Below are 54,157 nucleotides of genomic sequence, written 5' to 3' on the forward strand. Positions count from 1 at the left end.
CAAGGGCGCATCGGCGTCCTGCAGCAGCGGCCGCACCACGTCGGCCAGGGTGCCGGCATCGCGCAGCGTGCCCAGGCGCGCAAAGGCCAGGGCCAGCGGGGCATCCCATTCGGCGCGCATGCCGGGCGCCAGCCCTGCGCATTCGCGCAGCAGGGTGCGCAGGCGCCGCAGGGCCACGCGCAGCTGGTGGATGCGTTCGGCCTCGCCGCTGCCGGCGTCCACGGCATCCACGGCATCCACGGCATCCACGGCATCCACGGCATCCACGGCATCCATATGCGACTGCACCTGGGCCAGTGCGGCAGCCAGCGTCGCACGCACAAAGCCGGCCGCATCGGGCCGGTCGGGGAACTGCCTGGCAGGGGTGGTCATGGTCAGGAGAGGATGTGCGGGCGTTGCTGCGATTGTGGGCACCGCCCGGCCCCCGGGTCAATCGGCGCCATCCCCGCTCAGGCTGTGCAGCGCGGGCCGGGCAATGCGCACATAGTCGGCCGAGTCCAGCACGATGGAGCGGTCCAGCCGGCCCGCATTGAAGGCGATCTCGGCAAAGCGCTCCACCAGTGCCGGGTCCACCACCAGGCGCACCTGCGGGTTGAAGGAGAACGGCGGCACCGATCCCATCACGCAGCCGGTGGCGGCCTGGGCCTCCTCGGGCGAGGCCAGCGTGGCCTTGCGCACGCCCACGGCCTGGGCCAGGCGCTTGAAGTCCAGCTTGCGGTCGCCGGGCAGCACGGCCAGGAACAGCTGGGGATCGCCCGCACCGGACGCATCGCGGCTCTTGCAGAGCATGGCCTTGGCACCCTGGCCGGGTGCCGTGCCCCGGATTTCGGCGACGAGGTCGGAGCGGCCCTCGGCAGGGTGCTCGATCACGCGAAAGCGCGCGTCCTGGGATTGCAGCAGGTGAACAAGGGTGTCGAACATGGCAGGGAGCACAAGAAACGGACAAGAAGGCAGGTCGCCTGGGTTTTGACATTTTGTCCAATTCAAAACAAAATGTCCAATATGACACAACGCACTCCCGAGCAGCGCCAACTGCTGGACCAGTTGGCCCAGATCGCCGAAGGCCTGGGCCAGACCTTTGCCCCGTTCTGCGAGGTGGTGGTGCATGACCTGCTCGACCCGTCCCATGCGGTGCTGGCCATCCACAACAACCTGTCGGGCCGCGAAGTGGGCCAGGGCGCGACGGAGCTGGGCCTGGCCCGCATCCTCGACCCCGGCTACGAGCAGGTCATCGCCAACTACCCCAACCAGTTCGCCGATGGCCGCCAGGCCAAGAGCACGTCCATCGGCATCCGCGACTCCGAGGGCCGCTACATCGCCGCCCTGTGCATGAATGTGGACCTGACGATGTTCCAGGGCTTCCAGGGCATGCTCAACCGCTTTGCCGCCGTCAGCGGCGACACCCCCGCGAGCGAAATGCTGGACCCCACGGGCGCCGGCGCAGGCGCCGACACGGTGCGTGCCCGCATCGACCAGTTCGCGGCCCGCCTGGCGACCACGCCGCGCGCCCTCAAGCCCGAGGAGCGCCGCGCCCTGGTCCGCGAACTCAAGGGTGCCGGCCTGCTCGATGTGCGCCGCTCCATGGAGACCATTGCCGCCCACCTGGGCGTGTCGCGCGCCACGGTCTACAGCTACGCCAAATAGCTCCCGGCACCCCGCCGATCTGCAACCCCTTCTCTCCCGTACCGATGACAAGCCTTCCCACCTATGACGACGTGGCCGCAGCGGCCCAACGCATCCAGGGCCATGCCCACCGCACGCCCGTGCTCACCTCGCGCACGCTGGACGAGGCGCTGGGCGCCCGTGTCTTTCTCAAGTCCGAGAACCTGCAGCGCATGGGCGCCTTCAAGTTCCGCGGCGCCTTCAACGCCCTGTCTCGCTTCAGCGCCGCGCAGCGCAAGGCCGGCGTGGTGGCGTTTTCCTCGGGCAACCACGCCCAGGCCATTGCACTGGCTGCCAGGCTGCTGGAGATTCCCGCCACCATCGTCATGCCGCATGACGCGCCCGCCGCCAAGGTGGCGGCCACCAAGGGCTATGGCGGCCAGGTGGTGGTCTACGACCGCTATACCGAAGACCGCGAGCAGATCGGCCGCGACCTGGCCGAGCGCCACGGCCTGACCCTGATCCCGCCCTACGACCATGCCGACGTGCTGGCCGGCCAGGGCACGGCCGCCAAGGAACTGTTCGAGGAAACCGGCCCCCTGGACGCCCTCTTCGTGCCGCTGGGCGGCGGTGGCCTGCTGTCGGGCACCGCGCTGTCAACGCGCGCGCTCAGCCCCGAGTGCGCGCTCTACGGCGTGGAGCCAGAGGCCGGCAACGACGGCCAGCAGTCGCTGCGCGCGGGCCGCATCGTCCACATCGAAACGCCCAAGACCATTGCCGACGGCGCCCAGACCCAGCACCTGGGCGGCATCACCTTCCCCATCATCCAGCGCGACGTGACCGACATCCTCACCGCCAGCGATGCCGAGTTGGTCGATGCCATGGGCTTCCTGGCCACGCGCATGAAGCTCGTGGTCGAGCCCACCGGCTGCCTGGGCCTGGCCGCCGCGCGCCAGAAAGGCGAGGAGCTGCGCGGACGGCGCGTGGGCATCATCCTGAGCGGCGGCAACGTGGACATGCAGCGCTTTTGCAGCCTGCTGGGCGCCTGATCCTGGCCCTGATCGAAGGCCGCCCTCACCCCCGCGGGCTGAAGGTGCGCGGAAACACCACGGGCGCGCTGCGGTCGGCCAGGCGGTAGCCCATGGCCGGGCGGCGTGACGTGCCCTCCACCTGGCCAGCCTCGACCAGAAAGCCGGCCGCCATCATGCGCGTGCGAAAACCGCTCTTGTCCACAGGGCGGCCCAGCACCACTTCGTAGGCCTGCTGCAGCTGCGGCAGTGTGAAAGGCTCGGGCAGCAGAAAGGCCGGCAGCGAGGTGTATTCCACCTTGCCGCGCAGCCGCTCCACCGCGGCGCTCAGGATCTCGCCGTGGTCAAAGGCCAGCGCCGAGGGTCCGTGCGCGCGCAGCAGTTCATCGACGGCAAACCACGACACATCGGCCGCATTCGCGCCCTTGGCCAGGATCAGGTCATGGCCCGGGATCAGCGCGAAATACACATGCGTGGCCGACCAGCCACGCGGGTCGCGCGCCGCGCCGCCCCAGCTTCCCAGCTGCTCCAGGTAGGGGCTGTCCACACCCGTCTTGTCCAGCAGCTTGCGCCGCGCGCAGGCCAGCAGGTCTGCGTCCTGGCGCACATCCACAAAGCCGCCGGGCAGCGCCCACAGCCCCGGGAACGGCTCGCTGCCCGCCGTGGGGCGCTGCACCAGCAGCACCTGCAGGGCATCGTCTGCGACCGTGAAGATGACCACGTCCACCGTGGTGAACGGGCGCGGGAAGTCCAGCGCGCCCTGCGGGGATGGGGAATTTTTTTCAGCCATGGGATGGATTGTGCTTGACGTGCCGGATTTTAAGTTGCACTATACAACCCATACGAGTTGTATAGAACAACTTAAAAGGAGAAGCACCATGTTCGGCATCCGTTTCATCAAGTCCCAACCCACGGTCCACCTCATGCAGTTCCGCGCCGGCAAGGTGGTGCGCGAGGGTGCGGGCCAGTCCTTCTTCTACTACGCCCCCACCACCACCCTGGTCGCGGTGCCCGTGGGCAGCCAGGACTGCCACTTCATGCTGGAGCTGGTGACGGCCGACTTCCAGAGCGTCACCGTGCAGGGCCAGGTCACCTACCGCATCAGCACACCGCGCCAGACCGCCACGCTGATGGACTTCTCCCTGGCGCGCGACGGCCAGAAATACATGTCCGAAGACCCGCAGCGCCTGGGCGACCGCGTGACCATGCAGGCCGAGGTCATCATCCAGCAGGCCGTGCAGGCGCTGGAGCTCAAGCAGGCGCTGCGCTCCTCGGCGCTCATTGCGCGCACGGCCCAGCAGGAGCTGGCCGCCCAGCCCGAGATCGAGGCGCTGGGGCTGGAGATCCTGGGCGTCTCGGTCATGGCCGTCAAACCCACGCCCGACATCGCCCGCGCCCTGGAGGCCGAGGCGCGCGAGTCCAACCTCAAGGCCGCCGACGACGCCGTCTATGCCCGCCGCATGGCTGCCGTGGAAAACGAGCGCGCCATCCGCCAGAACGAGCTCGATACCGACGTGGCCGTGGAAAAGAAAAAGCGCCAGATCCGCGAGGCCCAGCTGGAAGCCAAGGCCGCCCAGATGCGCAAGGAAAACGAGCTGCGCGCCGAACAGATGTCTGCCGACGTGGCGCTGGAGACCAGCCGCCGCGACTTCGTCGAAGGCCAGGCCGCCAACAGCCGCACCCTGGCCGAGGCCGAGGCCTACCGCGTGGGCGCCGTCATGCAGGCCCTGGAAAAGGCCGACCCGCGCATCGTGCAATCGCTGGCCGCCGTGGGCATGCAGCCGGGCCAGCTCATCGCCCAGGCCTTTGGCGGCATTGCCGAGAAGGCCGAGCGCATCGGCCAGCTCAACGTCTCGCCCGAGCTGCTGCAGTCGCTCATGGGCGCCGGTGCAGGCCATGCAGCTGCCGTGGCCGATCCCGAACCCGCAAGGAGCCGCCGTGAACGCCAATGAACGCAAGACCGTGCTGGTGGTGCGGCGCACGCGGCTCGATGAGCTGGTGGCCAGGTACCACACGCTGTCCCAGGCGCGCTTCTACATCGAGCACCTGGGTGCCGACTTCGGCGACTACCTGCGCGAAAGCGCCGCCTACGCCGCCGCCCTGCAGGCCGTGGTGCAGGCGCTGGAGGCACGCGGCCGCTACCAGATCGTGGACCGCGCCCTGGTGCCCAACTTCGTCTTCGGCGCCGACGACATCGTGGTGGCGCTGGGCCAGGACGGCATGGTGGCCAACACCATGAAATACCTGGACGGCCAGCCGCTCATCGGCGTCAACCCCGAGCCCGCGCGCTGGGACGGCCTGCTGCTGCCCTTCGCCCCCGCCGACCTGGCCGCCCTGCTGGGCGACGTGGCCGCCAACCGCCGCCCCACGCGCGCCGTCACCCTGGCCGAGGCACGCCTGAGCGACGGCCAGGTGCTGCGCGCCGCCAACGACCTGTTCATCGGCCCGCGCAGCCATACCTCGGCCCTGTACGACATCGCGCTGGGCGACCGGCAGGAATCCCAGTCGTCCTCCGGCCTCATCGTCGCCACGGGGCTGGGCTCCTCGGCCTGGATCAAGAGCATCGTCACGGGATCGATGGGCATTGCCCGCGCCGTGCGCGGCGCGTCCACCGACTTCGACTACCAGCCCTTCGCCTGGGATGCGCCACGCCTGGACTTCGCCGTGCGCGAGCCCTTTCCCAGCCGCTCCTCCACGGCCGAGCTGGTCTACGGCCAGGTCACCGCCGGCCAGCCGCTGACCCTGCGCTCGCGCATGCCCGACCATGGCGTCATCTTCTCGGACGGCATGGAGGCCGACTACCTGCAGTTCACGGCGGGCATGCAGGCCACCATCGGCCTGTCGGAGCGGCAGGGCTGCCTGGTGGTGTGAAGGACCGGCCCTGCAGCATGGCGCAGCACCCTCAGAACACCTACAACAACGAACAGACCATGAATCTCGCAACAGCACCCTACCTGCAGCAATCTGCCACCTGGCCTTCCGAGGGAGAGCAGATCCTCGCCCACTACGACGACTCCACCGTGGTGGTCTACCAGGCCTATCGCCCGGCCATCGGCCTTCACGCTCTGGAGCATGGCCAGTTCGGCGGCCCGGACTTCAGCTTCACGCGCATGAGCTGGATCAAGCCCAATTTCCTCTGGATGATGTATCGCTGCGGCTGGGCGACCAAGGCCGGCCAGGAAGTCATCCTCGGCCTGCGCATCCGCCGGACTTTCTTCGAGAGCCTGCTGGATGCCGCCGTACCTTCCACCTTCAACCCCCGGCTCTACGCTGGCCTGCCCGAGTGGCAGCAAGCGGTGGCCACCTCCGAGGTGCGCCAGCAATGGGATCCGGACCATGCCCCCAGCGGCGCCAAGCTGCCGTTGCGTGCCATCCAGCTGGGCTTGCGTGGCAAGCTGCTACGCCGTTTCGCCACGGAGGAACTGCTGGAGGTCATCGACATGACATCCTTCGTCACCGAGCAGCGGGCCCATGCCCAGGATGAAAATCCGATGCTCATGACTCCCGTGGAGCGCGTCTACGTGCGGCTCGACAGGAAGAATTGCGCACCTGAGAACTCCGTATGACCAACACAGACCACATCGCCTCCCTGCAAGACCTCCAGCACGCCATGGCCCAGGGTCTCACCCCGCGCTTCCTGCCGTTCTGGGGCCACCAGCCTGCGGCCGATGGCTCCATCGGCAAGACCTGCATGAGCCAGTGGTTCGAGGCGGGCTTCGAGGTCGATGGCCAGCACTACCCCACGGCCGAGCATTTCATGATGGCGGGCAAGGCGCGGCTGTTTGGCGACGAGGCGGCGCACGCGGCCATCGTGCGCTGCCGCACGCCGGGCGAGGCCAAGAAGCTGGGGCGTGGCATCCAGGGCTTCGATGAAGCGGCCTGGGTGGCCGCGCGCATGGGCATCGTGGTGCGCGCCAACCAGGCCAAGTTCTCCCAGAACCCAGCCCTGGCCAGCTATCTGCTGAACACGGGCGACCGCGTGCTGGTGGAAGCCAGCCCCGTGGACGCCATCTGGGGCATCGGCCTGGCTGCCGACGATGTGCGCGCCACCGACCCCGCGCGCTGGCAGGGCCTGAACCTGCTGGGCTTTGCCCTCATGCAGGTGCGTGCGCGGCTGCGCAGCACCGCTCCCTGACCGACCATGATCAAGAGCACCGGCATGGCCATGGACACACTGGACCGATACCGCGGCGCCCTGCTGGGCCTGGCCTGCGGCGACGCCGTGGGAACGACGCTGGAATTCCAGCCGCGCGGCAGCTTTGCGCCGCTGACCGACATGGTCGGGGGCGGCCCGTTCTCGCTGCCCGCAGGCAAGTGGACCGACGACACCTCCACGGCCCTGTGCCTGGCCGAAAGCCTGCTCCAGCGCGGCGGCTGCGACCCGCACGACCAGATGACGCGCTATGCCAACTGGTACGAATGGGGGTACTGGAGTTCCACCGGCAACTGCTTTGACATCGGCATGGCCACCAGGGCGGCCATCCAGCGCTTCCTGGCCACCGGCGATCCGCTGGCCGGATCGCCCGACCCGGACCAGGCCGGCAACGGCTCCCTGATGCGGCTGGCGCCCGTGCCCATGTTCTTCGGCCCCGACGAGGACCTGGTGCAGCGCATGGCTGAACTCAGCTCACGCACGACCCACGCGGCACCTGAATGCCTGCAGGCCTGCCGCCTGTTCGCCGTGGCGCTGTGCCGGGCACTGCAGGGGCTGCCCCGGCAGCAGGTTCTGGACCTGGGCGGCGTTCTGCAAGACGGCGCCAACCCGCGCCTGCGGGAGATTGCCCGTGGCGACTATCGCGACAAGCCGGCCGCACAGATTCGCGGCAGCGGCTACGTGGTGGACAGCCTGGAGGCGGCCCTGTGGTGCTTTGCGAGGCATGACAGCTTTGAAGGCGCAGTGCTGCAGGCCGCCAACCTGGGCGATGACGCCGACACCACGGCAGCCATCACGGGCCAGTTGGCCGGAGCCTTCCACGGCGCCAGCGGCATTGCGGACCGCTGGCTGGAACGCCTGCACCTGGCCCCTGAGATCACAGCCCTGGCCAATGGGCTCTGGCAAGCCGCCAGAGGTGCCAGGGACGCTTCTCCGACCGCACCTCTCAGCAACTGAGCCGCCTGGCGCGCTCCCGACAAGGCAGTCGCCGGGTCCGCGAGCGGACTGGACCTGGCTTGTCTGCGCGACCTCCCACGCGCCCGAGCTCCGTGACACGCAGGCCTTGCTCTTTGCGAATGGCGTGCATGGGCGGCTTTTGACTGAGCCACGCCCCATTTTCAGAACAATCTGATTGCATCAACTCATATCTTCGGCGTAGAGTGTGAAATACCTAAGAGGCCACACATCGAATGATTCGATGCTTTCATTTCCACCCCCTCGTCAGTCACTCAAAAGTTCAATTTAACTATTGCGTGATATTTTCGAGAATCATACTTCAACAATGGATCGAATCAGTATCATGCATTTCTCTTTCATTCCCTCATTTCCCTCGCAAGTACGCCGCCTTGCATTGATCGCCCTTCCATTCTTCATTGCCTTTTCAGCGGCAACGATGAACACCAATGCCTTTGCCGGCGGCGTATTCTCCCCCACCAGCTCCAGCATTTCACTGCCCGAGGAAATAACAGTACCCGGAAGTTACGCCAACGGATCGACGCTATGGAAGTCTACGACAACCGTATTTAATCTGCGAGCAGTGCTGAACACGGCATTCGAGTACGATATTGAAAAAGCCGTTGTAGCCGCCAATGTTCAATCCGGGACCAAGACGCCCGGATACAATAATGTCTACGGCACCAATATTCCCGGCATTGGAATCCGCTGGTGGGCCACATGGCGCGGCCCCAGCGCTCCCAGTGGCAGAACCATGCCCATTACCACCGAATCAGAAAATAATTCGGGCGCGCTGGGTTATTTCTGGAATAGTTCATCCCCCCAGGATGTCTGGATCGAGCTGGTGAAAACCGGCAGCGTTTCCGCTGGCGTGCTAACGGGCTCCGGGATGAACGTCGATATGCGATTCCAGTGCCCCGGCTGCACCGCAGGAAACGTCAACCTGTCCGGCCGCACCAGGGTGGTGGTCGGTCCCTCCTGCTCGGTGGCCGCCTCGGCCATCTCCGTACCCATGGGCGCTGTGCCCATCCTGCGATTCACGGGCCTCCAATCCACCTCCATCCCCCAGCACTTCGACATCACGCTGGAATGCAAGGGCGGCGCGCCCGCAAGCGTTCTGCGCCCCCACGTCACGCTCACCGATGCCAACGACACCAGCAATCGGAGCACCGTCCTGACCTTGAGCCAGGCCACGCCAGGCGGCAAGCCGGTTGCCACCGGAATAGGCATACAGATACTGAAGGATGGCACCGCACTCGGCTACGGCCCGGACTCCAACGTGCCTGGCAACACCAACCAATGGAGTGCGGGAACCATCGCCCAAGGCATTGCCCAGTTCAAGATCCCGCTGACTGCCAAATACGTGCAGACCGCTGCGGCAGTCACGACGGGGCAGGCCAACGGCAGGGCCACCTTCACGCTGAACTACCAGTGAGCAGCGTCCCCGCCCTCAGGGCTTCTTGTCCAGCTGCATTTCCCAGGACTTGAGCTGCTTGGCGCGGGCGCGGGCGAAGTCGCTCCAGCAGTTGGCGCGCGCATCGTCCTTGGCAAAGCTGGCGGAATTGAATTCGGCCAGGAACTCGCAGGCACTGCGCGCGTACTGCACCCAGTTTCTCTGCGCCACTTCCAGCTCTTCCGATGCCTGGGGCATGCGGGCCTTGAGCTTGAGCGACAGCGAGACGTAGGCGGCCTTGACCATGGCCACGTTCTGCTCGTGCAGGCAGGCGCGCACCTCGGACATGTTGGTGGAGCTTTCCTCGCAATTGCCCGAGCTGGTGGGATTGGCGGCCCGGGCCACGGGGCTGGCACACAGCAGGGCGGCGCAGGCGAGAGGGGCGAGTAGGGACGCTAGGGCTTGGTGCATGGAAGAGGGCTCGCTGGGAGGTGCCGGTGCGTGCAGCACCCCGGCCGTCGCGATTACACCATCGACCCGCCCTGCCTCGGGCCCACATTTCCCTGGTGATCACCCTGATGCAGCGACGCAAAGCGCATAAACATGCTCCCAAAGCTTTGTTGCCGTGGGTCAAGGGCGGCCAGAAGATGCAGGCGTACGCATCTTTCGTTTGTCCCGACCGCCCCGCTCCCGCCATGCACACAAGCCCCACCCTGCGCCGCCAGCCCCGCGCCACCCTTTCCGCATCCCTGACCTTCATCGCCGCCGCGCTGGCCCTGGCCTGCACCCAGGCCCGGGCCGATGCCACGCTGGACAAGATCAAGCAGCGCGGCAAGGTCACCATTGGCGTGCTGGTCAATGGCGGGCCCTTCGGCTCCATCGACCCGTCCACCCAGCAGCTGGTGGGCTGGAACCCCGAGCTGGCACGCGCCCTGGCCAAGGGCCTGGGCGTGGAGGCCGAGCTGGTCCAGGTGCAGACCGCCACGCGCGTGCAGTTCCTGCAGGCCGGCAAGGTGGATCTGCTGATCGCCTCCATGGAGCTGAACCCCGACCGTGCCGAGACCCTGGGCTACGCGCCCACGCCCTTCTACCGCGTGGGCGGCATTGCCGCCGTGCGCAAGGGCAGCGGCATCGCCAGGTGGGAAGACCTGCGCGGCAGGCCCGTGTGCGTGTCCCAGGGCAGCAGTTTTGCCAAGCCGCTGGCCAGCGAGTACGGCGCCCAGGTGCATGGCTACAAGAGCTCGTCGGACTCGCTGCTGGCGCTCAAGGGCGGCAACTGCGTGGCCGCCGTGCATGACAGCACGCTGATCTACCCGCTGCTGCGCAGCAACCCCGAATGGGCGCATTACTCGGCTCCCATCGCCGGCGAGGTGCTGCCCGCGCCTTCCGTGGTCTGGACCCGCAAGGGCGAGGCCGACACCATCGCCGCCGTGGACAAGGTGGTGCAGGACTGGCACCGCACGGGCTGGCTGATCGCCGCCGAAAAGCGCGTGGGCATCGAGCCGGCCAACCCGCTGCTGCCCGAGCTGCAGGCCAGGTTCAAGGGCACGGCTGGCTGACACGCAGGACCGGCACGACAAGCTGCACCGGGCTGCGCCCCGGGCACCCGGTCCTGCCGGCCGTCTTGCGCCTTCCCACCATGAACGACTCTCTACTCGCCCAGGGCGTGCAAGCGCTCAAGGGCCTGGGCCTGAACTACGCCTTCGTGCTGGATGTGTCCGAGCGCCAGGCCTTTGTGCGCGGCATGTTCGTGACCGTGCAGCTGGCCCTGCTGACCATTGCCGGCAGCCTGGCGGCCGGCGTGGCGCTGGCGGCGGCCCTGACCTCGGGCCGCGCCTGGCTGGCACGGCCTGCACGCGCCTTTGTGGAGGTCACGCGCAACACGCCCACGCTGGTGCAGCTGTACTGCGCCTTCCTGGTGCTCAACATGCTGATCACCCAGCAACTGCGCGACTGGGGCGCGGGCAACAACCCGCTCACGCCCTTTGTCTGGGTGGTGATCGTGGTCTCGCTGCACAAGGGCGTGTTCCATGCCGAGGCGCTGCGCGCCGGCATCGAGGCCGTGCCCGCCACCACGCTGGAGGCAGCGCGCTCGCTGGGCTTTTCGCAGCACCAGCTGCTGGTGCGCGTGCAGCTGCCGCTGGCCGTGCGCTTTGCCCTGCCCTCGCTGACCAACAACCTGGTGGACCTGGTGAAGATGACGGCCGTGGCCTCGGCCATTGCCGTGGGCGACGTGACCTACGAGTCCATCATGATCTGGTCGCAGCGCGACAACGTGCTGGAGCTGCTGCTGCTCATCCTGCTGTGGTTCGGCCTGCTGACCTGGCTGGTCAGCCTGGCGGGCCGCTGGCTGGAACAACACCTGAGGATGCCCGGCTATGGCCAATGAAGCCACCCTGAACACCGGCGCCGCGCCCCGCCCGCTGCCTGCCGCCGTGCTGCGCGCGGCGCGCAGCCCCTGGCTGATCGCAGGCGCCGCACTGCTGGCCCTGTGCGCCTGCTGGGCCGCCACGGACAGCGCCCCGCCTGCCTTCGTGCACCTGTGGAAATGGCTGCCCGCGCTGCTGCGCGGCCTCCTGGTCAACATCGAGATCAGCGTGCTGGCCGTGGCCATCGGCACCGTGGCCGGCCTGGTGCTGGGCGCCCTGTCGCTGTCGCCCACGCCGGCCGTGCGCACGGGCGTGCGCTGGTATGTGCAGCTGTTTCGCAATGCGCCCATCCTGGTGCTCATCTACTTCACCACCTATGTGTTCCCGTTCGAGCTGAAGCTGGTGGGCTGGACCTTTCCGTTCCCCGACTGGGTCAAGGTGGTGCTGGGCCTGGCCCTGCCCACCAGCGCCAACGTGGCCGAGATCTTCCGGGGCGCCATCCAGTCCATTCCCAGCGCGCAGTGGGAGGCGGCCCAGTCGCTGGCCTTTCGCCGCAGCGAGATCTTCCGCCTCATCGTGCTGCCGCAGTGCGTGCGCCGCATGCTGCCGCCGTGGATGAACCTCTACGCCAGCATCACCATGAGCACCTCGCTGGCCTCGCTGGTGGGCGTGCACGACGTGGTGGACACCGCCCAGATCGCCAGCAACACCGTGGCACGCACGGACTTCACCATCCTTGTGTATTTCACGCTGCTCGCGCTGTTTTTCGCCTATTGCTATCCCATTGCGCGCGCCACGCGCAGCCTGGAGCGACGCCATGAAAATCACTGAAACGCTCCCCCTGAGCGGCTTCGCCGCTTCCCCCTCTCTCGCTTCGCGGGAGGGGGACGACACCTTCGCTGCGGGGCGGCCCTTGCTTGGTGTCCCTGAGTCGGGCAGCGCTGGCACACAGCACGTCACCCAGGCGGTGCATAGTGCCGCCTCGGCAGAGTCCAGCACGGCGCCCGCCCTGGTCCACCTGCAGGATGTGCACCTGTCCTTTGGCGACAACCAGGTGCTCAAGGGCATCGACGTGCAGGTGCGGCGCGGCGAGGCGGTGACCATCATCGGGCCCTCGGGCTCGGGCAAGTCCACCATCCTGCGCTGCATCACCGGCCTGCTGCGGCCCCAGCGCGGCGCCATCTCGGTGGCGGGCACGCGCGTGGACCAGCTGCGCACCGAGGCCGAGCTGATCGCCCTGCGCAAGCGCGTGGGCTTCGTCTTCCAGCAGTACAACCTGTTCCCCCATCTGTCGGTGCTGGAGAACCTGGTCATCGCCCCCACGCGCGTGGTCGGCCGCGACCGCGCCACGGCCGAGCGCGAGGCCCGCGCCCTGCTGCAGAAGGTGCGCCTGGACCACAAGGAATCCGCCTACCCCGGCGAGCTGTCCGGCGGCCAGCAGCAGCGCGTGGCCATTGCGCGCGCCCTGGCCATGCGGCCCGAGCTGATCCTGTTCGACGAAGTGACCTCCGCCCTGGACCCCGAGACCGTGGGCGAGGTGCTGACCGTGATCCGCGACCTGGTCAGGGACGGCATGACCTGCGTGCTGGTCACGCACGAAATGCGCTTTGCCGAAGAGGTCAGCGACCAGGTCTATTTCACCGAGGCCGGCCGCATCGTCGAGCACGGCCCGGCCGCCCAGATCTTCGGCAGCCCGCGCAGCGAGCGCACGCGCGAATTCCTGCGGCGCGCCCTGGGCGATGGTGCACGGTCCAGGCCTGCGCCAGCCGCGCCGGCCACAACGCCGCTGCCCTTCAACAGCCTGCGCTTTGCCCTTTGATCCCCACCACCCGGAGCACCCCTCCATGACCGCAGACATCCGCCCCGACACGCATCCCGCCGCCCCGCGCCGACACCCTCAGACTGCGGTCCTGGGCCCGTCGACCCGCCTGCTGCACGCAGGCACGCCGCCGCTGCAGGGCGGCTCCGGCCCCGTCAACGTGCCCGTGGTGCGCACCAGCACCGTGCGCTTTGCCGACAGCGCCGCCTACGCCGACCTGCACTACCGCCGCGAGGCCGGCGAGCGCGTGGCCTCCTACGGCCGCCACGGCCTGGACACGCACCGCGCGCTGGAAGACGCCGTGGTCGCGCTGGAGGGCGGGCACCGCGCCTTTCTCACGCCCTCGGGCCTGTCCGCCATCACCCTGGTGCTCATCGCCCTGCTCTCGCCCGGCGACCATGCCCTGGTGGCCGACAGCGTCTACTCGCCCGTGCGCCGCGTGGACGCCACCTTGCTGCAGCGCCTGGGCATCACGCTGGAGTACTTCTCGCCCTCGCGCGACGATCTGGCCGGCAAGATCCGCCCCAACACCCGCCTGGTCTACCTGGAATCGCCCAGCTCCCTGCTCTACGAGGTGCTGGACCTGCCCGCCCTGGCCGCCGTGGCGCGCCAGCACGGCATTGCCGTGGCCACCGACAACACCTGGAGCGGCGGCTGGTTCTACCAGCCCCTGGAGCATGGCGCCAACCTCTCCATCCAGGCCGCGACCAAGTACATCGCCGGCCACTCCGACGTGATGCAGGGCATCGTCATCACCGACGGCCCCGCGCTGTCCAAAAAGATATCCACCGCCTACGAGGCCCTGGGCCTGACCATAGGCGCCGACGACGCCTACCTGGCACTGCGCGGCCTGCGCACCCTGCCCGTGCGCCTGGCCCAGCACCAGCGCCACGCCACTGAAATCGCCCAGTGGCTGGAGCAGCAGCCCCAGGTCGGCCGCGTCTTCTACCCGGCCCTGCCCTCCGATCCCGGCCATGCGCTGTGGAAGCGGGACTTCAGCGGGGCCAGCGGGCTGGTGTCATTCGCGTTTGCCGAAGGGGTGGACGCCGGTGCCGGCGCCGTGTTCGTTGACTCGTTGCGGCAGTTTGCGCAGGGGGCTTCCTGGGGCGGGTACGAGAGCCTGGCGCTGGTGGCGCAGCCTGAGCGGTTGCGGGAGCACAGTGTGTGGACGGGGACTGCGCCTGTGGTGCGGTTGCATGTGGGGCTGGAGGATCCTTTGGATCTGATTGCGGATCTGGAGAGGGGGTTTGGGGGGGTGGTGGAGCGGTTCAGGTTGGCTGCCTGAGCTTCCTTTTTGACTCTGTCGCGCCTCTGGCGACAGAGGCCGGGTCTCGGCCCGGCGGCCGACCTACTTTCCTTTGTTTCGCCAAAGGAAAGTAGGCAAAGCAAAGGCGACCCGAATGTCCGCGACCCTCCGCTTCGCTGCGGGCAACCTGCGTCGTGGCGGTTGCGGGGTTCGCTGCGGAACTCGCTTTGCGCTTCGCGCGCCGCTCAGACAACCGCAGCGAGTCAGATCACGAAGCAGTCCTGTCCTTCGGCAGGACTGCAACCCCGCAACCACCACGCCGCAGGCGCTGACATACGGGAAGTTGGTGCGGGCCTTCGCTTCGCTCGGCCCCTGGTTTGAAGCCGAACGCAGTGATGGCGCCGGCTGTTGGCTGTTGGCTGTTGGCTGTTGGCTGTTGGCTGTTGGCTGTTGGCTGTTGGCTGTTGGCTGTTGGCTGTTGGCTGTTGGCTGTTGGCTGTTGGCTGTTGGCTGTCCCTCAGCCTCCCCCCTTCTGCCCACGCCTGCGTTGGGCGGGATGCGGGGTGGCAAGCCTGCCGAAGGACAGGCTTGCTTCGTCATCTGACTTGCCGCAGTTGTTTGAGCGAAGCGCGTCAGCGCGCAGCGAGTTCTGCGGCACACCCCGCATCCCGCCCAACGCTGGTCGCCCCGGAGCGCAGCGCAGGGGTCGTGGGCAGTTTGGGGCGCGCTTCTTTGCTTCCTTTCTTATCGCGCGATAAGAAAGGGAGTCGGCTGCCGGGCCGAAACCCGGCCTCGAAAAACAACCACCCGGCAGGGACAAAAAGCAGACCAAGAGCCAGCCTCAAACAGCAGGCACCAGCCGAATCTCAGAAGCCCACCCATCCCGCTCCAACTGCCCCACCAACCCCAACTCCCAATCCAGATAAGCCCGAAACCCCGCATCCCTCAACCCCAGATCCCGATGTGCATAAGGGCTGTACCACTGGTCATCATCCCCCGTCAGCACATCCGCATCCCCCTGCCCCAGCGGCAGCCCGGCAGCAGCCCAGGCAGAAGTGCCGCCGACGACGGAACGCACATCGCGCCCCGTGCGCGCCGCCAGTTCGGCCGCCACTCCACGGGCCAGCACGCCGTCCGGCGAGGTGAGCACCACGACCTGCGCTGGCGGCAGGGCCTGCACGAAGGAGGGCAGACGGTCAGGCACGGCAAAGCGCGCACCGGCGATGTGCTGCTTCTCGAAGGCGGGCCGGCTGTCCACGTCGAAGACGATGGCGCGGCCTTCGCCCAGCAGTTCCTGCGCCTGCTGCACGGACAGCTGGGGCGCGGGTGCGCGGGAGGCGAGCACGCGCACGGGTTCGGCGCCGGTTTCCAGGGTGGCCAGCGCGGGCGGAGCGTAGGTGAAGACTTCCCAGCCCAGCTGGGCCAGCCAGGCGCCGGTGGTGAGGGCGCGCACGCCGTCCCAGTCGGCCAGCACGATGCGTGCGCCGCGCGTGGCGGCGTATTCGTCGGTGGCCTGCACGAGTTGGCCGCCCGGCGCCCAGCGCCAGCCGGGCAGGTGGCCGGCCTGGTATTCCTCGCGGGTGCGCACGTCGAAGCGGTAGAGCGTGCGTTCGGTGGCTTCGGACTCGAAGCGGGCCAGTTCGGCCGCATCAATGGATTGCACGCCCGCGCGCTGCGCCACGCTGGCTGCCCGTTCGCGGGCGGTGGCCAGGGCGACGGCGCCGGGCTCGGGCAGCGGGGTGCGGCGGCCATGGGCCAGCCTGCGGCCGGTGAGCAGCCAGTCCATGGTGCCGTTGCGCAGCGAGACGACCGGGTTGGGGATGCCGGCGTCGATCAGGGTCTGAGCGCCCACGATGGAGCGCGTGCGGCCCGCGCAGTTGACGACGACCAGGGTTTGCGGGTCCGGGGCGATTTCGCCGATGCGGTAGACCAGTTCGGCCCCCGGCACGCTGAGCGCAAAGGGCAGGCTGAAGGCCGCGAATTCCTCGGGCGTGCGGCTGTCGACGACGACGATGTTGTCGCCGCGCTGCACGCGCGCGCCCAGCTCGTCCGAGGTGATCCAGGGCGTGTGCTTTTCATGCTCGATGACTTCACCGAAGGCCTTGCTGGGCACGTTGGTGCCGCTGAAGATTTCCAGCCCCTCGGCCGCCCAGCCTTCGGTGCCGCCTTCCAGCACGGAGACGTTGGGCCAGCCAAGGCGCACGAGCTTGGCGGCGGCTTCATGGGCCAGCGTGCCGTCGCCATCCACCAGCACGATGCGCGTGCCGCGGCGCGGCACCAGGCGGTCGATGAGCTGCTCCAGCCGCCAGGCCGGGGCCGGCGCCGCGAACAGGATGTGGCGGTGCGCGAAGACACCGGCCTCGCGCACGTCGAGCACGGCGATTTCCTCGCCATCGGCCAGGGCCTGCCGAAGCGCGGCGGGCGTGACCAGCGCATGGCGAATCGACTTGGGCGGGCCGAAGGTGCGGAAGCTGCCGCCTTCCAGGCTCTCGAAGACCACGCGATCGGGCATGCGCTCCAGGCCGCGCCCGTAGAAATGCAGGTGCAGGCCGGGTTCCTCGCCAATCAGCTCGATGGTGTGCACGTCGGTGGGCGTGAGCACCACCGAGGTTCCGCTGCCCACATCGACGCTGCGGCCCACCGCCAGGGTGTCGCGCAGCGGGTCGTCGGTCTTGCCGCGCGTGAAGAACACGTTGCGCTCCACGCCTTCGACGCCCGCGATGATGGCCCAGGTGGTGTGGTCATGCGGCGGCTGGGACTTGCCCGGCAGGCCGGTGGACAGGTACAGCGCATAGCGCCCGCCCAGGTCTTCGCTGAGGCGGTAGACCTGGGCCGGGTTGCTGGCCAAGACGGGGAAGTGCGCGTGCGGGAACAGTTCGCGCTGCAGGCCCAGCGCCTCCAGCTCGCGGGCCACGGCCTGCAGTTGCTCGGGCGTGGCCCGTTCGGGATCGGGGAGCAGGCGCCGGGCCGTGGCGATGAAGCCGGTGATGGCGGCTGCACGGCGGCTGGCCACGTCGCTGCCGCTGAAGTCGATGGAGAGATGGGTCTGTGTCATGGGAGTGCCTGGGAGGACGTTCGCGGGAGGACACGAAGTTAGGCCTCTCCCGCCCCGGCGCCAACGACGCATTGCAGATATGGATATGAGCTTTGGGCACTGCGCGCGCATGCGTGGGGCAAGCGTGACGCACGTTGTGCGGCAGCCGCATATGCATAGCCGCAATGCTTAGTTCACGCCGCGCCGGGAGCCTCCCAGACTGCGGGCATCGACTCTCTGCACTCCGGCACTCCCATGATCCGCACCCCGTCTGCGCTGCGCGCACTGCTGCTTCCCCTGTTCTCCGCCCTGGCCCTGCACGCGCCTGCGGCCCTGGCCTCGGCCGACAGCTTTCCGAACAAGCCGGTGCGCATCATCGTGCCCGTGGCGCCCGGGGGCAGCGCCGACAAGCTCACGCGCACGCTGGCCGACAAGCTGGCCGCGCTGTGGGGCCAGTCGGTGGTGGTGGAGAACGTGGCCGGGGCCAGCGGCACCATCGGCGCGTCCAAGGTGGCCAAGGCCGCGCCCGACGGCTACACCCTGCTGCAGCAGGGCGAAGGCCTCACGCTCAACGGCCTGCTGTTCGCCCAGTTGCCCTACGACACGCAAAAGGCCTTCACGCCCATCATCAAGGCCGTGGTCAATCCGCAGGTGCTGGTGGTCAACCCCGGCACGGGCCTGAACACGCTGGGCGACTACCTGGCCCGCGCCAAGGCCAAGCCGCAGAGCATCAGCCTGGGCCTGCCCGGCAATGGCGGCATTGCCCATGTGGCGCATGAAATCCTCACGCAGGAGACGGGCGCCAAGGTCAACTACATCCCCTACCCGGGCGGTGGCCCAGCCGCGCTGGACGTGCTGGGCGGCCATACCGACGCCACGCTGATCACGCTGGCCGCCGTGACCGAGTACGTGCGCGCCGGCAAGCTGCGCGCCCTGGCGGTGACCACGCCCTACCGCTCCGACGCCCTGCCCCAGGTGCCCACCATGGCCGAGGCCGGCGTGCCCGGCTTCTCGGTGGAAAGCTGGCAGGGCTACTTCGCGCCGGCCGGCACGCCCGCGCCCATCGTCGCCAAGATCAACCGCGACCTGCAGACCGTGCTGCAGGCGCCCGATGTGCGCGCGCAGCTGGAGCACATGGGCTTCAAGGTGGCGGGCGGCTCCCCAGCCGACCTGGGCCAGAGCCTGCAAAGCGAGCGCCCGCGCTACGCCCGCGCGATCCAGTCGGCGGGGCTGTCGCTGCGCTGAGGTGCAGGCAGGTCCTCAGAGGGGAGAGGGCCGATTGTCCAGGCGCCATTTCTCCCCCTCGGGCGTGCCCGGCACGGGCGGGCGCAGGCCCTGGATGCTCCACAGGCTGAAGGGCGTCTCGTCCACATGCATCTCCCAGCGCAGGCCACGGTCGGCAATGAAGGGGGACAGCTGCCGCCGCACGCCTTCGAGGAACCGTGTCTTGGTCTCCTCGTCGCGGATCTGCCGCGCGATGTGGTCCACGGAGATGCGCACGAAATCGTCGGCAGGCTCGCAGCCGATGAAGAACGAGGTGCGCGCCACGGCCTCGAACACCACGCCCACGTAAAAGCGCGGCAGGTCGCCGTAGACGGCCGTGATGCGCTGGGCGATGGCCTGTTTGTCTTCATCGCTGAAGGCGTTTTCGGGGTGGTAGATCTTCCACAGGGGCATGGCTTTCTCCGGGGGCAAAAAGAGGAGTACGGGAATCCGGGGTGGCGACGCAGCGCGGCCGTCAGGCCGGCTGGCCTGCATCCGCAGCCTGGTAGCGCGCCGCCGGCACGCCGCTGAGCGTCAACGCCTTGACGAGATTGGCGCGCGATTGGTCAAAGTCCAGCCAGGCGGTCGTGCTGCCCAGCGTGGGAAAGCAGATGGCCTCGCCCTGGTCCAGCGCCGCCAGGGCCGTGTCCACCAGGGTCTCGGGCGACATGAACAGGTGCTCGGGAAAAGGAGAAGGCTTGCCCCCGAAGAACTCCGAGCGCACCAGGCTGGGCATCACGGCCTGCACGGTGACGCCGCTGGGTGCCAGCTCGGCCTGCAGCGAGCGCGTGAAGCTCAGCACATAGGCCTTGGAGGCGCTGTAGCTGGAGGCGCCCGGCAAGGGCATCAGGGCCAGGATGGAGCCGATGTTGATCAGCGTGCCCCGGCCGCGCGTGGCGAACAGCCGCGCTGCCGCCAGCGACAGCCGCGTCAGCGCATGGATGTTGACCATGACCAGGCGGTCGACTTCGCGCGCATCCACCTGGGCCGCCGGACCCAGGGCGCCCAGGCCGGCGCAGTTGACCAGCATGGCTATGTCGCGCTGCCCATCGAACAGGGCCTCCACGCGCTGCAGGCCGGCGGCGTCGGCCAGGTCGGCCGCCACCACCTCGACCTGGCGGCCATGGTCGTCGCGCAGGCGCTGTGCCAGCGCCTGCAGCCGGTCCAGGCGGCGCGCGACCAGGATCAGGTCATGGCCGCGTGCGGCCAGGCGATCGGCATAGACGGCGCCGATGCCGGAGGAGGCGCCAGTGACGACGGCGGTGCCTTGATGCGTGCTCATGGGAGAAGTCCTTGCTTGGATCAAGCGGTGGTTGAAAGTGGCTTCAACTATAAACTTCAATCATTAGAGCTACAAGCACGCAATCCACCTTTGCGGGCCGGGCTTGCGTTTTGCTGAGACACTCCAGGCCTGCGACAACGCGAACAGACAACGAGGAATTCCATGCGATCCAAGAGCTTCGAGGGCATGGCCTGCTCGATCGCCACCACGCTGGAGGCCGTAGGCGACCGCTGGGCCATGCTGGTGCTGCGCGACCTGATGCTGGGCCTGAGCCGCTATGACGACCTGAGAAAGTCCACGGACATCACCAACGCCACGCTGACCGACCGCCTGCGCCAGCTGGAGCAGTCCGGCCTGGTCGAGCGCCGCCTCTACCAAAGCGGCCCGGACCGCTACGAGTACCTGCTCACGCCCAAGGGCCGCGACCTGTCCCTGGTGATCCAGGCGCTGGCCCAGGTCGGCGACCGGTGGCGCCTGCAGCAAGAAGCGCAGCCGCCCATGCGCTTTGTGCGTGCGCAGTCGGGCACGCCCCTGCGGCTGGCGCTGGTGGAGGAGGAGTCGGGCCGCAGCGTGCCCTTTTCCGAGCTGCGCGTGGAGGCCGGCCCCGGCGCGGACGACCTGACGCGCTGGCGGCTGTCCAAGCTGGCCGCGCAGGCCGGGACGCCGGCAGCGGCTTGCGGCGTTGCGCCCGCAAGGCGCATGGCGAAGGCGCAAGGCTCCGGCCACTGACCACGGCGGTCAGTGGCCGGCCCGCTCGCTGCCTGTGCCGCTCACTTGGGCAGCAGCACCTTGTCGATCACGTGGATCACGCCGTTGGACTGGTAGACGTCGGGGATGGTCACCGTGGCCATGCCGCCCTTTTCATCGGTCAGCATGATCTTGGAGCCGCTGGACTTGGCCACCAGCGTGCCGCCGCTGACGGTCTTGATGCTGGCCATGCCCTTGCCGTCCTTGATCATCTTGGACAGCGCCGCTGCATCCCACTTGCCGGCCACCACGTGGTAGGTCAGCACCGTGGTCAGCGTGCCCTTGTTCTCGGGCTTGAGCAGGGTGTCCACCGTGCCTGCGGGCAGGGCCTCGAAGGCGGCATTGGTGGGCGCGAACACGGTGAACGGACCCGGGCCCTTGAGCGTATCGACCAGGCCCGCCGCCTTGACGGCTGCGACCAGGGTGGTGTGGTCCTTGGAGTTGACGGCGTTGTCGATGATGTCCTTGGACGGCAGCATGGGTGCACCGCCCACCATCACATCGGCCATGGCGGCCACGGAGGCAGCCGACATCACGATGGCCAGGCCGAACGAGGCCAGCTTGCGGGTGTTTTGAATCGAGACCATGGAATGCTCCTAGCGGGTTGATGACAAGCCGAACGATTCCGGCTGATCTGGATACGCAGCGCAGCGGGGTCTGGATTCAAAAAAGAAAAAGAAACGGCTGCATCCGCAAACCGTTACCTGCGCTTTCAATTGCGGCACATCCAGACCTGCGCGGCCTGCGTACTGCCGGATAGCGGGGACGCATCCCATTCCCCTGGAGCAGGTGGCCACCTCTTCAGTGGAACGCGCTTTCGCCACACCCGTGTGCTTTCGGCCGGAGGCGCATTCTTCACGTTGACCGTTCGCGCCTGCCGCGAACCGAGAGGAACCATCATGTCCGACGAATCAGTGTTGATCGGGGTTTTGCAAAAACGTGCCAAGAAGCTGGAGGACAGGCGCCAGTTCTTCCGCAAGACCAGCGGCGTGGCCGTGGGCATGGCGGGCGGGGTGATCCTGTCCGCCTGCGGCGGTGGCGGGGGCGATGCGAATGCGCAGGCCAACGGGCCCACGGATGCGGAGATCCTGAACTTCGCCCTCAACCTGGAGTATCTGGAGTCGCAGTTCTATCACTACGCGGTGTTCGGCACCGGCCTGCCCGCCAACCTGCAGTCGGGCGTGGGCACGCAGGGCGCCATCACGGGCGGCCGTGCCGTGGCCTTCAAGGACCCCGTGGTGGCGCAGTACGCCAAGGAGATCGCCCAGGACGAGATCGCCCACGTGGCCTTCCTGCGCGCGGCGCTGGGCTCGGCCGCGGTGGCGCAGCCGCAGATCGACATCGGCGGAACCGACCCGAACGGCGCCTTCTCGGTGGCCGCGCGAGCGGCCGGGCTGGTGGGCGCGGGCACGGCCTTCGATCCCTATGCGAGTGACGAGAACTTCCTGCTGGGGGCCTTCATCTTCGAGGACGTGGGCGTCACCGCCTACAAGGGCGCATCGCCGCTGATCACCAACAAGACCTATCTGGAGGCAGCCGCCGGCATCCTGGCCGCCGAGGCCTACCACGCAGGTCTGGTGCGCACGGTGCTGTACGCCAAGGGCCTGGCCACGCCCGCGCTGCGCACGGCGGCCGGCGCCATCTCGGATGCGCGCGACAGCCTGGATGGCTCCACCGACGTGGACCAGGGCATCACGGGGGATGCCACCACGTCCAACATCGTGCCGCTGGATGCCAACGGCATCGCTTTCAGCCGCTCGCCGGGCGACGTGCTGAACATCGTGTACCTGACCAAGGACACGGCGACCAAGGGCGGGTTCTTCCCGGCCGGCGTGAACGGCTCGCTGGTGATGAGCAGCGCCTACGCCTGACGCGGACCGCCCGCCTGCCCCGCGCCGGCCGGGGCAGGCGGGCTTCCCCGGGGCTGGCCCGAGACAAGCGTTCCCCTGCCAAGGAGTTGCCATGATGTCCCTTCTGCCTTCCTCATCCGCCCCCCGCACTCCAGCTCACACTCCGGGCCGCACGCCGCGGCGCCTGAAACCTGCCACCGTGGCGCGCCGCTGCGTGGGCAGCCTGATTGTGCTGGCCGGCGCGGTCATCGTGACCGGAGATCTCGTGGCGCTGTGGCGCGGCGCAGGCACCGATGCCGCACCCGCCGCCGCAGCCATTGCGCCCGCCAGCGGCCTGGTGCCAACCGCCCGATAGGCATCCCCCTGCAACCGCGTGCCCCCGCCGGCGGAAAGGCCCCCATGAACGACACCGTGCTTGCGGCCGAACAGGGCCGCTTCGGCGCCATCGAACCGGACCACGGCCACGCGGGCACGCCCAGCCTGCCGCAGGTGCATCGCAGCATCGCCGTGCCGCGCGGCGCCAACCGCTCGGACAACGCGCGCCGCGTGCTGGCGTTCGCCGGGCCCGGCTACATGGTGGCCGTGGGCTACATGGACCCGGGCAACTGGGCCACCTCCATCGCGGGCGGCTCGCAGTTCGGCTACTCGCTGCTGGCGGTGATCTTTGCCTCCAACCTGATGGCCATGCTGTTCCAGGCGGCGGCCGTGCGCCTGGGCCTGGCCAGCGGGCGGGACCTGGCCCAGGCCTGCCGCGCGCAGTTTTCACCGCGCATCAACCTGGTGCTGTGGTTCTTCTGCGAGATCGCCATCGTGGCCTGCAACCTGGCCGAGGTGCTGGGCATGGCCATCGGCCTGAACCTGCTGTTCGGCCTGCCGCTGCTGGCCGGCGTGTGCATCACGGTGGTGGATGTGATGCTGATCCTGGCGCTGCAAAGCCGGGGCTTTCGCTGCCTGGAGTCGGTGGTGATCGCCCTGGTGGCATTGATCGGCCTGTGCTTTGCCGCCCAGCTGGTGTGGCTGCAGCCGCCCGTGGCGGCCGTGCTGCGCGGGCTGCTGCCGGGCATGGAGATCGTGGCCAATCCGCAGATGCTGTACCTGGCCGTGGGCATCGTGGGGGCCACGGTGATGCCGCACAACCTCTACCTGCATTCGTCCATCGTGCAGACACGCCGGCATGACACCACGCTCCAGGGCACGCGCCAGGCCATCCGCCTGGCCACGCTGGACTCCACGGTGGCGCTGGGGCTGGCGCTGTTCGTGAACGCCGCCATTTTGGTGGTGGCGGCCGGCGCGTTCAACCGGCCCGGCCAGGCGCCGGTGACCGAGCTGTCGGACGCCTACCACCTGCTGTCGCCGCTGCTGGGCGTGGGCATCGCCAGCGCGGTGTTCGGCGTGGCGCTGCTGGCCTCGGGGCTGAGTTCTTCAGTCACGGGCACGCTGGCCGGGCAGATCGTGATGGAAGGCTTCTTGCAGATCCGCCTGTCGCCCGCGCTGCGCGCCCTGCTGACGCGCTGCATCGCCATCGTGCCCGCCGTGGTGGCCACCGCCTGGTACGGCAGCACCGGCGCCAGCGCCCTGCTGGTGTTCAGCCAGGTGGTGCTGAGCCTGCAATTGCCGTTTGCCATCGTGCCGCTGCTGCTGTTCACCACGCGGCGCAAGACGCTGGGCGAGCTGGCCTTTGGCCCCAGGATGTCGGCGGTGCTGTGGGGCTGCGCGGCCCTGGTGGTGTCGCTGAACCTGTGGATGCTGCAGCGGCTGCTGACGGCCTGATCGCCCGAACCGGGCATGGCGCCACGCGGCGCCTTCATAGACGTTTTGCTTCTATCAAACGCCGCTCTTGTTCGTTGGTGGCTTGCCGCGAAGTTCTTAGATTGGTGCCTATAGCCACCAACCCGCGAATTCTCCGCAAGGACGACGACATGACAGCCCTCACTTTGGAAACCACCCTGCCCCAGGCGCTGCAGGAGGCACAGGACCACGCCCGCGCACAGGGGCTGGGCCACGCAGGCGGCGTGCGCCCGCCCGTGGCCTGGGCGCTGGTGCAGGCCGGCCAGGCCGTGCTGGTCGATGTGCGCACGGCCGAGGAACGCAAGTTCGTCGGCCAGGTGCCCGGCACCCTGCACGTGCCCTGGGCCACGGGCACGGCGCTGACGCGCAACCCGCGCTTTGCCCGCGAGCTGGAAGCGCGCCTGGCCCCGCACGGCGGCAAGGAGGCCGTGGCCCTGCTGCTGTGCCGCAGCGGCAAGCGCTCGGTGCTGGCGGCCCAGGCGGCGGCCCAGGCCGGGTTCGCCCATGTGTTCAACGTGCTCGAAGGCTTCGAGGGCGAGATCGACGCGCGTCAGCAGCGCGGCAAAAACGACGGCTGGCGCTTCCACGGCCTGCCCTGGATTCAAGACTGAAGGAGCACGCAGATGGCCAGTTTCGACATTGCCGGACTCACCCAGAACCTGCATGCGGCGCGCCGCGAATGGCGCGAGGCGCACGGCCGCACCCAGGAGCCCGGGGCGCGCGAGTTTCCCTCGCGCGACGCGCTTTCCACCCTCATCGACCAGCTCAAGGCTGCCCTGTTTCCCATGCGCCTGGGTCCGCACGACCTGCGCCAGGAAAGCGAGGACATCTTCGTGGCGCACCAGCTGGACTCGGCCCTGCATGCGCTGCTGGGCCAGATACGGCTGGAGCTGCGGCTGTCCGCGCCCCACACGGCAGCGGGCGCCGATGCCATGGCGCTGGACATCGCCCGCGCCTTTGCCGAGTCCCTGCCCCAGATCCGCCGCCTGCTCGACAGCGACGTGCTGGCCGCCTTCCAGGGCGATCCCGCCGCGCGCAGCGTGGACGAGGTGCTGCTGTGCTATCCGGGCGTGCTGGCCATGATCCACCACCGCCTGGCCCACCAGCTGTACCTGCTGGAGCAGCCGCTGCTGGCGCGCATCGTGGCCGAGCTGTCGCATGCGCAGACGGGCATCGACATCCACCCGGGCGCGAAGATCGGGCGGGGCTTTTTCATGGACCACGGCACGGGCGTGGTGATCGGCGAGACCGCCGTGATCGGCGAGCGCGTGCGGCTGTACCAGGCCGTCACCCTGGGCGCCAAGCGCTTTCCCACCGATGAGCACGGCCACCTGCGCAAGGGCCTGGCGCGCCATCCGGTGGTGGAGGACGACGTGGTCATCTACGCGGGCGCCACCATCCTGGGCCGCGTCACGCTGGGGCGCGGCGCCGTCATCGGCGGCAATGTCTGGGTGACCGAGGACGTGCCGCCCGGCGCCCACGTCACCCAGGCCCATGCGCGCGAGCACGCGCAGCAGCCCCGGGAGGTGGCCCTATGAGCACCCGTCTTGTCACCAGCTTCGGCATTGCCGTGCGCCAGGCGCGCGAGGCCCATGGCTGGTCGCAGGAGCGGCTGGCCGAGCACTCGGACCTGAACCGCTCCTACGTGGGAGAGATAGAGCGCGGCCGCGTCATCGCCTCGCTGCTGACCGTGGAGAAGCTGGCCGTCTCGCTGGGCGTGCAGCCCTCGGCCCTGGTCATGCGCGGCGAGACCGTGGCCCACGACCAGCTGGTGCGCGGCCTGCGCTTGGCGGCTATAGCATGTTGAAGACATGTGCGCGGGCCGGGACACTGGCCCTGTTTCCCCTCCTTCCCCTTCCCTTTTTCCTGAACTGATTACGGAGTCTGCACATGTCGGCAACAGTGGGCGGCACGACCGCGCTAGGCGACAACGCCGCGCGGCAACTGGCCAACGCAACCAAAACCGTTCCCCAGCTTTCGACCATCAGCCCGCGCTGGCTGACGCACCTGCTGCAATGGTCGCCGGTGGAGGCGGGCATCTACCGCCTCAACCGCGTCAAGAACCCGGAGGCAATCAAGGTCACCTGCACGGCCAAGCAGGAAGACAACCAGCTGCCGCGCACCTATGTGGACTACGAGGAGCAGCCGCGCGAGTACTTCCTCAACGCCGTCTCCACCATCCTGGATGTGCACACGCGCATCTCCGACCTCTACAGCAGCCCGCATGACCAGATCAAGGAACAGCTGCGCCTGACCATCGAGACCATCAAGGAGAACCAGGAAAGCGAGCTGATCAACAACCCCGACTACGGCCTGCTGGCCCAGGTCACGGACGAGCAGCGCATCTTCCCGCTGACCGGCGCGCCCACGCCCGACGACCTGGACGAGCTGCTGACCAAGGTCTGGAAGGAGCCCGCCTTCTTCCTGACCCATCCGCTGGCCATTGCCGCCTTCGGCCGCGAGGCCACGCGCCGCGGCACGCCGCCGCCCACGGTCAGCCTGTTCGGCTCGCAGTTCATCACCTGGCGCGGCATTCCGCTGATCCCCTCGGACAAGGTGCCCGTGGCCGATGGCAAGAGCAGGATTTTGCTGCTGCGCGTGGGCGACAAGCGCCAGGGCGTGGTCGGCCTGTACCAGCCCGGCCTGCCGGGCGAGCAAAGCCCGGGCCTGTCGGTGCGCTTCATGGGCATCAACAACCATGCCATAGCGTCCTACCTGATCTCGCTGTACTGCTCGCTGGCCGTGCTCACGCCCGACGCGCTGGCCGTGCTCGACGATGTCGAGATCGGCAAGTACCACGACTATCCCGACACCTACAAGTAAAGAGGCCGGGCGTTGACCGTGTCTGCAATCACCTCCGTGGCGCCCCAGGCGCCCTTCGACCCCGAGGCGCTGGCGCGCATGGCCAACGCCCTGTTCTCCGCCGCACCGGGATCGGCTCCTGCCCTGCCCGGCCTGCCTGCTGGCGTACAGGCCCCCGTGAACGTGGCGCCGCCCGGCTCGCCGCTGGCCAGCCCCGCGGGCCTGGGCCCCGGCGTGCCGGGCACGCCCATCCCGCAGGGCCTGGCGCCGGGCAGCAACCTGCTGCCGGCCTCGCCCGCGCCGCTGGCCTCGCTGGCCCACCGCGCGCCCGCGCTGCTGCCCCATGCCCAGGCCGGCAACGGCGTGCCCGACCATGTCGTGAGTGCCCTGCCCGCCTACGAGCCGCGCCTGGGATCGCAGGTGCTGGGCGTGCCCCAGCGCCAGGGCGATCCGCTGGATGCGCTGGCCGCGCTCCCGTTCACGGCACCTGCTGCACCTGCGGCACCTGCGTCACCTGAGGCACCCTCCGTGCCGCGCATCGGCGTGCCCACCGAAGGGCCCGGCATAGCGTCCACCGTGCCTTCGGCCGAGCCGCGCTTTTACTTTGTCGATCCCGTGGTGCTGCCCGCCGGCTACACCACGCCGGCCCATCCGCTGCAGCGCCAGCAGGCTTCGCACGGGGCAAGGCATGGCACGGCCGGCGTGCACGCGCCCTTCGACGTGCATGCCGTGCGCCGGGACTTTCCCATCCTGTCCGAGCACGTCAACGGCCGGCCCCTGGCCTGGCTGGACAACGCGGCCACCACGCACAAGCCGCGCGCGGTGATCGAGCGCATCCGCCACTTCTACGAGCACGAGAACTCCAACATCCACCGCGCAGCCCATGAACTCGCTGCCCGCGCCACCGACGCCTACGAGGGCGCGCGCGAGCGCGTGCGCCGCTTCATCAACGCGCCCGACGTGAACGAGGTCATCTTCGTGCGAGGCACCACCGAGGCCATCAACCTGGTGGCCAAGAGCTGGGGCTGGCAGCATGTGGGCGAGGGCGACGAGATCATCGTCTCCCACCTGGAGCACCACGCCAACATCGTGCCCTGGCAGCAGCTGGCGGCCGCCAAGGGCGCGAAGATCCGCGTGATCCCGGTGGACGACTCGGGCCAGGTGCTCATCGATGAATACCGCAGGCTGCTGAACCCGCGCACCAAGATCGTCTCCGTCACCCAGGTCTCCAACGCGCTGGGCACGGTCGTGCCCGTGCGGCAGATCGTGGAGCTGGCCCACCAGGCGGGCGCCCGGGCCCTGGTCGATGGCGCGCAGTCGGTCTCGCACATGGCCGTGGACGTGCAGGCCATCGGTGCGGACTTCTTCGTGTTCTCGGGCCACAAGGTCTTCGGCCCCACGGGCATCGGCGTGGTCTGGGGCCGGCGCGAGGTGCTGGAGGACATGCCGCCCTGGCAGGGCGGCGGCAACATGATTGCCGACGTGACCTTCGAGAAAACCGTCTACCAGCCCCTGCCCAACACCTTCGAGGCCGGCACCGGCAACATTGCCGACGCCGTGGGCCTGGGCGCCGCCATCGACTACGTGCAGGCCCTGGGCATGGAGCGCATCGCGCGCTACGAGCACGATCTGCTGCAGTACGGCACGCAGGCGCTGGCGCCCATTCCCGGCCTGCGCCTGATCGGCACGGCGGCCGACAAGGCCAGCGTGCTGTCCTTCGTGCTCAAGGGCTGGACCACGGCCGAGGTGGGCGAGGCGCTCAACGCCGAAGGCATCGCCGTGCGAACCGGCCACCACTGCGCCCAGCCCATCCTCAGGCGCTTCGGCGTGGAGACCACGGTGCGGCCCTCGCTGGCCTTCTACAACACCACCGAGGAAATCGACCGGCTGGCGGCCGTGGTGCAGGGGCTGGCGGCGCGCAGGCGGGGTTGAGGCCTGGCCTGGGGGGCGGCATCGCCCTCCAAGCTTGCCTCCACCGGCCCTACTCCGCCCGCGCCCCCGACACACGCACCTGCTCGGCCGCCACGGGCATCTGCTCGCGCACGAAGCGCCAGAACGCGTCCACGCCCATGGGCTGGACGGGCAGCGAGCCCTGTTCGATGAACTGCTTTTGCACCTCGGGATTGCGCAGCGCCGTGGCCAGTGCGCCGTTCAGGCGCTCCAGCGCCGCACGCGGCGTGCCGGCCGGGGCAACCAGGCCGTACCAGGAGTCGGTGTAGAAGCCTTTGACGCCTGCTTCCTCGAACGTGGGCACGTCGGGCAGGGCCGGCAGGCGCTGGCGCGAGGCCACGGCCAGGGCGCGCAGCTTGCCCGAGCGGATGAAGGGGATGGCACCGGTGGTGAGCACGAAGTCCACGCGGCCGGCCATCAGGTCGGTCATGGCCGGGGCCGTGCCCTTGTAGGGGATGTGGGTGACATCCACGCCCGTGAGCTGCTTGAAGCTGGCGCCCGCCAGATGCTGGCTGGAGCCCACGCCGCCCGAGCCGTAGTTGAGCTGGCCCGGCCTGGCGCGCGCCGCCTCCAGCAGATCGTTGACCGAGCGCAGCGGCGAGGCCACGGGCACCAGCAGCACGCTGGGCGAGGTGGTGATCATGCCGATGGGCGCGAAGTCCTTGAGCGGGTCGTGGTTGAGCTTGCCGTAGAGCGCGGAGTTCAGGCCGTGCGAGGCCACGGTGGCCAGCATGATGGTGTTGCCATCGGGCCTTGCGCGGGCCGCCGCGTCGCTGCCCAGGTTGCCGCCTGCACCGGCCCGGTTGTCGATGGTGATGGGCTGGCCCAGGGCCTCGCCCATGCGTGTGGCCGCCAGCCGCGCCACGTTGTCGGAAGGGCCGCCCGCAGGCCAGCCCACGATGAGGGTGATGGGGCCTTGCGCCAGGGCCGGCAGGGCCAGGGCGCACAGGGCCAGCGCAGCCAGGCTGCGGCGCGGCAGACAGTGCATGGCGGTCGTCCTTGTGAATTCAAAGGTTGGCATGGGCATGGCCTTCAGGGCTTGCCGTCCTGCCAGGGCATCTCGGTCCAGAGCTTGCGAAAGCCGGCCTCGGTGCGCTCCAGTTCGGCCGCGTAGGCGGGCGGCGCCAGGTAGCGCAGCGGCGCGTACATGGCCTCGGCCTGCTGCCTGAACTGCGGGTCGGCCGCGATGGTGGCCACGGCATCGACCAGCTTTTTGCGCACGCCTTCGGGCAAGCCCTTGGGCGCGGCCAGGCCGCGCAGGGAGGCCAGCTCGATATCGATGCCCTGCTCCTTGAACGTAGGCACCTGCGGCGCCAGCGAGCTGCGCGCGGCCGACATCTGGCCCAGCAGGCGGATGGGAGTGCCGCCCTTCTGGTAGGCCAGCACCTCGCCCACGTTGATGGCGCCGATGGTGATCTGCTGGCCCGTGGCGGCGGCGCGCACCTCGCCCGCGCCCTTGTAGGGCACATGGGTGAGCTGCGTGCCGGTGGCCTTGGCGAACAGCAGCATGGCCAGGTGGTCGTCCGAGCCCGTGCCCGTGGTGCCCACGGTCACGGCGCCGGGGTTGGCCCGGGCGTAGGCGGCCAGGCCGGCCAGCGTGGTGATGGCGTTGCTGTTGTGGATGGCAAAGCCGCCCGGGTCGTCCACCAGGTTGCCCAGCAGGTCGTACTGGCTCCAGTGGAAGCTGCTCTTGCGCTCGATGGGAATGGTCAGCACGTTGGGCGTGTTGATGAAGCCGATGGTGTAGCCGTCCGGCTTGGCCCGCGCCAGTTCGCCAAAGCCGATGCCGCCGCCCGCGCCGGGGCGGTTGAGCACGACCACGCTGCCGCCCAGCTTCTTTTCCAGATGGCGGGCCAGCAGCCGCGCCACCAGGTCGGTGCCGCCGCCGGGCCCGTAGGCCACGATCATCTCGATGTTGCGCGAGGGATAGGGGGCCTCGCTCTGCGCCTGGGCCTGAGCCTGGGCCAGGGCCGGCAGCGCCATGCAGGCGGCGGCCAGGCCTGCGCACAATGCGCGCCTTGCTTGCTGTGTCATCTTTGTCTCCTGGGTCGCCTCTTGCAGTGGTCTGAGAGGCTTTGTAGTCATGGTGAAGGAAGCGGCTAACGGGACAGGGAACGGGACGGGTCCAAGGCCCTGGCGATGCGCTCGCGCGCATGCGGCCAGACCTCGGGATTGACCAGGCGCGCGGGCCGCTGGCCATTGGCCAGCAACTGCACGATCTGGGTGGCAGCCAGCTCGGCGTTGTTGCGCCGGGCCTCGTGCGTGACACCGGCGGTGTGGAAGGTGGCCACCACCTGGGGCAGGGCCAGCAGTGGATGGGAAGCGGGCGGCGGCTCCTGGTCCCAGACATCGAGCCCGGCGCCGGCCAGGTGGCCGCTGGCCAGGGCGGCGTGCAGGGCGGCCTCGTCATGGATACCGCCGCGCGCCGTGCTCACGAAGATGGCGCCCGGCTTCATGGCCGCAAAGGCAGCGGCGTCCATCAGCCCCAGCGTGGAGGCATCGCGCGGGCAGTGCAGGGAGACGATGTCCGCGCGCTGCAGCAGTTCGTCGAAGCCCACGGCCTCTGCCCCGCGCGCCGCCAGGCCGGCCGCGTCGTAGGCCGGGTCGCAGCCGATCACCTGCATGCCGAAGGCCCGGCCCAGGGCCGCGACGCGGCTGCCGGCCTCGCCCACGCCCACCAGGCCCAGGGTGCGGCCGCGCAGCTCGTGGCCCATCACGTCCTCGCGGCTGAAGCCCCGGGCAGGGGCGCGCAGCAGGCGGTCGGATTCGTTGATGCGGCGCAGCACGGACAGCATCAGCCCGATGGCCATCTCGGCCACCGAATCCGCGTTGCCGCCCGACTGGTTCATCACGGCCACGCCGGCGCGCGTGCAGGCCTCGATGTCGATGGTGTCGCAGCCCGAGCCGCTGGAGGACACGGCCAGCAGATCGGGGCAGCGCGCCAGCAGATCCGCCGTGGCGAACCAGTGGCGCGGCAGCTCGTCCTTGGCGGCCGTGATCTGGTAGACCTGTGCACCGGCCAGGGCCTGCCAGGCGGCGGCATCGTCGCCCTCGCGCCGGCAGGTGACCAGATGCACACCGGGCGCGGCCGAGACGATGCGGTCAAAGGCCGCATCCAGCCAGTAGTCGAAACGGACAACGCGGCGGTCCATCACAGCACCCCCTTGGAGGCCAGGGTGCGCGCCACCCAGGAGCGGTCGGCGCGGCCTGCGGCAATGGCGGCGAGCACGTCGGCCTCGTCGCGCTGTATGGCCTCCACGCGGTCGGCAATGGCGGCGGCATCGGCGGCGGGCACGGCCAGCAGGCCGTCGCCGTCGCCCAGCACCAGGTCGCCCGGGTGGACGACCATGCCGTCGATGCTGACGGGCACATGCAGCTCGCCGGGACCGTCCTTGTAGGGGCCACGGTGCGAGACGCCGCGCGCATACACGGGCAGGCCGTGCTGGCCGATGGTGTCGCTGTCGCGGATCAGCCCGTCGATGACGATGCCGGCCGCGCCGCGCGCCATCATCAGCGCCAGCATGATCTCGCCAATGATGGCGTTGGGTCCGGCGCCGCCCGCGTCCACCACGATCACGTCGCCGGGGCCGCAGATGTCGATGGCCTGGTGCACCATGAGGTTGTCGCCGGGCCGCGTGCGCACGGTCAGCGCACGGCCCACCAGCGGCCCCTGGCGGCGATGAAAGGGCCGCAGCGCCGAGGTGCCCGTGGTGCGGCTCATGGCGTCGCTGACATTGGCGACCGGAAAGCCGCGGTAGCGCTGCAGCAGCGCATCGCCAAGGGCGGCCTCGGGCCGGGCGTGGATATGGAATCCGGGAATCTTGCTCACTGCTGTGTCTCCGTCTGTGTCTGTTGTCTGTGTCCGTTGTCTGTGTCGATGCCGCTGTCTTGCCGCTCAGAAAGCATCCCAGGCCTGCGCGTGGCGCACGCAGGCCGGCGTGATCTGGTCCAGGCGCGTGGCACCCAGCATGGCCATGTCGCGCAGCACCTCCTCGCGCAGCAGGGCCATGGCGTGGGCCACGCCCGCAGGTCCGCCCACCGAGGCCGCGTAGTTGAAGGGCCGGCCCACGAACACGCAGCGCGCGCCCAGGGCCAGGGCCTTGAGCACGTCGGTGCCCCGTCGCACGCCGCTGTCCAGCATCACCGGCAGGCCGGGCACGGCGCGCACGATGCCGGGCAGCACGCGCAGCGGTGCCACGGCGCCGTCGAGCTGGCGCCCGCCGTGGTTGGAGACGATGAGGCCGTCGGCGCCGTGATCGCGCGCCAGCACGGCGTCTGCGGCCGAAAGAATGCCCTTGACCACGAGCTGCCTCTGCCAGCGCTGGCGGATGGCGGCCAGATGCGGCCAGGCCAGATGGGAGCGGTCCGAGAAATCGCGCATCACGCTGGCCGACAGGATGGGCGCGCCCCGGTGCGCATAGTTGTTCTCGAAATGCGGCATGCCGTGGCGCCACAGGGTCTTGAGAAAGCTGCCGAACAGCCAGCGCGGATGGCTGATGCCCTGCCAGGCCAGGCCCGGCCCGGGCCGCAGCGGCGTGGAGAAACCGGCGCGCACATTGTTCTCGCGGTTGGCGGCCACGGGCGTGTCCACGGTGATCACCAGGGTCTGCACGCCGGCGGCGGCCACGCGGTCCAGCAGCGCATCGATCTGGCCCTGATCACCCGGCAGGTAGGCCTGGAACCAGGTGTGGGGCGCGGCCGCCATCACCTCCTCCAGCCGGATCAGCGAGGAGCCGCTCATGATGGCCGGCACGCCCGCCTGCTGTGCGGCCTGGGCCAGCACCAGGTCGCCCCGGTAGGCCGACAGCGCGGCAATGCCCATGGGCGCCACGCCGAAGGGCGCCCCGTAGCGGCGCCCGAACAGCTCGAAGGAGGGATCGCGCTGTGCCACGCCCACCAGCGCGCGCGGCACGAAGGCCAGCTCGGCAAAGGCGCGGCGGTTGTCCGCCAGCGAGGAGGCGTTGTCCTCCACCGCCCCGCTGATGTAGGCATGGATGGGGCGCGGCAGGTGGCGCCGCGCCAGCCGCTCGAAATCGTCAAGCGACAGCACGCCGCGCAGGCGGCGCGGTGGCGTGGCGGAAGCGGCAGGGACGGCAGGCGTAGGCATTGCCAGCCAATGTAGGAGGGCGCAATTCCAAAGAAAAGCGAAATAAATCGGAATCAATGTTTCGCTTTTGTGAAAATATCGCCATGACCCTCAAACAGCTCGAAGCCTTCTACTGGGCCGCCACCTGCCTGAACTTCAGCGTGGCCGCCGACCGCGTGCACCTGTCGGTCTCATCGCTGTCCAAGCGCATTGCGGAGCTGGAGGCCTCACTGGGCGTGCAGCTGTTCGACCGCAGCGGCCGCGCCGCCGAACTCACGCCCCAGGGCGAGCAGCTGCTGCCGCGCATCCGCGAGCTGCTGCACGGCGCCGCCCAGCTGCGCGAGGCGGCGGGCCGCAGCGTGGGCCTGCAGGGCCGCTGCCGCATCGGCTTTGGCGAACTCAGCGGCCTGACCTGGCTGCCCCGGCTGGTGCAGAAGGTGGCCGAGCTGCACCCCGACCTGCAGCTGGAGCCCCACACCGACATCGGCCAGGTGCTGGAGCAGCGCATCGTCGATGGCGAGCTGGACTGCGTGGTCATTGCCGGGCCATCGTCGCGCAGCAGCCTGGCCTTCGAGCAGGTCGCCCAGGTGCGCTTCGTCTGGGCCGCCAGCGACGACTTCATCGCCCGCGCCGGCACCGGCCTGCCCCGGCGCCTGGTGCGCGAGCAACTGCTGATCGCCCTGCCCACCGGCTCGGGCGCCACGCGCACGCTGGACGACTGGCTGGGCCGCCACGGCCTGGCCGTGGAGCGGCGTCTTTCCTGCAACAGCTGGGGCGCCGTGGTGGGCATGGTGGTGGACGGCCTGGGCTTCACCTACATGCCCGAGCAATGGGCCCTGGCCCTGCAGCAACGCGGCCGCCTGCGCGTGCTGGACGGCGGCGCCGAGGCCGCAAAGCACAGCGCGCTGGCCCCGCTGACCTACACCGTGCAATGGCGCCGCGACGATGTCCGGCCGCTGATCACGGAAATGCGCGAGATCATCCGCAGCGTGATCGATTTCCCGGCGCCGCGCTGTTTGAGTTGAACTTGCACCCTGGCGGCCCCATGCCCTTTAGCCCGCGCGCAGCAGTCACGGCAGGAGCTGCTGGACAATCACCCCCATGACCACCGCGCCTCTCCCAGATTCCGCAGATTCCGCAGATCCCGCCGCCTCCGCCGACCCCATGCCCCAGCCGCCCGAGCAGCCCGACCTGGACGCCTGCTGCGGCAATGGCTGCGACCCCTGCATCTTCGACAGCTATGACCTGGCCATGGACGAGTACCGCCAGGCGCTGCGGGCCTGGAAGGCGCGCAACGAAACGCCAGCGGGCCAGGGATAGGAATAGGGATAGGGGTAGCGCGATCAGTCCACGCGGGCGATCAGGTCCAGCTCCACGGCCGCGCCCTTGGGCAGCTGCAGCACGCCCACCGAAGTGCGCGTGTGGGCACCCACGGGGCCCAGCACCCGGGCGATGAGGTCGGAGGCGCCATCGGCCACCTCGCTTTGCTGGGTGAAATCGGGCGCCGAGCGCACATAGACGGTGATGCGTGCAACGGCGCGCACGGCATCGAGCGAGCCGGCCGCGCGCTGCACGAAGGCCAGGGCCCGCATGGCACAGATGGCGGCGGCCGTTCTGGCCGATGCCAGGTCGATCCCGGCGCCGACCGTCCCCACGTAGAGCACTTCATCGCCCACGCGGGGAATCTGCCCGCTGACGAACAGCTGCTGGCCGTCGCGCACGACGGGGCTGTAGTTGCCGCCTATCTTGATCTCGCCATCGAAGCGGTGGCCGAGCTCAAGGGCGGCCTGGGCGAAGCGTTCATCTGCTGTCATGGTCTGGTGTCCGGAGTAAGGCAAGCGCGCAGTCTAGAGCGTGTTATGCACCGGCGCCTGCCGCGGCTTCAACTGCCCGTGGACGCGTAATGCCTCACCCCCATGCGCCAGGCGCCCGAGGCCAGCCAGAGGAAGGCAAAGCCGGCCAGCGGCGAGACCCAGCCCAGCCAGGCCGGCGCGCCCAGCGGGTCGGGCTTGCCCAGCACAGCCAGCGCCGGGTAGTAGGCCACGCAGGCCAGCGGCACGGCGAAGGTCAGCAGGCGGCGGAACCACTGCGCGTACAGGGCCAGCGGGTACTGGGCGGCCTCGACGCTGCCGTAGCTCAGCACATTGGCGGCTTCCAGGCTTTCCACGGTCCAGAACGAGAGCGCGCCCTGCAGCACCAGGATGCCCAGGAACAGCGCCACGCCGCCTGCCACGGCGAACAGCGCCACGGCGACGGCCTGGGGCGTCCACGCCACGGCGCCTTGGGCCGTGGCAAAGCCCAGCACCAGCAGGCCCTGCAGCAGGCGGCCCAGGCGGCTGATGCGCACGTCATGGCCCATGAGCTGCAGCCACACGGGGCGCGGGCGCAGCAGCAGGCGGTCGAAGGCACCCGTTCGCAGGAACTGCGTGCCCAGCACGTCGAAGCCCCGGCCCAGCGCATCGGCCAGGGCGAACATGCAGTTCACCAGGCCATAGAACACGGCCACTTCGCCGATGCGCCAGCCCTGCACCTCGCCAAACCGGTGGAACAGCGCCCAGACGGCGATGACCTCGATGCCCGTGACCAGGAACTGGCCCAGGGTCAGCATCAGCGCCGAGGCCGGGTAGCGCGCCTGCCCGCCCAGCGAGGCCAGCGCCAGGCGCAGGAACATGGACAGCGATCCTTTGTGCTTGGCCATGGTCTTCACCCTCCCTGCACTTCGAGCCGGCGCATGGTGCGCGCCATGGCCGCGCGGCCCAGGGCCACGATCACGGCAATCCACAGGGCTTGCAGCGCCAGGCAGGCCAGCATCTGCGCACCCGCCATCTGGCCGAAATAGATGCGCGCAGGAATGTCCATCACGCCGGCCAGCGGCTGCAGCAGCAGCGCGGTCTGCCAGGCGTCGGGCATCAGCGCCAGCGGCAGCAGGTTGCCCGACAGCACGATGACCACGGGCGCGGCCAGCGTGTTGATGCCTTTTTCATTGAGCGCGGCGGCAGCGGCAACGTTCAGCAGCATGACCAGTGCCGTGGACAGCAGCAGCGCCAGCAGCATGGACGCGGCAAAGCCCAGGCCTGCGGCCCAGCCGGCCGGCGGCTGCCAGCCCCAGGCGCCCAGCCCCATCAGCGGCAGGGCCAGCCCTGCAAACGCCACCATCAGCGCCACGCGCGGCAGCACGCGCGCGGCGATCCAGCCAGCCGAGCGCACGAACCACAGCGCATAGGCATCCACGGGCCGCAGCCGGTCATAGGCGATGGCGCCCGTGCGCACGGCCAGGGCCACGTCGGGGTCGCCGCTCCAGGGCAGCAGCGCGAACAGGCCCTGGGCCAGCCAGGTGTAGGTGATGGCGTGCTCCAGCGAGATGGGCGCGCCGGCCGATGCCGAGGCACTGCCGTAGAACGCCGCCAGCACCATGGTCTTGATGGCGCCCCACCAGCACTGCGTGGCAAAGCCCGCGTAGGCGGCCGTGCGGTACTGCAGCATCACCAGGAACCGCGATGCAAAGGCCGCCACATAGGGGCGCAGGAGTTCACGCAGCGTCATGCAGGCTCAGCCTTCGGCCGCTCCGTGCATGGCGTAGAAGCGGGCGATCACGGCCTCGATGGCCATGTCTTCTCCATTGCCTTCGCCATCACCACCTCCACGCCCCTCGCCCTGCGCTGCCACCACCTGGGCGCGCAGCGCATCGACCGCGCAGTCGGCCAGCACGCGGCCATGGCCGATGACGATCACGCGCCGCGCCAGCGCCTCGATGTCGTGCATGTCATGCGTGGTCAGCAGCACCGTGGTGCCGCGCTCGCGGTTGGCGCGCAGCACGAACTCGCGCACGGCCAGCTTGGAGGGTGCGTCCAGGCCGATGGTGGGCTCGTCCAGGAACAGGATCTCGGGCTCGTGCAGCAGGGCCGCGGCGATCTCGGCGCGCATGCGCTGGCCCAGGGACAGCTGGCGCACGGGCTGGTCCAGCACGCGCTCCAGGTTCAGCAGCGTCACCAGCTCGTCGCGCGTGCGACCGTAGCGTGCGGGATCGACGCGGTACAGGTCGCGCAGCAGGTTGAAGCCGTCGCCCACGGGCAGGTCCCACCACAGCTGCGAGCGCTGTCCGAAGACCACGCCGATGCGGCCCACATGGCGCTGGCGGTCGGCCAAGGGGTCGCGCCCGTCCACCTCCACGCGCCCGCCATCGGGCCGCAGGATGCCCGACAGGATCTTGATGGTGGTGGACTTGCCCGCGCCGTTGGGGCCGATGAAGCCCAGCAGCTCGCCACGCTCCAGCGCAAACGACACACCCTGCAGCGCCTGCACCGTGCGGTGGCGCGGACGCACCAGCGCGCGCAGCGCGCCCATCACGCCGGGGTCGCGCTCATGGATGCGGTAGGTCTTGCGGAGGTCGTGGACGAGGATCTGGGGCATGGCGCTGGGCGGTGAGGTAAGCGCAGAGGGGGCGCGATTCTACACAGGACCGGGCTTTGCTATCCTGCGCGCAAATTCGCGGATGGAAATCCGCCTTGCCGCACGCACGCACGCACAAAGGAAACACAACATGGCCGCTGAAGGCAATGCAAGCCAGCTCGTAGGAATCGTCACGCTGCTGGGGGCCGCCGTGGTGGCCGTGCCGCTGTTCAAGCGGCTGGGCCTGGGCGCCGTGCTCGGCTACCTGGCGGCCGGGCTGGCCATAGGCCCCTACGGGCTGGGGCTGGTGACGGACGCGCAGACCATCCTGCACGTGGCCGAGCTGGGCGTGGTGATGTTCCTCTTCGTCATCGGGCTGGAGATGAAGCCTTCGCACCTGTGGGACCTGCGCGGCCAGATCTTCGGGCTGGGCAGCCTGCAGGTGGTGGTGTGCGCGCTGCTGCTCACGGGCGTGGGCATGGCCTTCGGCTTTCCGTGGCAGGTGGCCTTCGTCAGCGGCGCGGGCTTTGTGCTGACCTCCACGGCCATCGTCATGCAGGTGCTGGCCGAGCGTGGCGACATCCTGGCGCCGCGCGGCCAGCGCATCGTCTCCATCCTGCTGTTCGAGGACCTGCTCATCGTGCCGCTGCTGGCCGCCGTGGCCTTTCTGGCGCCGGCCGATGCGGCGCCCGTGGCCACCTCGCCCCTGTGGCAACGCGCGGGCGTGGCCCTGCTGTCGCTGGGCGCGCTGGTGGGCGCGGGCCTGTGGCTGCTGAACCCGCTGTTCCGCATCCTGGCCAAGGCCAAGGCGCGCGAGGTGATGACGGCCGCCGCGCTGCTGGTGGTGCTGGGCGCCGCCCTGCTGATGGAGATGGGCGGCCTGTCCATGGCCATGGGCGCCTTCGTGGCGGGCGTGCTGCTGTCCGAATCCTCGTTCCGCCACCAGCTGGAGGCCGATGTGGAGCCCTTCCGCGGCCTGCTGCTGGGCCTGTTCTTCCTGGGCGTGGGCATGGCGCTGAACCTGGAGGTGGTGGCGCTGAACTGGCGCATCGTGGGCATGGGCGTGGTGGCGCTGATGCTGGGCAAGGCGCTGTGCATCTACGCCGTGGCCCGCGTGGCACGCAGCAGCCATGCCGATGCGCTGGACCGCGCCATCCTCATGGCCCAGGGCGGGGAGTTCGCCTTCGTGCTGTTTGCCGAGGCGCTCAAGCTCAAGGTGCTCAGCCCCGAGGTGCATGCCAACATGACGGCCATCGTCGTGCTGTCCATGGCCATCACGCCGCTGGTGGTGCTGCTGCACAAGCGCCTGGCCGGCGCCCAGGCCGTGTCGCTGGACGGCGTGGAGGCGCCGCAGGACCTGCGCGGCAACGTGCTGGTCATCGGCTTCGGCCGCGTGGGCCAGATCGCCAGCCAGGGGCCGCTGGCCCGTGGCGCCAAGCTGTCCATCATCGACAACGACCCCGACGTGATCCGCAACGCCGAGCCCTACGGCTTCAAGGTCTACTTCGGCGACGGCGCGCGCGCCGACATCCTGCATGCGGCCGGCGCCAGCCATGCCAGCGCCATCCTGGTCTGCGTGGACAGCAAGGCTGCCGCCACGCGCATCGTGGAGAACGTGCGCCACGAATGCCCGCACGCCCGCCTCATCGTGCGCGCCTATGACCGCGAGCACGCGCTGGAGCTCATCCAGAAGGACGCCGACCATGTCGTGCGCGAGAGCTTCGAGTCCGCCCTGCTCATGGGCCGCCACGCCGTGCTGGCCCTGGGCGCCACCGAGGACGAGGCCCGGACGCTGGAGTCCGAAGTGCGCGGCCGCGACACCGAGCGCTTTGCGCTGGAGACCGCCGGCGGCACCTTTGCGGGGCGCGCCCTGCTGCTGGGCAACATCGAGCGCATCGATCCGCCCCGGCACGACAAGCCCACCGCCAGGGACTGAGCGCGAAAGGGCCGCAGGCCCCGCTCAATGCCGCTGGTTGATCTGTATGAGATTGCCGCAGGTGTCGTCGAACACCGCAATCGTGACCGGCCCCAGATGCGTAGGCGGCCTGGTGAAGCGCACGCCGGCCGCGCTCAGGCGCTCGTACTCGGCCTGCACGTCGTCCACGCCGAAGAAGGTGGCCGGCACGCCGTCGGCATGCAAGGCGGTCTTGAACGGCCTGGCGGCCGGGTGCATGTCGGGCTCCAGCAGCAGCTCCACGCCATCGGCATCGCCGGGCGATGTCAGGGTGAGCCAGCGCGCATCGCCGCCCATGGGAATGTCGTGCTTGAGAACGAAGCCGAGCACGTCGCGGTAGAAGCCCAGGGCCTTGTCCTGGTCGTCGACGAGCACGCTGGTGATGACGATCTTCATGGAATGCTCCTTGTGTCGCTGCGCAGGGCACGCACCGGGTACAAACCTGCCACCACCGGCATGCCGCTATTTCAGCAGGAAGGTGACGGGCACGCGCGTCCACATGCTGTCCGGCACGCCGTCGCGCGTGCCGGGGACAAAGCGCCACGTCCGCACGGCGTCCAGCGCCTCCTGGTCGAGCAGAGGATAGCCGCTGCTGTCTGCCACATCCACGGCCAGTGCCTTTCCGCTGGCGCCCACCAGAACCCGCAGCACCACCTTGCCTTCCTGCTCCAGCCGCCTGGCTTCCTTGGGATAGGCCGGCATCTTGTTCTCGCTGGCCTGCCTGTCAGGCACAGGCTGCACCACGCCTGCCGCAGCCGGGCCACCGGCCAGCAGGCCCAGGGTCAATGCAAGGATGGCGCAGCGCATGCGGGGCATTCGGAAGGCTCCTGGATGGGGACGGGATGGGGGACTGGATGGGATGGGATGGCAGTCTCGGACTGGTGCGGCCCCGGATCATCGCATGCCCTCCACCCGCCACCAGCGCGGCAGCAGCGCCTGCACCTCGCCGCGCCGATAGCGGTCGTCGATGAGAAAGACCACGCCGCGGTCGCGCTCGCTGCGGATGACGCGGCCTGCGGCCTGGACCACCTTGCGCAGCCCCGGGTAGAGATAGCTGTAGTCATAGCCCTTGTCCGCGCCGAACTGGCGGTCCATGGCGCGCTTCATCTCTTCGTTCACGGGATTGACCTGGGGCAGGCCCAGCGTGGCCACGAAGGCGCCGATGAGGCGCTCGCCGGGCAGATCCACGCCCTCGGAGAACGCCCCGCCCAGCACGGCAAAGCCCACGCCCTGCCCGGCCTCGGTGAAGCGCGCCAGGAAGGCCGCGCGGCCTTCCTCGTCCATGGACGGGGTCTGCAGCCAGACGGGCAGATCGGGATGGGCGCGCTGCAGGCATTCGGCCACGCGCTGCAGGTAGTCGAAGCTGCTGAAAAAGCACAGGTAGTTGCCGGGCCGGCGCGCGTACTGCGCGGCCACGAGGTCGGCGATGGGCCGCAGCGAACGGTCGCGGTCGCGGTAGCGCGTGGAGATGTGGCCGGCCACCTGCACATCGAGCTGGTCGGCCTGGAAGGGCGAGTCGGCCTCCAGCCAGTGCGTGCCTTCGGGCAGGCCCAGGATGTCGCGGTAGAAGTGCGGCGGGCTCAGCGTGCCCGAGAACAGCACCGAGGCATGGGCCGCCGCATGGCGTGCCGCCAGGTGGGGCGCGGGCACCACGCAGCGTATGCACAGCGTGGAGGCCGGCGCGCGACGGGGGCCTGGGCGCCCGGGCAGCAGGTGGACATCGAACAGCGCATGGCCGCCGAACTGCTCGGCCAGCGCCATGAACTGCAGCGCCTCCCAGTAGAAGTCCAGCACGGGGTCGCCGGGCAGCATGGGGCTGTCGGCATTGGCGTCGGCGATGGCGGCCACGGCGCGCTGCACGGCGCCCAGCAGGCCTGCGGGCACTTCCTCATGGGCCTGGTAGCTGGCGGTCTGTTCCCTGTTCAGCGCGCTCCAGCTGCGGCTGAGCCGGTCCAGCGCCTTGCGCACGGCACCGGTGGCCGACTTGCGGGCGGCCGCCAGGGCGAACTGCGACAGCTCGGCCGTGTACATGCGGCGCGCGCGCTCGAGCAGGTTGTGGGCCTCGTCCACCAGCACGCCCACCTTCCATTGCTGGGCCTGGGTGAGCGCGTACAGCATGGCGGCGCTGTCGTAGAAGTAGTGGTAGTCGGCCACGACCACGTCGCTCCAGCGCACCAGTTCCTGGGCCAGGTAGTAGGGGCAGATGTCGTGCGCAAGCGCCACGGCACGCACGGCAGGCGGGTCCCAGGGCGCCTGCTGCAGCGCGGCGGCGCGCGCGGCGGGCAGCCGGTCGAAGAAGCCGCGCGCCAGCGGGCAGGAGTCGCCGTGGCAGGCCTTGTCGGGATGCTCGCAGGCCTTGTCGCGCGCCAGGATGGCGAGCACGCGCAGCCTTGCGGGTGGCGCGGGTGGCGAGGGCAGAGGTTGCGGCGCTGCCGGTTCCTGCGGCGGTGGCTGGTGCTGCTCGGCAATCTGCCGGTTCACGCTGGCCAGCGCCTGCAGCGCCAGGCCATGGCCCGTGCCCTTGGCCGTGAGGAAGAACAGGCGGTCCAGGCCCTGGTCCGGCATGGCCTTGAGCATGGGGAAGATGGTGCCCAGCGTCTTGCCGATGCCCGTGGGCGCCTGCGCCATCAGGCATTGGCCGCCCTGCTGCGCGCGCGCCACGCGGTAGACGGCCACGGCCAGCTCGCGCTGGCCCGCGCGAAAGCCCTGCATGGGAAAGCGCAGCGCGGCCAGCGCCGCCTCGCGCGCCGCGCGGTGGGCGGCCTCGCTGCGCGCCCAGTCCAGGAACAGCGCGCATTGCTGCTCGAAGAAGGCGCGCAGCGTGGCCGCGTCTTCCTCCTGCACCAGCACGGTCTCCTCCGAGTTGCCCACGTTGAAATACACCAGGGCCACGCGCAGCCGCTGCAGGCCGCGCGCCTGGCACAGCAGATGGGCGTAGATGCGCGCCTGGGCCCAGTGCAGTGCCCGGTGGTGGGCGCGCACGCCCTCGATCTGGCCCCGGTAGGTCTTGATTTCCTCGAGCTGGCCAGCCCCGGCGTCGAAGCCGTCGGCACGGCCGCGCACGCGCAGGTCGCCGTATTCACCGGCCAGACTGATCTCGGTCTCGTAGTCCTTGCCCCTGCGCGACTGCACCAGGCTGTGGCCGGCCATGCCCTCCAGCGCGCTGGGCGCGGGCGTGAAGCGCAGGTCCAGGTCGCCCGCGCGTGCCGTGAACTCGCACAGCGCGCGCACGGCCACGGTGTAGCTCACGCGGCCTCTCCCAGCGGCTGGCCGCGCCACTGCACATGGCACACGCGCACGGGAATGCCGTGCTCGGCACAGTACTGCAGCCAGCGGATCTGGTTGTCCTGCAGCTTGTCGCCGGGGGCCTTGGCCTCGACCAGTTCGTAGCGGCGCTCGGCCGGCCAGAAACGCACCAGATCGGGAAAGCCCGTGCGGTTGGCCTGCACGTCGCGCAGCAGCCGCGCAAAGAACAGCTTGAGGTGGGCGGCCGGAATGCAGTCCAGCGCCAGCGCCAGCAGGGGCGCGCTCAGCGTGCCCCAGAACACGAAGGGCGACTGCAGGCCCTGCTTGTCGGCATGGCGCTGCACGATGACCTCGCGCCAGGTGCCATCGTCCAGATGCGCCAGGCATTCCTCGAACAAGGCTGCGCGGCGCTGCACGAAGTCGGGCGCGGACAGGTCGGCCGGGCCGCTCTGGAACGGGTGGAAGAAGGCGCCCGGCAGCGGCGCGAAGATGGCCGGCCAGCACAGCAGGCCGAACAGCGAGTTGATGAGCGCGTTCTCCACGTAGAACACCGGCGCGGCGTCGCTGTGCCAGTGGTCGCGCAGCACGTATTCGACCGATGCGGGCCGCGCCGGCAGCTCCAGCTCCACGTCCATGCGCATCTGCGCCACCACGGGCGCCAGCGCCGCCGCACGCCCGCGCGCGCCCTGCCCCAGGCTGCGGCGCAGGCGCGGCAGCATGCGCGCCACGCGCTGCAGCTCCTCGTCGCTCTCGGGCTGGGCCTGGGCGGCCTGGGCCAGCGCCATGGCATCGGCAAAGCGCTCCATGCGCTCGTACACACGCATGCGCCGGTGGCGGGCGCCGGGGTAGCGGCTTTGCGCATAGGCCTGCTCGGCACGCTCCCAGTCCTGCATGCGCTCGCAAGCCTGGCCTATGCGCAGCAGCACCTTGGCGCGGCGCTGCTCCAGCCAGGCATTGCCGCTGGCGCAGCCGGCCACCTGCTGCAGCAGCGCATCGATCTCCACGCCTTCATCCAGCGCCGCGCGGCAGGCCTGCAGAGCCAGGTAGCCATCGACATCGGCACGCGACTGGAAGGCCCGCGACGCCGCATCGAAGGCCACGGCCTCGTAGCGGAACACGCCCAGGTCGGCCAGCACGAATTCCGACCAGTCCTGGTAGAGGTTGCCGAAGAACATCAGCCGAAAGCGCTCGCACAGCGCGCCCACCATCACACGCCAGGCGGATTCGCCGGCTGCGACACCCTGGGGCTGCCACTGCGCATAGGGCCTGGGCGCCTCATGCAGGGGCTGCAGGGCCTGCAAAAGCTCAGCCTTGCGCAGGCCTGAGTGGATGGGTGCGCCGGCGAACAGCTGCAGCAGCTCGGGCTTGGTGTGCAGCGCAAACAGCTCCTCCAGCGCCATGGGGTGGTCCGCGTCCAGCCAGCCCAGCTCCAGCAGGGGCGCGGCCGCGTCGGCAATGCCGGGAATCTCTTCGTACACCAGCTTGCCGGCCCTAAACCAGGGCCCGCGCCGCATCAGCAAACGCACCATCAGCGCCTGCGAGGGCTGGGGCAGCTGCGTGAAACGGGTGAGGAATGCCTGCTCGGGCGCGTCCAGCAGATCGCCGTAACGCTGGCCAATCCAGTCCAGCGCGCGCTGGAAGTTGTGCAGGTAGTAGAAGCGGTGGGGAGGGAGCATGGGCCTGGCAGATCGGGCAGCCAGGCCGCTCGAAAACTGTATCTTTATACAGTCATCATAGCAAAACAGGAGTGACCACTTCGGAGGGAAGCGCGCTTGTCTGCAGGCTGGCGCAAGCCCAGAATTGCATCTGTTTTGATGACAGAGGGCCCGCCATGCGGATCACCGTGACGATCGACGATGCCTTGTACGAATAAGCCCTGAAGATGCTGGAGCCAGGCATGGACGAGGCAGCTCTGTTCCAACAGGTCCTCAGAACTTTCGTGAGGGTGCAGGCAGTCAAACGCCTCGCAGCACTTGGCGGCAGGGCAACCGATATGCCGGATTCCCAGGAGATTGCGTATCGCTGGCCCTCGCCTACAGACTGGCTTTCCACCAAAGGCAGCACGATGCGCAACGCATGGCAGCATGCGTATTGACCACCCCCTGCCAGGAGGACCAGGGCATGGCGGCGATACGGCCACACGCTGCCCTGGGACCCGCTCTCAGATCACTTACGGATTGGCTATCACCTCGTCAGCATCCGACCAATAGCTGATCAGGCGTGTATAGACAAAGCCGGCGGCAGGCTTGTTGGGATCACTGATGCTGAACAACACCACCTTGCCTGCGTCACGGGAGTCATAGTTGGCCGAGTAATCCGACCAGAAGGTTGGCAGGCTGAATACGGTCTGGCCCGTACTCTTGTCCGTTGCCCGGACTGCGTGGCCGATGCTGCCGTTCTTGGAAATGCTTTCGATCACCAGTCGATACCAGCGCAGTTCCTCGAGCTTGGCCTCGCCGATGGCACCACGCGGATATTGAGCGGACGGACGATGGTGCGAGTCACCGTTGTCCTTGGTGTTGGTTATCTCAATTTCCTCAAGCGCCACGCTGCCTGGCGAATAGCCCCAATTGCCCGCAATGACAGCACCGCCACGGTTGTCACCCGCCACACTGTATGAGCCTTTGTGCCTGGCAATGATGCCCATGTGGCAAGCGGCCAGATAGCCATCGCTGAAGCGCACATCCATCACGATGGTGTGGCGGTTGTTGGCAGGGTTGTAATTGGCAGGACGCCCCGTGTTGTCGAACACGAGCGCATGCGGATTGATATGCCGCGAATCGTAAACAAGAGGGAAACCCGTCGTGCTTTTGTACTGCTGGATGTTGTCCGGCGGCATGTACTGATCCGAGACGAGAACCTTGGAAACTTGAGCCATGGAGGCCTCCTATTCAATGGATGGAGTCGAAGGCGCTCGGCGGCACTCGGGTGGGGGGTTCGCTTGGACCCTCAGGGAATTCAACGTGCCGCAACGCGGGCACTTGATGTTCAGTAGCTGAAAGACGCCCATGGCGAGCTTTCGATTGCAGTTCGCGCATCTCACTTCCTGCTCCATGCGCTGCCTCACTGCAATGGTTGAAACAACATGCCGTCGGACACCAGAAATGGCAACGTACCGCCGCTGAGAAGGACGGCGTTGAAGCCGACAGGAGAGCAACTGGCAAAACAAAACATGAGGCCTCGGCACAGTGGATTTCAGGAAGTCCGCCGTATGGCTTGGGCGGACTTTTATTGTGCTGGCGCGAAACCTGTAGGTAAAACTGTGCCGGACGTAGCTGCACCGCTTACGTCGAGCAAGCCTGTGGTCGCGAGACAGCCGCCTGCACGCGCTGGCCCAGCGATTTGGCATTGCCTGCCGGAGCGTCCTGCCGTAGGGCCGGTTTCCCTGCTTCTCGAAGGGCTGGCCCCGCGCACGGCGCTCGCGTGGGTTCGCACAAGCGCGCGACACGCGCTAGAAATCCGGCCTGCGCATCCTCGACAAGGCGTCCTGCCGATTGGCGGCTCCCAGCTTGCGGTAGATGTTTTCCAGGTGCCGCTTCACCGTGCCTGCACGCAACTCCAGCATGGTGGCGATTTCTGCGTTGGTGTTGCCGTTGGCGACCCATTGCAGCACTTCACGTTCGCGCGGGCTCAGCACGTCGGCAGCCGGCGAGCCCGGTGAGAGCGCCTGCCATGCCGCCTGGCTGATTCGCTGCTGCTGGCTCAGGCGCCGCCACTGCGCCTGCGCATGCGGCCCCAGCAAGGTCAGCGCCATGCGCTCCGCAGCGGTGTAGCCGCGCGAGGCGCGTGTGACATTGAGGGTCAGCATCGCTCCGTGGCCCAGTTCCACGTCCAGCGCGAGTCCGTCCTGCTGGCCCACCTGGGAGCAGGCCTGGGCATAGAGCGCCGTCCTCTGCCATTGTCCGCGAGTCAGCAGGTCGGAAATGCTGGCGGCCTGCGTCTGGCGCTGCCGATACAAGGGGTTGTCGGCCAGATGCCGGTGCACCGCAGCGTTGACTTCGGAGGAAATGGCCCGCACCGGATCGTAGGCCGTGTAGCCACGGACTTCCGCAATGCCGGAGAAATCCACCACCCGAATGTCACCCGGCACCACCAGGCGCAGCGCGTGCAGCAAATGCGTGGCCAGCGCGTGCAGATCGGGCGCGCCGTGCACCGCGAGGATGGCCTGATTGAGTTGCCCCAGTTGCTGCGTTGACAGGGTCATGTCGCGAAATCCAATGGCGTGCTCGAGGTGCTGGCGATAGGTGGGCCGGCTGAGGCCGCATTTTCAGGCCTGCGATGTGCCGCCGGCACATTTTCACGATCTTCGCAGAAAGCTAAGGTCACGCGGTCCGCAACAACAGCGCGCGGGTCTGCCCGGGACACGCAGCGCAACGGGAGGAACCGTGCACGCTTTTCTTCACAGACCCCTTCGACGCCTCCGGCTTCTGGCAGTGCCTGGCGCGCTGTGCAGCCTGCTGGCACTCAATGGCCAGGCCGCGACCATCGTGGTCAATACCACGGACAACACGCCCGGTGCAGCGGACTGCAGCCTGAATGAGGCATTGACCAGTGCACAGATGGATGACGGCAGTTGGGGCAACGGCGCATGCGTATCGGGCAATGGCGCGGACACCATCGTGTTCGACCCGGCCGTCTTTCCGGCAGGCAGCCTCACCGCCATTGCATTGGCAGGCCATTCCATCGACCTCAACTTCACCACCTCGGACATCACGATCGACGGGGACCAGCGGGTGGCGCTCGATGGGGGCAATGCCTCCCGCCTGGTGTCGGCCCAGGGCAGCGGTGTCCAGCTCACGCTGCGCGGCCTGACACTGCGCGGCGGGCAGACCGCCGCCGGTGAAGACGGCGGCGCCATCTACCTGGACAACGGCGTCACCCTGCGCCTGGAGCGCAGCGTGGTGCAGGACAGCACGGCCGGCATCAACGGCGGGGGACTGTACAGCCGCGACAGCACGGTGACCATCGTGGACAGTGTGTTCAGCGGCAACCAGGCAGGGGGACAGGGCGGTGCCATCTACAGCACGGGCAGCGGCTCGCTGACGGTGGAGCGCAGCCGCCTGTCCGGCAACACGGCCCGCACGCTGGGCGGGGGCCTGCGCAGCGGGGTGCCGACCACCATGACCGACAGCACCGTCACCGGCAACGTGCTGGCGTCTCCGGGCTCGGGTGCCGGCGTCTCGTTCACGCTCACCCGCCCCCGCACACTCCACGGCAACCAGATCACGAACAACGCGCCCGGCAACAACTGTGGCGGCGAAACGTTCACGGGGACGGGCAACCGCTACTGGCCGGCCAGCGATACCAGTTGCCCGGCGGCGGCAGGTGCCATCGCCAAAGCGCCGCAGGCCATCACCTTCACCACGGCACCACCGGCCGGCGCACGGGTGGGGGATACCTATGACGTGGCCGCCGTCGGAGGCGCCTCGGGAAACCCCGTCATGTTCGCCGTGGATGCATTGACCGCGGCGATCTGCAGCGCCTCCGGCAGCACCATCCGCTTCCAGGCCGCAGGGACATGCACGATCAACGCCAGCCAGCTCGGAGATGCGGACCATGACGCGGCTACGCAGGCGGTGCAGATGGCGGCGGTGGGACAGGGCCCCTCCCGTGTCACGCTGACTTCCAGCGCCAATCCCTCGCGCTCCGGGCAGTCGCTGTCCTTCTCCGTGGTGGTCGCACCCGATGTCTCCCTGGGCACCGCCGCCGTCCCCACGGGAACGGTCGAAATCCTGGCTGGCGGCCTGTCGCTGGGCACGGCGGGTTTGTCCAATGCCAGGGCCATCATCGCCACCACCCAACTGACGGCGGCCGGCCCGCATGCCATCGTGGCCCGGTACGGCGGCGATGCGAACTATCTCGCCGCGGACAGCGGCGCATGGGCCCAGACCGTGGAGCCCGCAGCCCCGGCCCCGGCCACCCCCGTGCCCGCGCTGGGCCCCTGGGGAGTGCTGCTGTGCGCCGTGCTGACGGGATGGGCAGGACTGCGGCTGCGCCGCGTGCACGGCACCTGATGCCACCGCCTGCCCGCAGGCCTCAGGCCGAATGCATCCAGCGCTGGTGCAGCCACCGAGCCGCATGGTCCAGCGCATAGCCCAGGGCGCCGATCAGCACCACGGCGGCCATCAGCTCCGAATACGCCAGGCGGTCGCGCGTGTCGAGGATGAAGTAGCCCAGGCCGGCCGATACGCCCAGCATTTCTGCTGGCACCAGCACGATCCAGATGATGCCGATGGCCAGGCGCACGCCCGTGAGGATCTGGGCCGTGATGCCGGGCAGCACCACGCGCAGAACGGTCTCGGTGCGCGTGGCCGACAGGCTGCGCGCCAGCAGCAGCCAGTTGCGGTCCAGCTGGGCCACGCCGGCCGCCGTGCTCAGCAAGATGGGCCAGACGGCGGCGAAGGCCAGCAGGAAGTACACGGGCGCGTCGCCCACGCCCAGCACCATCACGGCAATGGGCATCCACGACAGCGGCGAGATCATGCGCAGGAACTGGAACACGGGCGAGAACGCCTGCGAGAACCCGCGCGACAGACCCACCAGCACGCCCAGCGGCACGCCGACCACGAAGGCCAGCAGCAGGCCCACGGCCACGCGCTGCAGGCTCAGCAGGGTGTGCATCCAGATGTCGGCGCCCGTCAGCAGCTGGCCCAGCGCCTGCAGCGACGGCCAGGGCGCGAAGGCCGCAGCCACGGGCGTGCTGCGCGCCAGCAGCGCGCCGCCCACCCACCACAGGGCCAGGACCAGGGCCGCGCCCAGCAGCGGCAATCCAATACGTCGCAACACCTGGATCACACCACGATGGTTTCGCGGCGCGAGAAATCGGCCGGAATGCCGAAGACCTGCGGGCCGCCCACGGCCTGGATGGCCTTGCGCACGAAGCGGTCGTCCACCAGGTCGGTGGCCGCAAACCTGGGCTCCAGCTTGTCGAGGAAGCGCGTGTCGCCCTCGACCTTGGTGGCCTTGATGGCGCGCACCAGCTGCTCTGTGTACGAGGGATAGGGATAGGGCTGGAAGTCGATGCGCCGCTGGTGCCAGCCCTTGTTGACGACCACGCCGCTGGCCTCGTAGCTGGCGTAGTCGGTGGCGGCCAGCACCTTGGACAGCGTCTGCTGCGGATGCGGCGTGTAGCGGCGCTCGCCCGTGCTCGACAGCAGGCGCGCGGCGGCCAGGCGGTTGTCGCGTGTCCACAGCTGGGCCTTGACCACGGCATTGGTCACGCGCTGGGCCCATTCGGGCTTGTCGGCGATATCGCGCTCGGCCAGGAAGGTGACGCAGCAGGCGTGGTCCTTCCAGACATCGCCCGAGAAGCGCAGCATCTTGCCCACGCCCGCGATCTCGGCGGCGGCATTGAAGGGCTCGGCCACGATGAAGCCCGCAATCGACTTGCCGGCCAGTGCCGAGACCATTTCGGCCGGTGCCAGCACGACGAGGTTGACCTCGTTGGCCGCAATGGCGCCGCCGCGCGCGCGGGTCACGGCCGTGAGGCCGGCCTTGCGCAGCACGTCCTGCAGCAGGATGTTGTGGATGGAGTACCAGAACGGGATCGCCACGGTCTTGCCGCCCAGGTCCTGCACCTTCTGGATCTCGGGCAGCACGGTCAAGCCCGAGCCGTTGACGTGGTTCCAGGCCACGATCTTGGCGGGGAACTTGGCGCCGTAGCGCACCCACAGCGTGGAGGGCGTGAGCAGGTGGATGACGTTGACCTGGCCCGAGACGAAGGCCTCGACGATCTGGGCCCAGGAGCGGAACAGGCGCGGCGCCTCGGCCTTGAGGCCTTCGGCCTCGAACAGGCCGTTGCCGTGGGCCACCAGCAGCGGCGTGGCGTCGGTGATGGGCAGGTAGCCGATCTTCACGGGCTGGTCATCGCCCTTGAAGGCCTGGGCGCGCGCATCGCCTGCAGCCAGCAGCGGCGCGGCCACCGAGGCCGTGGCCAGCGCGCCCAGGCGCAGCATGTCGCGCCGCGTGAGGCCGCAGCCGCAGTCCGACGAGACGCAGATATGGGTGTAGGAAGGGTGGTCCTGGAAGCTCATGCGAAAGACCTTTCAGAAGAGCATGGTTGAAGTCGAAGAAATGGCGGATCTGCAGGCGGATCGGCAGGCGGGCAGGCAGGCAGGCGAGGGAGATCAGGCCTGGGCCGCATGGCGCACGCCGTGCAGGGCCGAGAGGATGTCCAGCCGCAGCGCGGTCACGGCAGCGGCCTGGTCCTCGCGCGGGCGCGCAATGTCCACGCGCCATTCGCGCACGATGTGGCCGGGCCGCCCGCCCATCAGCAGGATGCGGTCGCCCACGAGGATGGCCTCGTCGATGTCATGCGTGACCAGCAGCGCCGCCGTGTGCCAGCGGTGGACCACGTCCACCATCAGCTCCTGCATCTCGGCGCGCGTGATGGCGTCCAGGGCCGAGAACGGCTCGTCGGCCAGCAGCAGCTGCGGCTCGCGGGCCAGGGCGCGCGCCAGGGCCACGCGCTGGGCCATGCCGCCCGACAGCTGCGAGGGGTAGAGCGCGCCGCTGCCGCCCAGGCCCACGGCCTGCAGCGCCTGCTCCACGCGCTGGCTGCGGGCCTCGGCCTCCAGCTTCGGCTGGCGCTCGAAGTCCAGGCCGAAGCCCACGTTGCGCCGCGCGTCCAGCCAGGGCAGCAGGCTGGGCTGCTGGAACACGAAGCCCGCGCGCGGGTGCGGCGCGGTCAACGGCTGGCCGAGGAACTGGAGCTCGCCCCGGCTCCAGGCGCCGCCGTCCGGCGATTCGAGGCCGCCGAGCACGCGCAGCAGCGAGGACTTGCCGCAGCCGCTACCGCCGAGCAGGCAGACGATTTCGCGCGGGGCAATGCTCAGGGAGATGTCCTCGAACACGGCCTTGCCGGGCGCATAGCCAAAGCCCGCGCCGCGTGCCTGCAGCACGGGCGCGGGAGCGTCAGGGGAGAAAGCTTCCGTCTGGGTCATGAACTGGTGGTTGCCAGGGCCGCGCCAGCCAGCGCGCCCTGTAGCTGCGTGACGCTGGGCGTCACGATGGGGATGAAGGCCGCCTCGCGCCAACGGCGCGCAAATCCCAGCGGCTGGTCGCGATGATAAGCGCGCCCGCCGCTGGCGTGCAGCTCCAGCTGCAGGGACTGCTGCACGATGTCGTTCAATTCCAGGCGCAGGCGGAACAGGGCTTGAGGTCGGTCAAGAAAACGCCCATCGGACAGGCCCGCATGCAGCGTGGCCGTGGCCAGTTCCAGCGCGTGGCGCTGCTGCTGCAGCGGGCCGCCCAGCACATCGCGCCCGGCGCCGGCACGGGCCGAGGCCGCCGCCAGCGAGGCGCGCGCCAGGCCTATGCACAGCCCCAGCTGCAGGCCCATGAAGGCGGGCCGCACGCGCGGCAGGAAATGGTTGGCGTCGGCATGGATCACATCGGCCGGACCGATCTGCAGCCCCTCGATGGACAGCGCCGCCGTATGGCTGCCGCGCAGCGCGATCAGGTCCAGGTCGGCGCTGCGCTGCAGGCCCGCCGCATCGCCGGGCAGCGCGGCCACGAAGGGCTTTGCACCGTCGCTGCGCGAGACGGCAACGGCCACCACGAAGCGACCCGGCGGCACCAGGTTGGTGGCCCAGGGCACGCGCCCGCGCAGTGCAAGGCCGTCGGCGTTGCCGGAGCCGACGGGCGTGGCCTCGACCTGCAGGGCCTCGATGCCGCCCAGGTACTTCATGGCGTTGGACAGGCCCGTGGCGCCCGCCTGCGTGCCCTGCAGCAGGCCCGGCAGCCAGCGCTGGCGCAGCGCCGCGTTGGGCGACTGCAGCAGGTATTCGACAAAGGCGCGCTGCGCCCAGAACACGAAGCCCGCCGTCAGCGAATGCCCGGCCACACCGGCAATGGCCTCCAGCGCATCGCCCAGGCTGCCGCCCTGCCCGCCCTCGGCCACGGGCACGCCCAGGCCGAACAGGCCGTGCTGCGCCAGCCGGGGCAGCACTTCGTGCGCATGCGCAGGGCCTTCGTCCAGGGAGTCGGCATGGGCGTCCAGCCACTGCCGCAGCGAATCAGCCAGCATGTGCGCTCTCCTGCGGTTGTCGGAACTGTTCGGGCAGATAGGGCTGCAGCTGCGGGTTGACGGGGCTTTGCGCCAGGCTGTTGGCAAAGTTGCACAGCGTGGCCAGGCTGATGCCCAGCACCACCTCCAGCGCCTGCTGCTCGCTGAAGCCGGCCGCATGGAAGGCGGCCAGGGC

Annotated in this window: 57 protein-coding genes (2 of these 57 cut by a window edge); 28 read left to right on the forward strand and 29 right to left on the reverse strand. The window is 69.1% G+C overall.

Going from position 1 to position 54,157, the window contains the following annotated elements:
- Both PO605_RS17540 and PO605_RS17545 read right to left on the reverse strand, forming a co-directional pair.
- A protein-coding gene (locus PO605_RS17540; RefSeq protein WP_272206684.1) for a CHAD domain-containing protein crosses the window boundary here: on the reverse strand, positions 1–372 show its 5' portion. 555 nt of this gene lie to the left of the window's left edge; only the first 372 of its 927 coding nucleotides appear in the window; it begins with the start codon at positions 370–372; its stop codon lies beyond the left edge, outside the window.
- 57 nt (positions 373–429) lie between these two features.
- Positions 430–921, reverse strand: a complete 492-nt coding sequence (locus PO605_RS17545; protein WP_016454410.1) for a YbaK/prolyl-tRNA synthetase associated domain-containing protein — start codon at positions 919–921, stop codon at positions 430–432.
- A gap of 81 nt (positions 922–1,002) precedes the next feature.
- On the opposite strand from PO605_RS17545, the gene PO605_RS17550 reads away from it, so the two are divergent.
- On the forward strand, positions 1,003–1,644 hold the full coding sequence (locus tag PO605_RS17550; RefSeq protein WP_047473694.1) for a helix-turn-helix transcriptional regulator: 642 nt from the start codon (positions 1,003–1,005) through the stop codon (positions 1,642–1,644).
- Between the two features lie 44 nt (positions 1,645–1,688).
- A complete protein-coding gene (locus tag PO605_RS17555; protein WP_047473695.1) occupies positions 1,689–2,651 on the forward strand; it encodes a threo-3-hydroxy-L-aspartate ammonia-lyase in 963 nt (320 codons plus the stop codon).
- A gap of 25 nt (positions 2,652–2,676) precedes the next feature.
- Here the strand turns inward: PO605_RS17555 and PO605_RS17560 are convergent, their stop codons facing one another.
- On the reverse strand, positions 2,677–3,420 hold the full coding sequence (locus tag PO605_RS17560) for an NUDIX hydrolase (RefSeq protein ID WP_047473696.1): 744 nt from the start codon (positions 3,418–3,420) through the stop codon (positions 2,677–2,679).
- Between the two features lie 88 nt (positions 3,421–3,508).
- On the opposite strand from PO605_RS17560, the gene PO605_RS17565 reads away from it, so the two are divergent.
- From PO605_RS17565 to PO605_RS17590, 6 genes are all read left to right on the forward strand, one after another.
- Positions 3,509–4,582, forward strand: a complete 1,074-nt coding sequence (locus PO605_RS17565) for an SPFH domain-containing protein (RefSeq protein ID WP_034397141.1) — start codon at positions 3,509–3,511, stop codon at positions 4,580–4,582.
- Positions 4,569–5,501, forward strand: a complete 933-nt coding sequence (locus PO605_RS17570; protein ID WP_272206685.1) for a sugar kinase — start codon at positions 4,569–4,571, stop codon at positions 5,499–5,501. Before PO605_RS17565 ends, PO605_RS17570 begins: the two co-directional genes overlap by 14 nt.
- Before the next feature lie 17 nt (positions 5,502–5,518).
- The gene (locus PO605_RS17575) at positions 5,519–6,196 is read left to right on the forward strand and encodes a DUF4291 domain-containing protein (protein WP_231574466.1); all 678 of its coding nucleotides are present in this window, start codon (positions 5,519–5,521) and stop codon (positions 6,194–6,196) included.
- On the forward strand, positions 6,193–6,765 hold the full coding sequence (locus tag PO605_RS17580) for an NADAR family protein (RefSeq protein ID WP_047472874.1): 573 nt from the start codon (positions 6,193–6,195) through the stop codon (positions 6,763–6,765). The genes PO605_RS17575 and PO605_RS17580 overlap by 4 nt, the downstream gene beginning before the upstream one ends.
- 6 nt (positions 6,766–6,771) lie before the next feature.
- Positions 6,772–7,740 carry an ADP-ribosylglycohydrolase family protein gene (locus tag PO605_RS17585; RefSeq protein ID WP_231574467.1) on the forward strand — a complete coding sequence of 323 codons (969 nt, stop codon included), beginning with the start codon at positions 6,772–6,774 and terminating at the stop codon, positions 7,738–7,740.
- 343 nt (positions 7,741–8,083) lie between these two features.
- The gene (locus tag PO605_RS17590; protein ID WP_269431529.1) at positions 8,084–9,172 is read left to right on the forward strand and encodes a fimbrial protein; all 1,089 of its coding nucleotides are present in this window, start codon (positions 8,084–8,086) and stop codon (positions 9,170–9,172) included.
- A gap of 15 nt (positions 9,173–9,187) precedes the next feature.
- Here the strand turns inward: PO605_RS17590 and PO605_RS17595 are convergent, their stop codons facing one another.
- A complete protein-coding gene (locus PO605_RS17595; protein WP_047472875.1) occupies positions 9,188–9,601 on the reverse strand; it encodes a lysozyme inhibitor LprI family protein in 414 nt (137 codons plus the stop codon).
- Between the two features lie 224 nt (positions 9,602–9,825).
- Between PO605_RS17595 and PO605_RS17600 the strand changes: the two genes are divergently transcribed.
- The 5 genes from PO605_RS17600 (at position 9,826) to metC (ending at position 14,603) form a co-directional block, all read left to right on the forward strand.
- The gene (locus PO605_RS17600) at positions 9,826–10,689 is read left to right on the forward strand and encodes a transporter substrate-binding domain-containing protein (protein ID WP_272206686.1); all 864 of its coding nucleotides are present in this window, start codon (positions 9,826–9,828) and stop codon (positions 10,687–10,689) included.
- Positions 10,690–10,769: 80 nt separating this feature from the next.
- The gene (locus PO605_RS17605; protein ID WP_047472877.1) at positions 10,770–11,519 is read left to right on the forward strand and encodes an amino acid ABC transporter permease; all 750 of its coding nucleotides are present in this window, start codon (positions 10,770–10,772) and stop codon (positions 11,517–11,519) included.
- The gene (locus PO605_RS17610) at positions 11,509–12,330 is read left to right on the forward strand and encodes an amino acid ABC transporter permease (protein ID WP_272206687.1); all 822 of its coding nucleotides are present in this window, start codon (positions 11,509–11,511) and stop codon (positions 12,328–12,330) included. Before PO605_RS17605 ends, PO605_RS17610 begins: the two co-directional genes overlap by 11 nt.
- On the forward strand, positions 12,317–13,318 hold the full coding sequence (locus PO605_RS17615; RefSeq protein WP_272206688.1) for an amino acid ABC transporter ATP-binding protein: 1,002 nt from the start codon (positions 12,317–12,319) through the stop codon (positions 13,316–13,318). Before PO605_RS17610 ends, PO605_RS17615 begins: the two co-directional genes overlap by 14 nt.
- A gap of 25 nt (positions 13,319–13,343) precedes the next feature.
- Positions 13,344–14,603 (forward strand): cystathionine beta-lyase, encoded by a 1,260-nt coding sequence (gene metC / locus PO605_RS17620; RefSeq protein WP_272206689.1) that lies wholly within the window; start codon positions 13,344–13,346, stop codon positions 14,601–14,603.
- A gap of 802 nt (positions 14,604–15,405) precedes the next feature.
- On the opposite strand, the gene PO605_RS17625 is transcribed toward metC, so the two are convergent.
- On the reverse strand, positions 15,406–17,619 hold the full coding sequence (locus tag PO605_RS17625) for a rhodanese-like domain-containing protein (RefSeq protein WP_272206690.1): 2,214 nt from the start codon (positions 17,617–17,619) through the stop codon (positions 15,406–15,408).
- 234 nt (positions 17,620–17,853) lie between these two features.
- On the opposite strand from PO605_RS17625, the gene PO605_RS17630 reads away from it, so the two are divergent.
- Positions 17,854–18,843, forward strand: coding sequence for a tripartite tricarboxylate transporter substrate binding protein (locus tag PO605_RS17630; protein ID WP_047474002.1), 990 nt, complete (start codon positions 17,854–17,856; stop codon positions 18,841–18,843).
- Between the two features lie 15 nt (positions 18,844–18,858).
- Here the strand turns inward: PO605_RS17630 and PO605_RS17635 are convergent, their stop codons facing one another.
- Together PO605_RS17635 and PO605_RS17640 are read right to left on the reverse strand one after the other, a co-directional pair.
- Complete coding sequence (locus PO605_RS17635) at positions 18,859–19,275, reverse strand: tautomerase family protein (protein WP_047474003.1); 417 nt, start codon at positions 19,273–19,275, stop codon at positions 18,859–18,861.
- Between the two features lie 61 nt (positions 19,276–19,336).
- Positions 19,337–20,143: an SDR family NAD(P)-dependent oxidoreductase gene (locus PO605_RS17640; RefSeq protein WP_046241455.1), complete on the reverse strand. Its 807-nt coding sequence runs from the start codon at positions 20,141–20,143 to the stop codon at positions 19,337–19,339.
- A gap of 162 nt (positions 20,144–20,305) precedes the next feature.
- Here PO605_RS17640 and PO605_RS17645 point away from each other — a divergent pair, with 162 nt between their 5' ends.
- The gene (locus PO605_RS17645; RefSeq protein WP_016452655.1) at positions 20,306–20,872 is read left to right on the forward strand and encodes a winged helix-turn-helix transcriptional regulator; all 567 of its coding nucleotides are present in this window, start codon (positions 20,306–20,308) and stop codon (positions 20,870–20,872) included.
- Between the two features lie 41 nt (positions 20,873–20,913).
- Here the strand turns inward: PO605_RS17645 and PO605_RS17650 are convergent, their stop codons facing one another.
- Entirely contained in the window at positions 20,914–21,477 is a 564-nt protein-coding gene (locus PO605_RS17650; RefSeq protein ID WP_016450779.1) for a fasciclin domain-containing protein, read from the reverse strand.
- Positions 21,478–21,789: 312 nt separating this feature from the next.
- Between PO605_RS17650 and PO605_RS17655 the strand changes: the two genes are divergently transcribed.
- The 8 genes from PO605_RS17655 (at position 21,790) to PO605_RS17690 (ending at position 29,262) form a co-directional block, all read left to right on the forward strand.
- Positions 21,790–22,761 carry a ferritin-like domain-containing protein gene (locus PO605_RS17655; protein ID WP_034397170.1) on the forward strand — a complete coding sequence of 324 codons (972 nt, stop codon included), beginning with the start codon at positions 21,790–21,792 and terminating at the stop codon, positions 22,759–22,761.
- A gap of 91 nt (positions 22,762–22,852) precedes the next feature.
- Positions 22,853–23,095, forward strand: coding sequence for a hypothetical protein (locus tag PO605_RS17660; protein WP_013800570.1), 243 nt, complete (start codon positions 22,853–22,855; stop codon positions 23,093–23,095).
- A gap of 44 nt (positions 23,096–23,139) precedes the next feature.
- On the forward strand, positions 23,140–24,510 hold the full coding sequence (locus PO605_RS17665) for an Nramp family divalent metal transporter (RefSeq protein WP_047473843.1): 1,371 nt from the start codon (positions 23,140–23,142) through the stop codon (positions 24,508–24,510).
- A gap of 149 nt (positions 24,511–24,659) precedes the next feature.
- Positions 24,660–25,139: a rhodanese-like domain-containing protein gene (locus PO605_RS17670; protein WP_047473844.1), complete on the forward strand. Its 480-nt coding sequence runs from the start codon at positions 24,660–24,662 to the stop codon at positions 25,137–25,139.
- A gap of 12 nt (positions 25,140–25,151) precedes the next feature.
- Positions 25,152–26,066 (forward strand): serine O-acetyltransferase EpsC, encoded by a 915-nt coding sequence (epsC, locus tag PO605_RS17675; protein WP_013800567.1) that lies wholly within the window; start codon positions 25,152–25,154, stop codon positions 26,064–26,066.
- Positions 26,063–26,335 (forward strand): helix-turn-helix domain-containing protein, encoded by a 273-nt coding sequence (locus PO605_RS17680; RefSeq protein ID WP_012207587.1) that lies wholly within the window; start codon positions 26,063–26,065, stop codon positions 26,333–26,335. Before epsC ends, PO605_RS17680 begins: the two co-directional genes overlap by 4 nt.
- Positions 26,336–26,418: 83 nt before the next feature.
- A complete protein-coding gene (locus tag PO605_RS17685; protein ID WP_272206691.1) occupies positions 26,419–27,351 on the forward strand; it encodes a family 2A encapsulin nanocompartment shell protein in 933 nt (310 codons plus the stop codon).
- 12 nt (positions 27,352–27,363) lie between these two features.
- On the forward strand, positions 27,364–29,262 hold the full coding sequence (locus tag PO605_RS17690) for a family 2A encapsulin nanocompartment cargo protein cysteine desulfurase (protein WP_272206692.1): 1,899 nt from the start codon (positions 27,364–27,366) through the stop codon (positions 29,260–29,262).
- Between the two features lie 49 nt (positions 29,263–29,311).
- On the opposite strand, the gene PO605_RS17695 is transcribed toward PO605_RS17690, so the two are convergent.
- The 5 genes from PO605_RS17695 to PO605_RS17715 form a co-directional block, all read right to left on the reverse strand.
- On the reverse strand, positions 29,312–30,268 hold the full coding sequence (locus PO605_RS17695) for a Bug family tripartite tricarboxylate transporter substrate binding protein (RefSeq protein WP_272206693.1): 957 nt from the start codon (positions 30,266–30,268) through the stop codon (positions 29,312–29,314).
- 44 nt (positions 30,269–30,312) lie between these two features.
- Positions 30,313–31,314, reverse strand: coding sequence for a tripartite tricarboxylate transporter substrate binding protein (locus PO605_RS17700; RefSeq protein WP_272206694.1), 1,002 nt, complete (start codon positions 31,312–31,314; stop codon positions 30,313–30,315).
- Between the two features lie 65 nt (positions 31,315–31,379).
- Entirely contained in the window at positions 31,380–32,432 is a 1,053-nt protein-coding gene (locus tag PO605_RS17705) for a hydroxyacid dehydrogenase (RefSeq protein ID WP_272206695.1), read from the reverse strand.
- On the reverse strand, positions 32,432–33,109 hold the full coding sequence (locus PO605_RS17710) for an RraA family protein (RefSeq protein WP_272206696.1): 678 nt from the start codon (positions 33,107–33,109) through the stop codon (positions 32,432–32,434). The genes PO605_RS17705 and PO605_RS17710 overlap by 1 nt, the downstream gene beginning before the upstream one ends.
- Positions 33,110–33,175: 66 nt before the next feature.
- On the reverse strand, positions 33,176–34,387 hold the full coding sequence (locus tag PO605_RS17715) for an alpha-hydroxy acid oxidase (protein ID WP_272206697.1): 1,212 nt from the start codon (positions 34,385–34,387) through the stop codon (positions 33,176–33,178).
- 83 nt (positions 34,388–34,470) lie between these two features.
- On the opposite strand from PO605_RS17715, the gene PO605_RS17720 reads away from it, so the two are divergent.
- Positions 34,471–35,391, forward strand: a complete 921-nt coding sequence (locus tag PO605_RS17720) for a LysR family transcriptional regulator (protein ID WP_272206698.1) — start codon at positions 34,471–34,473, stop codon at positions 35,389–35,391.
- Positions 35,392–35,467: 76 nt separating this feature from the next.
- The gene (locus PO605_RS17725) at positions 35,468–35,686 is read left to right on the forward strand and encodes an oxidoreductase-like domain-containing protein (protein ID WP_047472649.1); all 219 of its coding nucleotides are present in this window, start codon (positions 35,468–35,470) and stop codon (positions 35,684–35,686) included.
- Between the two features lie 23 nt (positions 35,687–35,709).
- On the opposite strand, the gene PO605_RS17730 is transcribed toward PO605_RS17725, so the two are convergent.
- From PO605_RS17730 to PO605_RS17745, 4 genes are all read right to left on the reverse strand, one after another.
- Entirely contained in the window at positions 35,710–36,180 is a 471-nt protein-coding gene (locus PO605_RS17730; RefSeq protein ID WP_012207603.1) for a RidA family protein, read from the reverse strand.
- A gap of 68 nt (positions 36,181–36,248) precedes the next feature.
- Complete coding sequence (locus PO605_RS17735; protein WP_016452672.1) at positions 36,249–37,064, reverse strand: ABC transporter permease; 816 nt, start codon at positions 37,062–37,064, stop codon at positions 36,249–36,251.
- Positions 37,065–37,069: 5 nt separating this feature from the next.
- Positions 37,070–37,909 carry an ABC transporter permease gene (locus PO605_RS17740; protein WP_272206699.1) on the reverse strand — a complete coding sequence of 280 codons (840 nt, stop codon included), beginning with the start codon at positions 37,907–37,909 and terminating at the stop codon, positions 37,070–37,072.
- Positions 37,910–37,915: 6 nt separating this feature from the next.
- Positions 37,916–38,776: an ABC transporter ATP-binding protein gene (locus tag PO605_RS17745; protein ID WP_047470672.1), complete on the reverse strand. Its 861-nt coding sequence runs from the start codon at positions 38,774–38,776 to the stop codon at positions 37,916–37,918.
- Positions 38,777–38,906: 130 nt separating this feature from the next.
- Between PO605_RS17745 and PO605_RS17750 the strand changes: the two genes are divergently transcribed.
- Positions 38,907–40,691 (forward strand): monovalent cation:proton antiporter-2 (CPA2) family protein, encoded by a 1,785-nt coding sequence (locus PO605_RS17750; protein ID WP_047470677.1) that lies wholly within the window; start codon positions 38,907–38,909, stop codon positions 40,689–40,691.
- 24 nt (positions 40,692–40,715) lie between these two features.
- Here the strand turns inward: PO605_RS17750 and PO605_RS17755 are convergent, their stop codons facing one another.
- The 4 genes from PO605_RS17755 to PO605_RS17770 all read right to left on the reverse strand — a co-directional run bounded on the left by PO605_RS17755 (position 40,716) and on the right by PO605_RS17770 (position 45,631).
- Positions 40,716–41,105 (reverse strand): VOC family protein, encoded by a 390-nt coding sequence (locus tag PO605_RS17755; RefSeq protein WP_047470674.1) that lies wholly within the window; start codon positions 41,103–41,105, stop codon positions 40,716–40,718.
- 66 nt (positions 41,106–41,171) lie between these two features.
- Positions 41,172–41,525 (reverse strand): energy transducer TonB, encoded by a 354-nt coding sequence (locus PO605_RS17760; protein ID WP_012207609.1) that lies wholly within the window; start codon positions 41,523–41,525, stop codon positions 41,172–41,174.
- A gap of 78 nt (positions 41,526–41,603) precedes the next feature.
- The gene (locus PO605_RS17765; protein ID WP_272206700.1) at positions 41,604–43,958 is read right to left on the reverse strand and encodes a helicase C-terminal domain-containing protein; all 2,355 of its coding nucleotides are present in this window, start codon (positions 43,956–43,958) and stop codon (positions 41,604–41,606) included.
- Positions 43,955–45,631 (reverse strand): VRR-NUC domain-containing protein, encoded by a 1,677-nt coding sequence (locus tag PO605_RS17770; RefSeq protein ID WP_272206701.1) that lies wholly within the window; start codon positions 45,629–45,631, stop codon positions 43,955–43,957. The genes PO605_RS17765 and PO605_RS17770 overlap by 4 nt, the downstream gene beginning before the upstream one ends.
- 221 nt (positions 45,632–45,852) lie before the next feature.
- Between PO605_RS17770 and PO605_RS17775 the strand changes: the two genes are divergently transcribed.
- The gene (locus PO605_RS17775) at positions 45,853–46,050 is read left to right on the forward strand and encodes a DUF2191 domain-containing protein (RefSeq protein WP_410172264.1); all 198 of its coding nucleotides are present in this window, start codon (positions 45,853–45,855) and stop codon (positions 46,048–46,050) included.
- Between the two features lie 75 nt (positions 46,051–46,125).
- On the opposite strand, the gene PO605_RS17780 is transcribed toward PO605_RS17775, so the two are convergent.
- The 3 genes from PO605_RS17780 to PO605_RS17790 form a co-directional block, all read right to left on the reverse strand.
- A complete protein-coding gene (locus PO605_RS17780) occupies positions 46,126–46,833 on the reverse strand; it encodes a hypothetical protein (RefSeq protein WP_016452681.1) in 708 nt (235 codons plus the stop codon).
- Between the two features lie 9 nt (positions 46,834–46,842).
- A complete protein-coding gene (locus PO605_RS30915) occupies positions 46,843–47,304 on the reverse strand; it encodes a Com family DNA-binding transcriptional regulator (protein WP_319803992.1) in 462 nt (153 codons plus the stop codon).
- Positions 47,305–47,406: 102 nt separating this feature from the next.
- Positions 47,407–48,159 carry a helix-turn-helix transcriptional regulator gene (locus PO605_RS17790; RefSeq protein ID WP_047471060.1) on the reverse strand — a complete coding sequence of 251 codons (753 nt, stop codon included), beginning with the start codon at positions 48,157–48,159 and terminating at the stop codon, positions 47,407–47,409.
- Between the two features lie 229 nt (positions 48,160–48,388).
- On the opposite strand from PO605_RS17790, the gene PO605_RS17795 reads away from it, so the two are divergent.
- Positions 48,389–49,969: an Ig-like domain repeat protein gene (locus PO605_RS17795; RefSeq protein WP_047471062.1), complete on the forward strand. Its 1,581-nt coding sequence runs from the start codon at positions 48,389–48,391 to the stop codon at positions 49,967–49,969.
- A gap of 22 nt (positions 49,970–49,991) precedes the next feature.
- Here the strand turns inward: PO605_RS17795 and PO605_RS17800 are convergent, their stop codons facing one another.
- The 5 genes from PO605_RS17800 to PO605_RS17820 all read right to left on the reverse strand — a co-directional run.
- Positions 49,992–50,750 carry an ABC transporter permease gene (locus tag PO605_RS17800; RefSeq protein ID WP_016452684.1) on the reverse strand — a complete coding sequence of 253 codons (759 nt, stop codon included), beginning with the start codon at positions 50,748–50,750 and terminating at the stop codon, positions 49,992–49,994.
- Positions 50,747–51,988 carry an ABC transporter substrate-binding protein gene (locus tag PO605_RS17805; RefSeq protein ID WP_047471064.1) on the reverse strand — a complete coding sequence of 414 codons (1,242 nt, stop codon included), beginning with the start codon at positions 51,986–51,988 and terminating at the stop codon, positions 50,747–50,749. The genes PO605_RS17800 and PO605_RS17805 overlap by 4 nt, the downstream gene beginning before the upstream one ends.
- Positions 51,989–52,081: 93 nt before the next feature.
- Positions 52,082–52,897 carry an ABC transporter ATP-binding protein gene (locus PO605_RS17810; protein WP_043821690.1) on the reverse strand — a complete coding sequence of 272 codons (816 nt, stop codon included), beginning with the start codon at positions 52,895–52,897 and terminating at the stop codon, positions 52,082–52,084.
- On the reverse strand, positions 52,894–53,982 hold the full coding sequence (locus PO605_RS17815; protein ID WP_016452686.1) for an acyl-CoA dehydrogenase family protein: 1,089 nt from the start codon (positions 53,980–53,982) through the stop codon (positions 52,894–52,896). Before PO605_RS17815 ends, PO605_RS17810 begins: the two co-directional genes overlap by 4 nt.
- Positions 53,972–54,157 carry the 3' portion of a carboxymuconolactone decarboxylase family protein gene (locus tag PO605_RS17820; protein WP_047471701.1) on the reverse strand. The gene runs 399 nt beyond the window's last position, so only the last 186 of its 585 coding nucleotides appear in the window; the start codon falls outside the window, past its right edge; the stop codon is at positions 53,972–53,974. Before PO605_RS17820 ends, PO605_RS17815 begins: the two co-directional genes overlap by 11 nt.

The organism is Delftia sp. DT-2 (genome assembly GCF_028401915.1).
Lineage (GTDB): Bacteria > Pseudomonadota > Gammaproteobacteria > Burkholderiales > Burkholderiaceae_C > Comamonas > Comamonas tsuruhatensis.

What these genes read in the sequence shown, in the direction of transcription:
- PO605_RS17545 (WP_016454410.1), bottom strand. Translation starts at nt 921, where the DNA reads ATGTTCGACACCCTTGTTCACCTGCTGCAATCCCAGGACGCGCGCTTT.
- PO605_RS17550 (WP_047473694.1), top strand. Translation starts at nt 1,003, where the DNA reads ATGACACAACGCACTCCCGAGCAGCGCCAACTGCTGGACCAGTTGGCC.
- PO605_RS17555 (WP_047473695.1), top strand. Translation starts at nt 1,689, where the DNA reads ATGACAAGCCTTCCCACCTATGACGACGTGGCCGCAGCGGCCCAACGC.
- PO605_RS17560 (WP_047473696.1), bottom strand. Translation starts at nt 3,420, where the DNA reads ATGGCTGAAAAAAATTCCCCATCCCCGCAGGGCGCGCTGGACTTCCCG.
- PO605_RS17565 (WP_034397141.1), top strand. Translation starts at nt 3,509, where the DNA reads ATGTTCGGCATCCGTTTCATCAAGTCCCAACCCACGGTCCACCTCATG.
- PO605_RS17575 (WP_231574466.1), top strand. Translation starts at nt 5,519, where the DNA reads ATGGCGCAGCACCCTCAGAACACCTACAACAACGAACAGACCATGAAT.
- PO605_RS17580 (WP_047472874.1), top strand. Translation starts at nt 6,193, where the DNA reads ATGACCAACACAGACCACATCGCCTCCCTGCAAGACCTCCAGCACGCC.
- PO605_RS17585 (WP_231574467.1), top strand. Translation starts at nt 6,772, where the DNA reads ATGATCAAGAGCACCGGCATGGCCATGGACACACTGGACCGATACCGC.
- PO605_RS17590 (WP_269431529.1), top strand. Translation starts at nt 8,084, where the DNA reads ATGCATTTCTCTTTCATTCCCTCATTTCCCTCGCAAGTACGCCGCCTT.
- PO605_RS17595 (WP_047472875.1), bottom strand. Translation starts at nt 9,601, where the DNA reads ATGCACCAAGCCCTAGCGTCCCTACTCGCCCCTCTCGCCTGCGCCGCC.
- PO605_RS17600 (WP_272206686.1), top strand. Translation starts at nt 9,826, where the DNA reads ATGCACACAAGCCCCACCCTGCGCCGCCAGCCCCGCGCCACCCTTTCC.
- PO605_RS17605 (WP_047472877.1), top strand. Translation starts at nt 10,770, where the DNA reads ATGAACGACTCTCTACTCGCCCAGGGCGTGCAAGCGCTCAAGGGCCTG.
- PO605_RS17610 (WP_272206687.1), top strand. Translation starts at nt 11,509, where the DNA reads ATGGCCAATGAAGCCACCCTGAACACCGGCGCCGCGCCCCGCCCGCTG.
- PO605_RS17615 (WP_272206688.1), top strand. Translation starts at nt 12,317, where the DNA reads ATGAAAATCACTGAAACGCTCCCCCTGAGCGGCTTCGCCGCTTCCCCC.
- metC (WP_272206689.1), top strand. Translation starts at nt 13,344, where the DNA reads ATGACCGCAGACATCCGCCCCGACACGCATCCCGCCGCCCCGCGCCGA.
- PO605_RS17625 (WP_272206690.1), bottom strand. Translation starts at nt 17,619, where the DNA reads ATGACACAGACCCATCTCTCCATCGACTTCAGCGGCAGCGACGTGGCC.
- PO605_RS17630 (WP_047474002.1), top strand. Translation starts at nt 17,854, where the DNA reads ATGATCCGCACCCCGTCTGCGCTGCGCGCACTGCTGCTTCCCCTGTTC.
- PO605_RS17635 (WP_047474003.1), bottom strand. Translation starts at nt 19,275, where the DNA reads ATGCCCCTGTGGAAGATCTACCACCCCGAAAACGCCTTCAGCGATGAA.
- PO605_RS17640 (WP_046241455.1), bottom strand. Translation starts at nt 20,143, where the DNA reads ATGAGCACGCATCAAGGCACCGCCGTCGTCACTGGCGCCTCCTCCGGC.
- PO605_RS17645 (WP_016452655.1), top strand. Translation starts at nt 20,306, where the DNA reads ATGCGATCCAAGAGCTTCGAGGGCATGGCCTGCTCGATCGCCACCACG.
- PO605_RS17650 (WP_016450779.1), bottom strand. Translation starts at nt 21,477, where the DNA reads ATGGTCTCGATTCAAAACACCCGCAAGCTGGCCTCGTTCGGCCTGGCC.
- PO605_RS17655 (WP_034397170.1), top strand. Translation starts at nt 21,790, where the DNA reads ATGTCCGACGAATCAGTGTTGATCGGGGTTTTGCAAAAACGTGCCAAG.
- PO605_RS17660 (WP_013800570.1), top strand. Translation starts at nt 22,853, where the DNA reads ATGATGTCCCTTCTGCCTTCCTCATCCGCCCCCCGCACTCCAGCTCAC.
- PO605_RS17665 (WP_047473843.1), top strand. Translation starts at nt 23,140, where the DNA reads ATGAACGACACCGTGCTTGCGGCCGAACAGGGCCGCTTCGGCGCCATC.
- PO605_RS17670 (WP_047473844.1), top strand. Translation starts at nt 24,660, where the DNA reads ATGACAGCCCTCACTTTGGAAACCACCCTGCCCCAGGCGCTGCAGGAG.
- epsC (WP_013800567.1), top strand. Translation starts at nt 25,152, where the DNA reads ATGGCCAGTTTCGACATTGCCGGACTCACCCAGAACCTGCATGCGGCG.
- PO605_RS17680 (WP_012207587.1), top strand. Translation starts at nt 26,063, where the DNA reads ATGAGCACCCGTCTTGTCACCAGCTTCGGCATTGCCGTGCGCCAGGCG.
- PO605_RS17685 (WP_272206691.1), top strand. Translation starts at nt 26,419, where the DNA reads ATGTCGGCAACAGTGGGCGGCACGACCGCGCTAGGCGACAACGCCGCG.
- PO605_RS17695 (WP_272206693.1), bottom strand. Translation starts at nt 30,268, where the DNA reads ATGCACTGTCTGCCGCGCCGCAGCCTGGCTGCGCTGGCCCTGTGCGCC.
- PO605_RS17700 (WP_272206694.1), bottom strand. Translation starts at nt 31,314, where the DNA reads ATGACACAGCAAGCAAGGCGCGCATTGTGCGCAGGCCTGGCCGCCGCC.
- PO605_RS17705 (WP_272206695.1), bottom strand. Translation starts at nt 32,432, where the DNA reads ATGGACCGCCGCGTTGTCCGTTTCGACTACTGGCTGGATGCGGCCTTT.
- PO605_RS17715 (WP_272206697.1), bottom strand. Translation starts at nt 34,387, where the DNA reads ATGCCTACGCCTGCCGTCCCTGCCGCTTCCGCCACGCCACCGCGCCGC.
- PO605_RS17720 (WP_272206698.1), top strand. Translation starts at nt 34,471, where the DNA reads ATGACCCTCAAACAGCTCGAAGCCTTCTACTGGGCCGCCACCTGCCTG.
- PO605_RS17725 (WP_047472649.1), top strand. Translation starts at nt 35,468, where the DNA reads ATGACCACCGCGCCTCTCCCAGATTCCGCAGATTCCGCAGATCCCGCC.
- PO605_RS17730 (WP_012207603.1), bottom strand. Translation starts at nt 36,180, where the DNA reads ATGACAGCAGATGAACGCTTCGCCCAGGCCGCCCTTGAGCTCGGCCAC.
- PO605_RS17735 (WP_016452672.1), bottom strand. Translation starts at nt 37,064, where the DNA reads ATGGCCAAGCACAAAGGATCGCTGTCCATGTTCCTGCGCCTGGCGCTG.
- PO605_RS17740 (WP_272206699.1), bottom strand. Translation starts at nt 37,909, where the DNA reads ATGACGCTGCGTGAACTCCTGCGCCCCTATGTGGCGGCCTTTGCATCG.
- PO605_RS17745 (WP_047470672.1), bottom strand. Translation starts at nt 38,776, where the DNA reads ATGCCCCAGATCCTCGTCCACGACCTCCGCAAGACCTACCGCATCCAT.
- PO605_RS17750 (WP_047470677.1), top strand. Translation starts at nt 38,907, where the DNA reads ATGGCCGCTGAAGGCAATGCAAGCCAGCTCGTAGGAATCGTCACGCTG.
- PO605_RS17755 (WP_047470674.1), bottom strand. Translation starts at nt 41,105, where the DNA reads ATGAAGATCGTCATCACCAGCGTGCTCGTCGACGACCAGGACAAGGCC.
- PO605_RS17760 (WP_012207609.1), bottom strand. Translation starts at nt 41,525, where the DNA reads ATGCCCCGCATGCGCTGCGCCATCCTTGCATTGACCCTGGGCCTGCTG.
- PO605_RS17770 (WP_272206701.1), bottom strand. Translation starts at nt 45,631, where the DNA reads ATGCTCCCTCCCCACCGCTTCTACTACCTGCACAACTTCCAGCGCGCG.
- PO605_RS17775 (WP_410172264.1), top strand. Translation starts at nt 45,853, where the DNA reads ATGGACGAGGCAGCTCTGTTCCAACAGGTCCTCAGAACTTTCGTGAGG.
- PO605_RS17780 (WP_016452681.1), bottom strand. Translation starts at nt 46,833, where the DNA reads ATGGCTCAAGTTTCCAAGGTTCTCGTCTCGGATCAGTACATGCCGCCG.
- PO605_RS30915 (WP_319803992.1), bottom strand. Translation starts at nt 47,304, where the DNA reads ATGCCAAATCGCTGGGCCAGCGCGTGCAGGCGGCTGTCTCGCGACCAC.
- PO605_RS17790 (WP_047471060.1), bottom strand. Translation starts at nt 48,159, where the DNA reads ATGACCCTGTCAACGCAGCAACTGGGGCAACTCAATCAGGCCATCCTC.
- PO605_RS17805 (WP_047471064.1), bottom strand. Translation starts at nt 51,988, where the DNA reads ATGAGCTTCCAGGACCACCCTTCCTACACCCATATCTGCGTCTCGTCG.
- PO605_RS17810 (WP_043821690.1), bottom strand. Translation starts at nt 52,897, where the DNA reads ATGACCCAGACGGAAGCTTTCTCCCCTGACGCTCCCGCGCCCGTGCTG.
- PO605_RS17815 (WP_016452686.1), bottom strand. Translation starts at nt 53,982, where the DNA reads ATGCTGGCTGATTCGCTGCGGCAGTGGCTGGACGCCCATGCCGACTCC.